Source organism: Caulobacter sp. BP25 (assembly GCF_002737755.1).
Lineage (GTDB): Bacteria > Pseudomonadota > Alphaproteobacteria > Caulobacterales > Caulobacteraceae > Caulobacter.
Genome location: NZ_PEGH01000001.1, coordinates 1 through 57,089, shown reverse-complemented (window position 1 = coordinate 57,089; position 57,089 = coordinate 1). Strand labels below are relative to the sequence as shown.

Annotated in this window: 47 protein-coding genes, 2 tRNA genes, 2 rRNA genes and 2 pseudogenes; 32 read left to right on the top strand and 21 right to left on the bottom strand. The window is 65.5% G+C overall.

Features of this window, described 5'->3' with window-relative positions:
• Positions 1–52: 52 nt before the first annotated feature.
• The 3 genes from CSW59_RS00270 to CSW59_RS00260 form a co-directional block, all read right to left on the bottom strand.
• Positions 53–817, bottom strand: a complete 765-nt coding sequence (locus tag CSW59_RS00270) for a class I SAM-dependent methyltransferase (protein WP_099442157.1) — start codon at positions 815–817, stop codon at positions 53–55.
• Complete coding sequence (locus CSW59_RS00265) at positions 814–1,422, bottom strand: YbhB/YbcL family Raf kinase inhibitor-like protein (RefSeq protein WP_236632125.1); 609 nt, start codon at positions 1,420–1,422, stop codon at positions 814–816. The genes CSW59_RS00270 and CSW59_RS00265 overlap by 4 nt, the downstream gene beginning before the upstream one ends.
• 168 nt (positions 1,423–1,590) lie before the next feature.
• Positions 1,591–2,484: an AraC family transcriptional regulator gene (locus CSW59_RS00260; protein WP_161494996.1), complete on the bottom strand. Its 894-nt coding sequence runs from the start codon at positions 2,482–2,484 to the stop codon at positions 1,591–1,593.
• Between the two features lie 807 nt (positions 2,485–3,291).
• Here CSW59_RS00260 and CSW59_RS00255 point away from each other — a divergent pair.
• Both CSW59_RS00255 and CSW59_RS00245 read left to right on the top strand, forming a co-directional pair.
• Positions 3,292–3,885, top strand: coding sequence for a MerR family transcriptional regulator (locus tag CSW59_RS00255; protein WP_099442154.1), 594 nt, complete (start codon positions 3,292–3,294; stop codon positions 3,883–3,885).
• A gap of 294 nt (positions 3,886–4,179) precedes the next feature.
• Positions 4,180–5,259 carry a tyrosine-type recombinase/integrase gene (locus CSW59_RS00245; RefSeq protein WP_161494995.1) on the top strand — a complete coding sequence of 360 codons (1,080 nt, stop codon included), beginning with the start codon at positions 4,180–4,182 and terminating at the stop codon, positions 5,257–5,259.
• 293 nt (positions 5,260–5,552) lie between these two features.
• Here CSW59_RS00245 and CSW59_RS00240 read toward each other — a convergent pair whose 3' ends face one another.
• Positions 5,553–5,960 (bottom strand): hypothetical protein, encoded by a 408-nt coding sequence (locus CSW59_RS00240; RefSeq protein WP_099442151.1) that lies wholly within the window; start codon positions 5,958–5,960, stop codon positions 5,553–5,555.
• Between the two features lie 548 nt (positions 5,961–6,508).
• Here CSW59_RS00240 and CSW59_RS00235 point away from each other — a divergent pair.
• The 5 genes from CSW59_RS00235 (at position 6,509) to CSW59_RS00215 (ending at position 12,283) form a co-directional block, all read left to right on the top strand.
• Positions 6,509–7,810, top strand: coding sequence for an amidohydrolase family protein (locus tag CSW59_RS00235; protein WP_099442150.1), 1,302 nt, complete (start codon positions 6,509–6,511; stop codon positions 7,808–7,810).
• Between the two features lie 154 nt (positions 7,811–7,964).
• Positions 7,965–10,055: an ATP-binding protein gene (locus CSW59_RS00230; protein WP_099442149.1), complete on the top strand. Its 2,091-nt coding sequence runs from the start codon at positions 7,965–7,967 to the stop codon at positions 10,053–10,055.
• Between the two features lie 93 nt (positions 10,056–10,148).
• Positions 10,149–11,147 carry a methionine ABC transporter ATP-binding protein gene (locus CSW59_RS00225; protein ID WP_099442148.1) on the top strand — a complete coding sequence of 333 codons (999 nt, stop codon included), beginning with the start codon at positions 10,149–10,151 and terminating at the stop codon, positions 11,145–11,147.
• Complete coding sequence (locus CSW59_RS00220; protein ID WP_099442147.1) at positions 11,144–11,818, top strand: methionine ABC transporter permease; 675 nt, start codon at positions 11,144–11,146, stop codon at positions 11,816–11,818. Before CSW59_RS00225 ends, CSW59_RS00220 begins: the two co-directional genes overlap by 4 nt.
• A 114-nt stretch (positions 11,819–11,932) precedes the next feature.
• Positions 11,933–12,283 (top strand): hypothetical protein, encoded by a 351-nt coding sequence (locus CSW59_RS00215; protein WP_099442146.1) that lies wholly within the window; start codon positions 11,933–11,935, stop codon positions 12,281–12,283.
• On the opposite strand, the gene CSW59_RS00210 is transcribed toward CSW59_RS00215, so the two are convergent.
• Complete coding sequence (locus CSW59_RS00210) at positions 12,274–12,522, bottom strand: hypothetical protein (protein WP_082769639.1); 249 nt, start codon at positions 12,520–12,522, stop codon at positions 12,274–12,276. The two genes, CSW59_RS00215 and CSW59_RS00210, sit on opposite strands and share 10 nt — an antisense overlap.
• Before the next feature lie 136 nt (positions 12,523–12,658).
• Between CSW59_RS00210 and CSW59_RS00205 the strand changes: the two genes are divergently transcribed.
• The 4 genes from CSW59_RS00205 (at position 12,659) to CSW59_RS00190 (ending at position 18,234) form a co-directional block, all read left to right on the top strand.
• Positions 12,659–13,492, top strand: a complete 834-nt coding sequence (locus CSW59_RS00205; protein WP_201722679.1) for a MetQ/NlpA family ABC transporter substrate-binding protein — start codon at positions 12,659–12,661, stop codon at positions 13,490–13,492.
• Positions 13,493–13,689: 197 nt separating this feature from the next.
• Positions 13,690–14,421, top strand: coding sequence for a GntR family transcriptional regulator (locus CSW59_RS00200; protein ID WP_099442145.1), 732 nt, complete (start codon positions 13,690–13,692; stop codon positions 14,419–14,421).
• 142 nt (positions 14,422–14,563) lie between these two features.
• A complete protein-coding gene (locus tag CSW59_RS00195; RefSeq protein ID WP_099442144.1) occupies positions 14,564–16,954 on the top strand; it encodes a TonB-dependent siderophore receptor in 2,391 nt (796 codons plus the stop codon).
• 2 nt (positions 16,955–16,956) lie between these two features.
• Entirely contained in the window at positions 16,957–18,234 is a 1,278-nt protein-coding gene (locus CSW59_RS00190; RefSeq protein WP_099442233.1) for a CynX/NimT family MFS transporter, read from the top strand.
• Positions 18,235–18,295: 61 nt separating this feature from the next.
• Here CSW59_RS00190 and CSW59_RS00185 read toward each other — a convergent pair whose 3' ends face one another.
• On the bottom strand, positions 18,296–18,988 hold the full coding sequence (locus tag CSW59_RS00185; protein WP_099442143.1) for a TorF family putative porin: 693 nt from the start codon (positions 18,986–18,988) through the stop codon (positions 18,296–18,298).
• A 276-nt stretch (positions 18,989–19,264) separates the two neighbouring features.
• On the bottom strand, positions 19,265–20,068 hold the full coding sequence (locus CSW59_RS00180) for an SDR family NAD(P)-dependent oxidoreductase (protein ID WP_099442142.1): 804 nt from the start codon (positions 20,066–20,068) through the stop codon (positions 19,265–19,267).
• Between the two features lie 107 nt (positions 20,069–20,175).
• Here CSW59_RS00180 and queF point away from each other — a divergent pair, with 107 nt between their 5' ends.
• Complete coding sequence (gene queF / locus CSW59_RS00175; protein WP_099442141.1) at positions 20,176–20,631, top strand: preQ(1) synthase; 456 nt, start codon at positions 20,176–20,178, stop codon at positions 20,629–20,631.
• 1 nt (position 20,632) lies between these two features.
• Here queF and CSW59_RS00170 read toward each other — a convergent pair whose 3' ends face one another.
• Both CSW59_RS00170 and CSW59_RS00165 read right to left on the bottom strand, forming a co-directional pair.
• On the bottom strand, positions 20,633–20,923 hold the full coding sequence (locus tag CSW59_RS00170; RefSeq protein ID WP_099442140.1) for a hypothetical protein: 291 nt from the start codon (positions 20,921–20,923) through the stop codon (positions 20,633–20,635).
• Positions 20,924–20,962: 39 nt separating this feature from the next.
• The gene (locus tag CSW59_RS00165) at positions 20,963–21,580 is read right to left on the bottom strand and encodes a nitroreductase (protein WP_099442139.1); all 618 of its coding nucleotides are present in this window, start codon (positions 21,578–21,580) and stop codon (positions 20,963–20,965) included.
• 63 nt (positions 21,581–21,643) lie between these two features.
• On the opposite strand from CSW59_RS00165, the gene CSW59_RS00160 reads away from it, so the two are divergent.
• The 8 genes and pseudogenes from CSW59_RS00160 to CSW59_RS21670 all read left to right on the top strand — a co-directional run bounded on the left by CSW59_RS00160 (position 21,644) and on the right by CSW59_RS21670 (position 27,617).
• Entirely contained in the window at positions 21,644–22,300 is a 657-nt protein-coding gene (locus CSW59_RS00160; RefSeq protein WP_099442138.1) for an NUDIX hydrolase, read from the top strand.
• 88 nt (positions 22,301–22,388) lie between these two features.
• Entirely contained in the window at positions 22,389–23,189 is an 801-nt protein-coding gene (locus tag CSW59_RS00155; RefSeq protein WP_099442137.1) for a hypothetical protein, read from the top strand.
• Positions 23,190–23,298: 109 nt separating this feature from the next.
• A complete protein-coding gene (cysE, locus tag CSW59_RS00150) occupies positions 23,299–24,138 on the top strand; it encodes a serine O-acetyltransferase (protein ID WP_099442136.1) in 840 nt (279 codons plus the stop codon).
• An 11-nt stretch (positions 24,139–24,149) separates the two neighbouring features.
• Positions 24,150–24,941 (top strand): glutaminyl-peptide cyclotransferase, encoded by a 792-nt coding sequence (locus CSW59_RS00145; protein ID WP_099442135.1) that lies wholly within the window; start codon positions 24,150–24,152, stop codon positions 24,939–24,941.
• 564 nt (positions 24,942–25,505) lie between these two features.
• Entirely contained in the window at positions 25,506–26,438 is a 933-nt protein-coding gene (locus tag CSW59_RS00140; RefSeq protein WP_099442134.1) for a LysR substrate-binding domain-containing protein, read from the top strand.
• A gap of 54 nt (positions 26,439–26,492) precedes the next feature.
• Entirely contained in the window at positions 26,493–26,699 is a 207-nt protein-coding gene (locus CSW59_RS00135) for a DUF3126 family protein (RefSeq protein ID WP_013078225.1), read from the top strand.
• Positions 26,700–26,784: 85 nt separating this feature from the next.
• A complete protein-coding gene (locus tag CSW59_RS00130; protein WP_099442133.1) occupies positions 26,785–27,471 on the top strand; it encodes a GNAT family N-acetyltransferase in 687 nt (228 codons plus the stop codon).
• A 4-nt stretch (positions 27,472–27,475) separates the two neighbouring features.
• A pseudogene (locus tag CSW59_RS21670) lies at positions 27,476–27,617 on the top strand (hypothetical protein).
• Positions 27,618–27,681: 64 nt separating this feature from the next.
• On the opposite strand, the gene CSW59_RS00125 reads toward CSW59_RS21670, so the two are convergent.
• On the bottom strand, positions 27,682–29,682 hold the full coding sequence (locus CSW59_RS00125; protein ID WP_099442132.1) for an OPT family oligopeptide transporter: 2,001 nt from the start codon (positions 29,680–29,682) through the stop codon (positions 27,682–27,684).
• Between the two features lie 84 nt (positions 29,683–29,766).
• Positions 29,767–30,558 (bottom strand): PhoH family protein, encoded by a 792-nt coding sequence (locus CSW59_RS00120; RefSeq protein ID WP_099442131.1) that lies wholly within the window; start codon positions 30,556–30,558, stop codon positions 29,767–29,769.
• Positions 30,559–30,877: 319 nt separating this feature from the next.
• On the opposite strand from CSW59_RS00120, the gene CSW59_RS00115 reads away from it, so the two are divergent.
• Complete coding sequence (locus tag CSW59_RS00115; RefSeq protein WP_099442232.1) at positions 30,878–31,411, top strand: gamma carbonic anhydrase family protein; 534 nt, start codon at positions 30,878–30,880, stop codon at positions 31,409–31,411.
• A gap of 107 nt (positions 31,412–31,518) precedes the next feature.
• On the opposite strand, the gene CSW59_RS00110 is transcribed toward CSW59_RS00115, so the two are convergent.
• A complete protein-coding gene (locus CSW59_RS00110) occupies positions 31,519–32,880 on the bottom strand; it encodes a S41 family peptidase (RefSeq protein WP_161494994.1) in 1,362 nt (453 codons plus the stop codon).
• Between the two features lie 88 nt (positions 32,881–32,968).
• On the opposite strand from CSW59_RS00110, the gene CSW59_RS00105 reads away from it, so the two are divergent.
• The 4 genes and pseudogenes from CSW59_RS00105 to CSW59_RS21045 all read left to right on the top strand — a co-directional run.
• Complete coding sequence (locus tag CSW59_RS00105; protein WP_099442129.1) at positions 32,969–33,577, top strand: helix-turn-helix domain-containing protein; 609 nt, start codon at positions 32,969–32,971, stop codon at positions 33,575–33,577.
• Positions 33,578–33,946: 369 nt separating this feature from the next.
• Positions 33,947–34,780: a hypothetical protein gene (locus CSW59_RS00100; RefSeq protein WP_099442128.1), complete on the top strand. Its 834-nt coding sequence runs from the start codon at positions 33,947–33,949 to the stop codon at positions 34,778–34,780.
• A gap of 114 nt (positions 34,781–34,894) precedes the next feature.
• Entirely contained in the window at positions 34,895–36,559 is a 1,665-nt protein-coding gene (locus CSW59_RS00095) for a choline dehydrogenase (protein ID WP_099442127.1), read from the top strand.
• A gap of 31 nt (positions 36,560–36,590) precedes the next feature.
• Positions 36,591–36,720: pseudogene (locus tag CSW59_RS21045) on the top strand (hypothetical protein); the annotation flags it as partial.
• A gap of 59 nt (positions 36,721–36,779) precedes the next feature.
• Here CSW59_RS21045 and CSW59_RS00085 read toward each other — a convergent pair.
• The 8 genes from CSW59_RS00085 to CSW59_RS00050 form a co-directional block, all read right to left on the bottom strand.
• The gene (locus tag CSW59_RS00085; protein ID WP_099442126.1) at positions 36,780–37,325 is read right to left on the bottom strand and encodes a PAS domain-containing protein; all 546 of its coding nucleotides are present in this window, start codon (positions 37,323–37,325) and stop codon (positions 36,780–36,782) included.
• 167 nt (positions 37,326–37,492) lie between these two features.
• Positions 37,493–40,396, bottom strand: a complete 2,904-nt coding sequence (locus tag CSW59_RS00080) for a pitrilysin family protein (RefSeq protein ID WP_099442125.1) — start codon at positions 40,394–40,396, stop codon at positions 37,493–37,495.
• A 94-nt stretch (positions 40,397–40,490) separates the two neighbouring features.
• Complete coding sequence (locus tag CSW59_RS00075; protein ID WP_099442124.1) at positions 40,491–41,579, bottom strand: DUF2336 domain-containing protein; 1,089 nt, start codon at positions 41,577–41,579, stop codon at positions 40,491–40,493.
• 129 nt (positions 41,580–41,708) lie between these two features.
• Complete coding sequence (locus CSW59_RS00070; RefSeq protein WP_099442123.1) at positions 41,709–42,467, bottom strand: ABC transporter permease; 759 nt, start codon at positions 42,465–42,467, stop codon at positions 41,709–41,711.
• Positions 42,464–43,228 (bottom strand): ABC transporter ATP-binding protein, encoded by a 765-nt coding sequence (locus CSW59_RS00065; RefSeq protein WP_099442122.1) that lies wholly within the window; start codon positions 43,226–43,228, stop codon positions 42,464–42,466. Before CSW59_RS00065 ends, CSW59_RS00070 begins: the two co-directional genes overlap by 4 nt.
• Positions 43,225–44,226 carry an ABC transporter substrate-binding protein gene (locus tag CSW59_RS00060; protein ID WP_099442121.1) on the bottom strand — a complete coding sequence of 334 codons (1,002 nt, stop codon included), beginning with the start codon at positions 44,224–44,226 and terminating at the stop codon, positions 43,225–43,227. Before CSW59_RS00060 ends, CSW59_RS00065 begins: the two co-directional genes overlap by 4 nt.
• Positions 44,227–44,299: 73 nt before the next feature.
• Complete coding sequence (locus tag CSW59_RS00055; RefSeq protein WP_369825725.1) at positions 44,300–46,333, bottom strand: MASE1 domain-containing protein; 2,034 nt, start codon at positions 46,331–46,333, stop codon at positions 44,300–44,302.
• 385 nt (positions 46,334–46,718) lie between these two features.
• Complete coding sequence (locus CSW59_RS00050; RefSeq protein ID WP_099442119.1) at positions 46,719–48,533, bottom strand: ABC-F family ATP-binding cassette domain-containing protein; 1,815 nt, start codon at positions 48,531–48,533, stop codon at positions 46,719–46,721.
• A gap of 210 nt (positions 48,534–48,743) precedes the next feature.
• On the opposite strand from CSW59_RS00050, the gene CSW59_RS00045 reads away from it, so the two are divergent.
• The 3 genes from CSW59_RS00045 to CSW59_RS00035 all read left to right on the top strand — a co-directional run bounded on the left by CSW59_RS00045 (position 48,744) and on the right by CSW59_RS00035 (position 51,910).
• Positions 48,744–50,666 (top strand): ATP-binding protein, encoded by a 1,923-nt coding sequence (locus tag CSW59_RS00045; protein WP_099442118.1) that lies wholly within the window; start codon positions 48,744–48,746, stop codon positions 50,664–50,666.
• A 102-nt stretch (positions 50,667–50,768) separates the two neighbouring features.
• Positions 50,769–51,422, top strand: coding sequence for a rhomboid family intramembrane serine protease (locus CSW59_RS00040; RefSeq protein WP_099442117.1), 654 nt, complete (start codon positions 50,769–50,771; stop codon positions 51,420–51,422).
• Positions 51,423–51,478: 56 nt separating this feature from the next.
• Complete coding sequence (locus tag CSW59_RS00035; RefSeq protein WP_099442116.1) at positions 51,479–51,910, top strand: CBS domain-containing protein; 432 nt, start codon at positions 51,479–51,481, stop codon at positions 51,908–51,910.
• A 45-nt stretch (positions 51,911–51,955) separates the two neighbouring features.
• Here the strand turns inward: CSW59_RS00035 and CSW59_RS00030 are convergent, their stop codons facing one another.
• On the bottom strand, positions 51,956–52,387 hold the full coding sequence (locus CSW59_RS00030) for an Rrf2 family transcriptional regulator (protein ID WP_099442115.1): 432 nt from the start codon (positions 52,385–52,387) through the stop codon (positions 51,956–51,958).
• Positions 52,388–53,309: 922 nt separating this feature from the next.
• Between CSW59_RS00030 and CSW59_RS00020 the strand changes: the two genes are divergently transcribed.
• The 4 genes from CSW59_RS00020 to CSW59_RS00005 all read left to right on the top strand — a co-directional run.
• A 16S ribosomal RNA gene (locus tag CSW59_RS00020) occupies positions 53,310–54,793 on the top strand.
• A 183-nt stretch (positions 54,794–54,976) separates the two neighbouring features.
• Positions 54,977–55,053, top strand: a tRNA-Ile gene (locus CSW59_RS00015).
• A gap of 66 nt (positions 55,054–55,119) precedes the next feature.
• Positions 55,120–55,195, top strand: a tRNA-Ala gene (locus CSW59_RS00010).
• Between the two features lie 289 nt (positions 55,196–55,484).
• Positions 55,485–57,089, top strand: a 23S ribosomal RNA gene (locus tag CSW59_RS00005); the annotation flags it as partial.

Here is a 57,089-nt window from a genome sequence, read left to right as displayed (position 1 = left end):
AGGCAGCCATCCCCAGAGATCTTATCGAAGATTCGAGAGGGTAGTTTCGCCGTCAGACGGCGACTGCTCGCAGCCAAGCAGCGTCAATCTGAAACGAACCATCCGGCTCAATCTCGAAATGTGCGTGCGTTGCCGCCGATGCTTTCGCTTGGATGGATCTGATCGCGGAAGTCGCCTCGGGCGAGGTGTTCATCCGCGCTGTCCAAGCCGCGAAATCCATACGCAAGCGCCAGCTCTGCACCTCGACCATCGCGAAGCCAGCTTGTTCCAAGGCCACGCCCCATTCAGCGACTCGATAGTCACGGGCGTGTGACGGATCGCGAAGAAGCTCAACTGCCTGGAGGTGCGTATCGAGCGCGGCGGCAGGCGGCGACACGATGTCAATGAATACCGCCACACAGCCCGGTTTGATCACACGCCGCGCCTCGCGCAGCCCAGCGACCAGATCGGGCCAATGATGCGCCGAGAAGCGGCTGACGATCAGGTCGAAGTGCGCCGCATCGAATGGTAGCCGTTCCACCGACGCGACATGACCACGGATGTTAGACAATGCGCGCCGCCGGGCTTCGCCTTCAACCACGGAGACCATCTCTGCCGAAAGGTCGCAGGCTACAACCTCGGTCGCGGGGGGCACCAGCGCATAGGCCGCGTGGCCGCCGCCAGTGCCCAGGTCGAGCACGCGCATACCCGGAGACGCCGCCGACAGGCTCGCCAAGCGCTCGAGATCGGCGCCTTGCGAATGGACCGTGCTGGCAACGTAGGCTGCCGCCTGCGGGCCGAACTGGGCGTCGGTCAGATCGTGATGGCTGCGGATCATCGCTGGGCCTCCTTTCGGCTGTACGTTGCGGTCGCGTGGCCTTCCGCCAGGACGTGATGCTTCATTGCGGCAAGCATCGTCTCGCCCGTGAAGCCCTCCGCTAAATCCAGCTTTGCGACGTCGAGCGCGAACACACGCACGACGTATCGGTGCGCCTTCTTGTCGTTGCGAGGCGGGCACGGCCCATCATAGCCGCCGTAGGGGCCAGCCTTATCAGGGGCGGCGGCAAAGAAACGGGCGTAGATGTTAGCTCCGCGGGTTCCATATTCGGTCCGGCCTAGTGGCTTACCGCCCTGGACCAGTCCGTTGCTGTCGGCGCCAGGAGCGATCGAGCGAACCCGTTCCGGTATGTCGGCGAGCACCCAATGATCGACAGCGATCCGCGGCGCCTCGCTCTCGATGACCTCGCCCGGCTTGTCGATACGACTGAAGTCGGCGGGTACATCGATGTCCCGCATGAGCAGGGCATAGGATCGCGTGCCCGCCGGCCCGGCCGACCACGTCACGCCAGGATTGATGTTGGCTTCGGCCGAGCCGGGCGGTGGGCAGAAAGCCTGACCATCGGCAAGACGGCCATCGGCCGCAGTGCCTTTGAGAGAGACCACCAAGCTAGTCTCGGATCGCGCCGGAAAAGGTAGCCAAGTCGCCGCCGCGAGAATTGCTGAAATTATGTAGCGTTGCATGGCCGTTCCGAGTCCGTTTGACCCTGTTGACGCTACGCTCGCTCGGCATATCGCGGCGGCCCGTACCGATCATTGATGGGCCGTAAACGATCAGGTCGCCGCAACCGTCCTTTTTGCTCGCGCCTCGGATGGACGCTCACCGAAGAGCCGTCGATACCGTGTCGCGAAGTGCGAGCGCGAGGTCATGCCCGTCGCCGCCAGCGTGTCCGCGACGTTGGCGCCCCGCTCAGTCAGTAGGACATGTGCAGCCGCCATGCGCTCGGCCGACACCAGCTTGGCGAAGCTCAGCCCCTCACGTCGAAGTTTGCGACGTAGCGTCGCTTCCGAGCAGCCCAGAAGGCTCGCCGCTTCCGCCGCCGTCCAGGGATGGTGCAGCCGATGAGCCAGGAGCCCTCGAAGCGTGTCACCAAGCGGCCTATCAGCATATTTCGGCGTCAGCGCGATGACGCCTCGTTCCGCCAGGACGAGGACGACCTCAAGGACGCGGTGCTGGCGTAGAGTCGATGACTGGGGCGTACCTACCGCCTCGTCGCGCCCGAAGGCGTGAATGAGCGCTTCGGTAAGGTCTACGTCCACGACGAGGCGCCTGCTTGCTGGCGCGGTCGAACCGACGAATTGCGGCCAACGCCGCGCGGCCTCGATCAGGATCGGGCGGGGAAGTTGTACGAAAAGCGCCCGGTAGAAGCCCGATCGGCTATCGGGGACGTTTGTTACATCTATCGGGACGCCCGCATTCGCCACGAATGCATCACCGGCATGATAGGCGTACTCGTGGATGCCGACCCGCACATCCTTCCTGCCTTCAAGCACGACGACCAATCCATCTGTCGGAAGCGTGAGATCAGCGAACCGTTCCTGCTCGCGCGCCACAAACGCTGAACAGGGAGGCGCGTCGGGGTGTCCGTCCATGACGCGGGTATCGCGTACCGCCATCGGCAGCAAACGCTTCCAGGCATTATCCTCACGATGGTTACCCTGCGTCATGAGCCCATTTCCGTTGCTTTGAGCTCTCCAATAAGAGGCTCGGTCGTGATCATGAACGTCCAACTCCTCCCCCGGCTGACGGCCCATTCGTAAGCCTTGGCGCAATACTTCCCGTAACGGAGGCTCGGCCTGGGACCAAGCGACGACGGCGGCGTCGAAAGGAAACCTAGAGCCCTTTCCGATCTGATTGGATCAATCAGATCGGATAAAAAGGGCTCTAATTCAAAAGTTTAGAGCATTTTTTGATCCGATAACCGTTTCACACTTATCGGAAAATGCTCTAGGACGACGAGTTCCATTGCCTTTCTTAGCCAAGATCACCTCTGCTCAGAGCCGAGCGAGGTAGTTGCTCGCTCGGTAGAGAAGGGCCGCAGCTGAACAGCATTGCGGCGACGACGGCCGATCCGATGCGCGTTGTGGGATCTCCGCGGCTCGGCCGCCGCAAGTCCATTTACATTGGAGCGGCTCCGACTGGCCGATCAGTTGGCTACGCGCCTCGCCGCTTCCGGCAGCTTTGAGTGCCGATTGAGTGAGTCATCGACTTGGCAAAAGCGAGTCATCTTCGGTGGCCGCGAAGACTCAAATCGGTGGCTGACTACACTTGGCTGTCGATCCAACAGCGGTGGAGCGTCTTGGCGTATCGTCGATATGCTGAGCTGCATCTGTCTTGGCGCCCTCGCGCCGCCCCTGGCGACGCATGGCGACGATCAAGGCTGGAATTATCGCGTCGGACAGTCATAAATCCATTTCGTGATGCGTCACACGAAATCGCTTGACCGTTTGGCCATTTCGTGAGACGACACACGAATGAACTCGAGAAACGACATCTTCGCGCGCTGGGAGCCCCGTAGGTTCGGGGCGGCCGAAGCTGAGCGCATCACGGGGGTTAGCCAGCACGTGCAGCGTGATTGGCGCCGTCGAAAAATCATCGGCCGAAAGGAAGAGGCCGGGCGGGTTCAATACGATCCCGTGGACTTGGCGGCCTTGGCCTTGATCCAGGTCTTGAGCCGGACCGGCCTGCCCCTAGAGCCCGACATTAACGTGCTGCACTGGGGAAAGCTCGCCATCACCAACGCGGCGCTCCGTGTTGATGGCGCGATCGAATACGCGCCGAGCGTCCCGCGTGCGCTAATTGAATCCACCCCAGAATACTTCCACCTCGAAAATCCTCCGAAACTGATGCTGGTCACGAATTTCGCGGCGGGGCCTGAGGGGATCGCGTTTGAATTCATGGAAGATATTCGAGATCTCACGTCGCTGTTGTCGGGCAGGGGTCTCGCCTCCGAGGATTCGTTCTCGGTCATCAATTTCGAGGCGATTGGCAGCAAGCTCGCGCGATCGGCGGCCTGCCCACTGTTCGACGTGCTGGAGCTTTCCCCTCGGCTGGGGGCGGGTGCTTGAAACGCGCCTGCCCGTTCATCGCGAGTTCGGGGCGGCCTTCGTTCAAAACGACACCACGTCCGCGCGGGCCGTTCCCATCCGTGGGGACGAATACCGGATTCAGATCCCATGCCAGGAAAGGGCGTCGGTGACTTCGAGTTTGACCTTCATGACCTTCACCCAGGTGATGGCGGCCTTGCAGATCAGCGACAAGACGCTGCGCACGCTCATCCTGACCGGTCAGCTACCGGCGACCAAGGTCGGAGCCCAGTGGCGCTTTCGTTCCGACGATTTCGAGAATTTCGGGAGGCATGATTGGCCCTCTATAAACGCGGCGACGTCTGGCACTACAGCTTCACGCTCAAGGGGTGGCGCTATCGCGGCTCGACCCATTGCCGCCGCAAAAGCGACGCGCTCCTCGTCGAAGAGCGCGAACGGCGCCATGCCGAGCTGGGCGGCTTATCGCGCGACAAGGAAGACTGGAGTCTAGAGGCCGTTTCGGACCTGTTTTTCACCGCCCGAGGCGCCGACAAGAAGTCCGCCGCTGATATCGCCGCGCGGCTAGAGACGACAGTGCGGCTCATTGGCCCCAACATGCTCGTTACCGAGATTAGCCCGAAAGTCATCCAGGCGGCGATCCAGGCCCGACGGTTGGAGCCTTCCAGGCGAGGGCGGCCACTTTCGAACGCAACGATCAATCGCGATCTGATCGACCAGACCCTGCGGCCGATGCTGCGCTTCGCCGCGCACAATCTCGAAATCCCCATCAAGCAGATCGTATGGCGCGAACTGCGCCTTCCCGAGCCGCGGGGCAGAACGCGGACTTTCAAGGCCCAGGAGCTGGCCGCCTGGCGCGCCAACCTGCCCGCATGGCATCGGCCGGTCTTCGATTTCTTCGTTCGCTACGGCGTCCGCTTGGGTGAAGCTTTCTTCCATTGCGACGCCGTGGATCTGGAGCGCGGCGAGGTCGTGCTTCGAACGCGTAAGGCCGGCGACGACCATGTTCTGCCACTCCTGCCCGAGGACGTTTCAGACCTCGCGGCCCGGATCGGCCGAGCGCGCGCGGCAGGGATCGACACGCCGTGGCTTCGGCAAATGAAGGACGGGAGCCTGCGTCCCATTACCTACGGCGGCTTTGCGTGGGCCTCCCGCAAGGCGCTCGACAAGGCTGGGATCGAGGACGCGCGACCCGCGCACGACCTGCGCCACCATGCCGCCACCGAGATCACGCGACGCGGTGGCCTGAAGGCTGCCCAGGTCGTCCTTGGCCATGCCTCGATCATCTCGACACAGCGTTACGCCCACCCCAATCGCGCCGACACGCTCGCCGCGCTCGGTCACAAAATCGACCACAGTGACGAAACTCAAGAAAAGAAAGTCAACGAAAACAGATGACTAATGCCATGCTCGAGCGGTTTTTAAGTCCGGCGCGTCTACCGATTCCGCCGCGTCCCCATGTGCAAGCAAGGCCTTGCATGCCCGTAATTCTTGCGTCGAGTTTGTTTGAAGGCGGTGAGGCGTGGGCTCGACCTTCGAGCGGCGGGACGGTGAGCAATCAGGCTCGCTAAGCCGCCGGTGAAGGAGGCCGGGCGCGGTCCGTGTCATTTGGCAAGCGGGGCTGCCGAAGGGGTGGGGGCGGAGGCCCTTCCTCCTCGCCGTTCTTGGCTGGGAAAGAAGGGCCGCCTTCTTCAGGGCTTTTGCGTCGCGCGCTGACGATCGAGCGCGCGCGCTTGGCTGTCGGTCACTTCGTAGTTCGTCGCCCCTGTGGAGGCGTTCGTCGCCGCGAGTTCAGCCGATACCGCGCCGGAACCGCGAGCGACCCGGTTCTGCAGCCAGTCGATATACAGCAGGCGATCCGCGGCGGTCATGCCCACGTCGAAAGTCGGGCCTACGCCTGGGACGCGGGCGACGCCCACGGCCGCCAGGGTCTTGCCCCCGCCCTCGACGACAACGGTCTCGTAGTAGTGCTTGGCCTGCTCCCAGCGGCCGGTGCGCAGGTAGCCAGTGGCGAGGTTGAAGCGGTTCTTGATCGACGGATCTTTCTCGACCGCGCGCTTCAACTCGTTCGTTGCGAGCCAGTCGTTGCCGCGTTCCATGCGGCTCAGTGGCTTATCCAGCTGCTCGTAGGGAGCTAAGGTAGTTGCAGTAGACGTCAAGTCTTGGGCCGAAGAGGGTGCGCTAGCGAAAATCAAGACAATGCTAGCGGCGGCGGGGATGGCCATGGATTTGTAAATTTTCATGCTGTTGATGCTCCGGTTTGGATTTTCGGATTCAAATCCAATTTCGAGTTATATTTTCCCGCCTATTTGAGTCGAAGGTAGTATTGTCTTCCTGGGATAGATTCATCGTTATTTATGCGGCAATTGTTTTGTGGATTTTATATATTGTCGCATTTTCCTATTATGATTGATTGTCCAGGGCTGCCGTAAAAAGTGTCACGGGCGTTCAAAGATTGATCAATTTTTTCGTGACCAATTCTATTAACTCCATTTAAAAGTGCAATCGGGTCTTCCTCAAAATGAGTTTCGATTTGATCTCCCGGGAAAGCGACTGTTGGGCTCAATCTGAGGTGGTTACCGGCTGGGCTCGACGCCGGATGCACGCGTGCTAGCGTCCCTCTTTGGTCAAACGAGGGGAGGGTCCGATGCTTAGGGCGATCAAGGGCGCGGCTTTGGCGACGGCGACGGCGACGGCGGCGATGGCGGGGCTTGCGATAGGCGGCGCGGCCGGGGCGGTCGAGGTCACGGCGGTCAGCGCCGCGCGGCTTCTGGATGTGTCGTCGGGCAAGTATGTCGACAAGCCTCTGGTGATCGTCACCGACGGGCGGATCACGGCGGTGGGCAAGAAGGGCGATCCCGTTCCCAAGGGCGCGAAGTTGATTGACCTGCCCGCCGCGACCCTGCTGCCCGGCTTGATCGACATGCACGTCCACCTCGACAGCCTGGCCGAGATCGGCGGCTACAACAGCCTGCAGTACGGCGATCGCTTCTGGAGCGTGGTGCAGACCGCCAACGCCAAGAAGACCCTGGAGGCGGGTTTCACCACCGTTCGCAATGTCGGCGCGGCCGACTATGACGACGTGGGCCTGCGCGAGGCCATCGACGCGGGCTATGTCCCCGGTCCGCGCGTGGTGACGGCGGCCATCTCGTTCGGCGCCACCGGCGGCCATTGCGACTCGACCTTCTTCCCGCCGTCGATGGACCAGAAGAACCCGCTCAACAGCGACAGTCCCGAAGAGGCGCGCAAGGCCGTTCGGACGCTGAAGAAGTACGGCGCCCAGGTCATCAAGATCTGCGCCACAGGCGGGGTCTTCTCGCGCGGCAACGAGCCCGGCCAGCAGCAGCTGACCTATGAGGAGATGAAGGCCGTCGTGGACGAGGCGCACATGGCCGGCCTCAAGGTCGCCGCGCACGCCCATGGCGCTTCGGGCATCCGCGAGGCTGTGCGGGCCGGGGTGGACACCATCGAGCACGCCAGCCTGGTCGACGACGAGGGCATCAAGCTGGCGGTCCAGAAGGGCGCCTACTTCTCGATGGACATCTACAACACCGACTACACCCAGGCCGAGGGCAAGAAGAACGGCGTCCTGGAGGACAATCTGCGCAAGGACCGCGACATCGGCGAGATCCAGCGTCAGAACTTCAAGAAGGCGCTGCTGGCCGGGGTGAAGATGGTCTACGGCACCGACGCTGGCATCTACCCGCACGGCGACAACGCCAAGCAGTTCGCGGTCATGGTCCGCTATGGCGCCTCGCCGCTGCAGGCGATCCAGTCGGCGACGATCACCGCCGCCGAAGCTCTGGGCCACAGCAAGGACCTGGGCCAGGTCTCGACGGGGCGCTACGGCGACATCATCGCGGTGGCGGGCGATCCGCTGACGGACGTCACGGTGCTGGAAAAGCCGGTCTTCGTGATGAAGGGCGGGGCGGTGTACCGGCGACCCTAGGTCGGGATTTCTGACAAGACGTCGGGGCGCGAGGCGAGGGCTCTCTCGGGGCTCCGCGCCAATATGCCGCGCCGGTTCAGCGGTTTGGCGCGCCTCGACCGGATCGCTCGCTTGCCTCGCTGATGGCAAGGTCGACGGCCGTGGAGACGCCGTCATGAGTAGAACAACCGCCCATCGCGCTTTCCGGCGGACGATGAACCTGATCGCCGGGGGTAAGCCCCTGGCGCTGGCGCTGAAAGCCATCGTCCAGGCGGTGGAGGCCGAGGATCCTGAGATCCTCTGCAGCATCCTGCTGCTGGACGCGGATCGCCGTCGTCTGGTCATGGGCGCCGCGCCCAGCCTGCCCGACTTCTACAACCAGGCCATCGAGGGGGTGGAGATCGGCCCCTCGGTTGGCTCGTGCGGAACGGCGGCCTATCTCGGGCGCCGGGTGACCGTCGACGATATCCAGACCAATCCGCTTTGGGCGGACTTCCGGGAGTTGGCGGCCGAGGCCGGCCTGGCGGCCTGCTGGTCGGAGCCGATCCGCGCGCTGGACGACGCGGTGGTCGGCACCTTCGCCATTTATCACCGCCAGGTCAGCAAGCCGAACAGGGAGGACATCGCGTTCATCGAGGCGGCCGCGCAACTGGCGGCGATCGCCATCGACCGTCGACGCGCCGAGGAGGAACTGGCGGCCAGCGAACTTCGCGCCCGGCTTGCGGCCGAACAGGCGATGGAGACGGCGCGGAACCTGTCGAGCTTCTTCGACGTGTCGGCCGACCTGCTCTGCATCCGCGACATGGAGGGGCGCTTCGTCAAGGTGAACCGAGCCTGGGAGGCGGTTCTTGGCCACCCGGTCGAGCTGCTTGAGGGCGCCGATCTTCTGCCTCTGCTGCACCCCGACGACCTGTCGAGCACGCGCGCGCTCATGGAGCAAGCCGACGAGGATGGCGAGGTCAACGGCTTCGTGAACCGCTATCGGCGCGCCGATGGGTCCTACTGCCAGCTGGAATGGCGGGCGCGGCGCTGCGGCGACTTGGTGTTTGGCGTGGCGCGCGACGTCACCGAACGCCTGCGGATCGAGGCCGAGATGGCCGAGGCTCGGCGCGCGGCGGAGACGGCCAACAAGGCCAAGAGCGACTTCCTGGCCAATATGAGCCACGAAATCCGCACGCCGCTGAACGGGGTCATCGGCATCGCCGCTGCCCTCGGCGAGACAGCTCTGAGCTCGCGCCAGGCGGAGATGGTCGACCTGATCCGGCGGTCCGGCGAGACCCTGGAGAGGCTGGTCTCCGACATCCTGGACGTCTCCAAGATCGAGGCCGGACAGATGACCATCCAGGCGCAAGCCTTCGACCTGGACGCGGTGCTCGATGGCCTGCTGGACGTCACCCGGCTGCGGGCCAAGGAGAAGGGTGTTGGACTTTGCGTCGAGCGGAGCCCGACTTCCCGCGGCGGTTTCCTGGGCGACAGCGTGCGGATAGGTCAGGTGCTGAGCAACCTGCTGTCCAACGCCGTGAAGTTCACCGATCGGGGCGAGGTCACCGTTCGTATCGAGGTCGAGGACCAGGACGGCGACCAAGCCTCGCGTCTGTACGTCGAGGTCGAAGATACCGGCGTCGGTTTTGATGCGGCCAAGGTCGAGATGATCTTCCAGCGCTTCAGCCAGGCCGACAGCACGATCACGCGCCGGTTTGGCGGATCGGGCCTGGGTCTATCGATCAGCAAGGCTCTGGTTGAAATGATGGGCGGGCAGATCACGGCGCGGTCCGAGCCAGGCTCGGGCAGCCTGTTCCGGGTTGTGCTGCCGCTGCACCGAACCGAGGCGGAAGTCGCCATCGACGTCGATCCCAGCTTGCCGGGCGTCCAGGCCAAAGGTCTGAGGGTGCTGCTGGCCGAGGATCATCCGATCAATCAGCGCGTGGTGCAGCTGATGCTCGAGCCCTGCGGGGCCGCCGTGACGGTGGTGGAGAACGGGGCCCAGGCGGTCGAGGCTGTGGCTGCACGGCCCTACGATGTGGTTCTGATGGACATGCAGATGCCGGTCATGGACGGCTTGGCGGCCACCCGCGCGATCCGAGCCCGCGAGGCTGGAGGGCGGCGCACGCCGATCATCATGCTCAGCGCCAACGCGATGGCGGGCCACCGCCAGGACGCCCTGATGGCCGGGGCGGACCTGCATGTCGCCAAGCCGGTCACGGTCGCGGCTCTGCTGGACGGGATCGGTCAGGTGATGGCGGCCGATACGCGTCGCGCGGGCTGATGGCGGTGGTTTTTCTTCACCTTTGCCGGCTGAACGCCTAAATCGAGCGGCCTGCGGCCTTGGGCCGCCGAAACCCCGTTTGGACTTGGCCGCGTGATCACCTTTAAGGACGTCTCCAAAACCTACGCTAAAGGCGGCCACCCGGCGCTCAGCGCCGTGTCGCTGTCCGTCGCCGCCGGAGAGGTGTTCGGCGTGATCGGCGCCTCGGGCGCAGGCAAGTCGACCCTGATCCGGCTGATCAACGGCCTGGAAACCCCAAGCGGCGGCCAGGTGATCGTCGACGGCGACGACGTGGCGGCCCTGGGCGTCGAGGGTCTGCGGGCGCTGCGCCGCCGGGTCGGGATGATCTTCCAGCACTTCAACCTGCTGTCAGGCAAGACGGTCGCCCAGAACGTCGCCTTTCCGCTGAAGCTGGCCGGCCGTCCCGCCGCCGAGGTCAAAGCGCGCACGGCCGAGCTGCTGGAACGGGTGGGCCTTATCGCACATGCCGACAAGTATCCGGCCCAGTTGTCGGGCGGCCAGAAGCAGCGCGTCGGCATCGCCCGGGCTCTCGCGACCGGTCCCAAGGTGCTGCTGTGCGACGAGGCCACCAGCGCGCTGGATCCCGAAACCACCGAGCAGATCCTGGACCTGATCTCGGGCCTGAACCGGGAGCTTGGCCTCACCATCGTGCTGATTACCCACGAGATGGACGTCGTCCGCCGCGTCTGCGACCGCGTCGCCGTGCTGGAAGCCGGCCGCGTGGTGGAAGAGGGCGCGGTCGAGGACGTCTTCCTGCATCCGGTCAGCGACACCGCCCGCCGCTTCGTGCGCGAGGCGGACGGCGAGATTGTCACGGCGCCGGGCGTCGGCGGCCGCCTGGTGCGCCTGACCTTTAAGGGCGAGGCGACCTACAAGCCGGTGCTGGGCGAGGTCGCCCGCGTCACCGGCGTCGACTATTCGATCCTGGGCGGGCGCATCCATCGCCTACGCGAGACGCCCTATGGCCAGTTGACCCTGGCCCTGACCGGCGGCGACGTCGCCGCCGCGATCAAGAGTTTCGAGGCGTCCGGCGTCCGCGTCGACGACCTGACCGGGGAGGCCGCCCGATGAGCGCTGGAACCTTCGACTTCGCCAATGTCGACTGGAGCGAGATCGGCCAAGCGACGCTGGACACCCTGGCCATGCTGGGCGGCTCGATGGTGCTGACCATCGCCCTGGGCCTGCCGCTGGGCGTGATCCTGTTCCTGACCGGCAAGGGCCAGATGCTGGAGAACCGTCTGGCCAACGGCGCGCTGTCGCTGCTGGTCAACATCCTGCGCTCGGTGCCGTTCGTGATCCTGCTGATCGTGATGATCCCGCTGACCGTGGCCCTGGTCGGCACCTCGCTGGGCGTGGCCGGCGCGATCCCGCCGCTGGTCGCGGGCGCGGCTCCGTTCTTTGCCCGCCTGGTCGAGACCGCCCTGCGCGAGGTCGACAAGGGCGTGGTCGAGGCCAGCTTCGCCATGGGCGCCAAGCGTCGTCAGGTGGTGCTGGGCGCGCTGCTGCCCGAGGCCCTGCCGGGCCTGATCGCGGCGGCGACCGTCACCGCCATCGCGCTGGTGGGCTACACCGCCATGGCCGGCGTCGTCGGCGCGGGCGGCCTGGGCGATCTGGCTGTGCGCTTCGGTTATCAGCGCTTCCAGACCGACGTGATGATCGTGACCGTGGTGCTGATGCTGGTGCTGGTGCAGATCCTGCAGATGGTCGGCGACGCGGTGGTGCGCCGCGTTTCGCACCGCTAAAACTGTCGTCCCGGCCAAGCGCGGAGCGCGCCGAGCCGGGACCGTCGGAAGCGCCGCGCTCGTGGTGGTCCCGGGTCTACGCTTCGCTCCGCCCGGGATGACACGAAAAAGACTATGACCGAGACCATCGACCTCCACTGGGATTCCGTGCTCGCCGCCAGCTTGATTGGCAAGACCCTGCTGATGAACCTGACCTTCCTCGACGACGACGGCGAGGTGGTCGAGCGCCAGCAGTTCTTCGGCGTGGTGATCGACGCCGACGAAGGGGAGGGGATCACCCTGGACCTGCTGGGTGAGCACGACGGCGACACCTACACGCTGCCGCCTCAGACCTCGGCCATCAAGGCGGCGGAGGCCGGTGTCATCAGCCTGGCCGGCGACAAGCCCGATTTCGTGGCCAGTTGGATCATCCACGGGCCGCCGGATGTCGCCAACGACCTTGATGATGAGGCCGATCAGGCCTGATCGAATGGGAACGGCAGCCGGCCGGCCTTGAACAGGATGTCGGGGTTCTCGTCGTAGTCGCCCAGTTCGACATCGGCGCTGGCCGAGAAGGCGACGACCCCCTCGCGTAGAGGCGCCAGCCGTTCGGCCTTGCGACGCGCCTCTTCGGCCGTCTTGCAGCCGATCTGCTGCTCGGCCTTCAGGCCCTTGCCGCGCCCGGCGACATAGGCTTGCACGATGTGGACGGTTTCCTTGGCCATCCCCATCCAAGCGGCCTGTTCGTGGGCGGCGTCAAGCGCTGTCCGGGCAAAGCCGGCGGACCTCGACGGGGCCTCAGGAAATCTGATTTCCTCCGACCGCCGTATCAGGGCAAAAGCCTACCCGTTCGATCGCCTTATGGAGCCGTTCATGGTCGCCCGCCGCGCTGTTCTCGTTTTCGGTCTCGCCGCCCTGGCGGTCTCCGGCATGACGCTCGCCGCGTGCGGCTCCAAGACGCCTAAGGCCAGCGACGCCAACACCCTGACCATCGCCGCCACGGCCATCCCCCACGCCGAAGTGCTGGAGTTCATCAAGCCCAAGCTGGCGGCCGAGGGACTGAACCTCGAGATCAAGGTCTTCAACGACTACGTCCAGCCCAACGTCCAGGTCGCCGAGAAGCGCATCGACGTCAGCTACTTCCAGACCCTCCCGTATCTGGAGACCTTCAACCGCGACAAGGGGACCAACCTGATCCCCATCGTGGGCGTCCACGTCGAGCCGATCGGGACCTATTCGGCCAAGTGGAAGTCGCTCGCCGAGGTTCCGAACGGCGCCACGATCGCCATCCCTAACGACGCCAGCACCGAGGGCCGGGCCCTGATCCTGCTGGCCAAGAACGGCGTCATCGGCCTGAAGGACCCGACCAACGCTCTGTCGAACCTGAAGGACATCACCAGCAATCCGAAGAACCTGAAGTTCAAGGAGTTGGAGGCGCCGTCCCTGCCGCGCGTGCTGAATCAGGTGGATCTCGCGGTGATCAACACCAACTACGCCCTCGACGCCAAGCTGAACCCCGCCAAGGACGCCCTGATCATCGAGGACAAGACCAGCCCCTATGTGAACTACCTGGTCGGCCGTCCGGACAACAAGGACGACCCGCGCGTGAAGAAGCTGGCCGCCGCGCTTACCTCGCCCGAGGTGAAGGCCTTCATCGAGAAGCAGTATTCGGGCGCGGTGGTGCCGGCGTTCTGAGGGGCTACGACAAAGATGCTCCCCCGCGATGCGGGGGAGCTGTCGCGGAGCGACTGACGGGGCAAGCGCTGCTTAGCCCGAGCTAGCCCCCTCCGGCCCTCTGGGCCACCTCCCCCGCGTCGCGGGGGAGGATCTAACCGCTAGTCACCCCTAACATTTCACTCTACCTATCAGCGTCCGTACGCCTCGGAGACCCCATGGCCTCGCCCTCGCTGAAATCGTCCGGCAATCGCACCCTGGTGCTGGATGTCGCCAATTCCTCAGGGCTGGAGGACTGGTCGCCAGACCTGCAGAAGACCAAGGTCTATGAGCGCATCCTGCTGGACCTGATCCTGGGGGAGCTGGCGGCCGGGTCGCGGCTGGACGAGCAGTCACTGGCCGCGCGTTACGAGGCGGGTCTGGCGGGCGTTCGCGACGCCCTGGGGCGCTTGGCGCTGGAGGGGCTGGTCATGCGCCGCGCCCGCTCGGGCACCACGGTCGCGCCGCTGGACCTGGTCGAGCTCCGCCAAGGCTATGAGGCGAGGGTGCTGATCGAGCCGCACTGCGCGGCGCTGGCCGCCCGCAACGCCTCCAAGGCCGACGCCCAGGCGATGTACGACGTCTTCGCGGACGGAGAAGAGGCCGCCCGCACCTGCGACCTGCCGGCCCTGGTGGCGATGGACCTGCGCTTCCACGCCCTGGTCGCGCGGGGCTCGGGCAATCTCGCCCTGGCCCGCATCCTGATTCCGCTACAGCACAAGGCCGCTCGGTTCTGGGTGTTCTCGTTCAACGGCGCCACCGAGCAGGAGCTGCTGGATGAGATCGAGGAGCACCGCCAGGTCGCCCGCGTGATCGCCGGCGGCGACGTCGAGGCCTCCCGCGCGGCGATGTTGCGCATCCTCAATGTCCAGCCCGAGGCGCAGACGCGACCCCACGTCGGCGCGACCTGAAGGCCCCTGCGTCACCTGCGGCTTTCAAGTCACACGGTCTTCGCAATCTAAACTAAAATGTCAGAAGGCATTTTGACGAAGATCAAGCCATCCCCAGATATCGGTCCGTAACCGCCGAGCTTCGGCGTGAGGATCTTGTGCGATGCCCTCTCGAACCCTGCTGCTGTCCGCAAGCCTGCTGGCGCTCTCCGCCGTCGCCGCGCGCGCCGAGATCCAGGTCGCCGACCAGGTCGACGCGGTGGTGATCGTGGCGCGCGACAAGGCGGGCCTTCTGGAGAAGGCGCCCAGCCGCACGGTCTTCGGGATCGACAAGCCGCTGATCGAGACGCCGCGCTCGGCCAGCCTGATCAGCGACCTGACGCTGGAGCGCTACGGCGTCGAGACCCTGGATGACGCCACCAAGGTCGCGCCGGGGACCCACACCGCCAGCTTCTACGGCGTGCCCGGATCGCTGAACATTCGCGGGGCGTTGGCCGAGAACTACTTCCGCGGCTTCAAGCGGGTGGAGAACCGAGGGACCTATTCAACCCCGATCGGCGGCGCGGCGCGGATCGAAATCCTTCGCGGGCCGCCGACGCCGGTCTATGGCGCGGGCAAGGTCGGGGGTCTGGTCAACTTCATCCCAAAGTCCGCCCGCGACGAGGGGCGCTTTCTGGCCGCGCCAGAACGGGAGATCGCCGTCACCTTCGGCAGCTACAACAAGAAGCTGATCACCGGCCAGTTCGGCGCGCCGATCACGTTGGGGCCGGTTCAGGGCGGCGTCTATGTCTATGGCGAGGCCGAGGACAGCCACAGCTACTACAAGGGGATCTATCCGCGTCACCAGACGCTGGAGGTCTCGGCCGACTTCGACCTCGGCAACGGCTGGAGCACGGCCTTCGGCGGCATGGCCTTCCACAGCGACGGCGATGTGCAGACGCCGGGCTGGAACCGCCTAACGCAAGACCTGATCGACAACCGGACCTACATCACGGGGCGTGATGCGACGCTTCGGGACACCGACGGCAACGGCAAGATCACGCCCAGTGAGATCGGCGCCTATCCCTACGCCAGCGCCCTCTATCTGCCGTACTACGGCTACCCGACCACGGACGCCGTCCACACGCTGGACGTCGGGGTCGGAACCACCAAGCTGGACCGCCGCACGGTCTATATCAGCCCCGCCGACTTCTCGAAGACCAACACCCAGACCCTGTACTTCGACCTCGCTAAGGACCTGGGCGGAGATCGGTCGCTGACGCTGCAGCTGTTCCACGACCGCCAGGACAACAAGCGCTTCGTCTCGTACGGCTATCCCTCGGCCGTCGACGCTAAGGTCAGTGAGGTCCGTCTGACCTACGCCTTCCCCACCGAGTTCGGCCCCGTGCGCGCGCGCACCCTGACGGGCGTGTCGCACCGGTGGTTCGAAGGGCGGCGGCGCGAGAGCTATAATAGCGGCCTGATCGCGCTGGACCGTCGCGACATCAGCTATGGCGCCACCGCGACCGACACGATCGACAGCCCGTTCGACGACGAGCCCGGCGGGATCGGCGTGCGCTGGGAGAACGACAACCGCTCGACCTGGAAGCAGACCGGCGCCTTCGTCACCTCCGACATCGTCGCCGGGCGCTGGAATCTGGTGCTGGGCGGTCGCTGGGACCGGTATTCGGTCGAGAGCCAGGACACCGGCTTCCTCAGCTATACGGTCGCGGGCCGTCAGTCGGCCGACCGTGACAAGGCCACCTGGAGCGCCAGCCTGACCTACAAGCTGCCGGCCGGCCTGATGCCCTACGCCAGCTACGCCAAGGCTTCGGCGCTGGAGATGAGCCAGGGCGGCGACATCGCACCGGGCCTGGTCGCCGACGGCTCCTGGCTGTCCAGCTCAGACCTCTCCGAGGCCGGGGTGAAGTTCCAGCTGCTGCGCGGGACCCTGATCGGCTCCCTGGCCGCCTATCGCCAGACCCGCACCCAGATCGCTGGCGCGATCTCGCCGCCGACCGTGCAAGGGTTGCGGTCCAAGGGCGTGGAGCTGGAAGTCCGCTGGCTGGCTTCCGAGCGGCTGTCCTTCACCTTCGCTGGCAATAACCAGCGCACGACGGTGAAGGGTCCCGATGCGTCGTTCCAGTACATCCCGGCCTACACGGCTGGCATCCCGGGCGCGCAAGGCTACGGCGGCTCTTACGTCGTCTGGAGCTTTGCCAGCCTGCCAGGGCGCGGCGGCGACTACGCCTATACGCTGATCCCCAAGTCGGTGCTCAGCCTGTATGGGACCTATACCAGCAAGGATCATGACTGGGGACGCGCGGGCGCGACGCTCGGCGTCAGCCATGTGGGCCGCACCGCCGGCACGGTCCAGAACGCGGTGCACTATCCCAGCTATGACCTGGTCAACGCGTCGGCGTTCGTCGCCCGCGGGCCTTACACGGTGTCGATCAATGTCGATAACCTGTTCGACACGTTCTATGTCACACCTGACGCCGACACCTACGCCAACCTGGGCGCCCTGCCGGGCAAGGGACGCGAGTGGCGTGCCACCTTGAAGCGGACGTTCTGACCTTGACCAGCTCCGAGACCCGCTTCCGCCCATGGCTGCTGCTGGCGGCGTTCAGCCTGCTGCTGTTCCTGATCACAGCCTCGACCTATGGCTCGCTGGGCGTCGTCCTGCCAGCGATGATCGGTGAGCTGAAATGGAGCTTCGAGAAGGCGTTCCTGGGCTTTTCGGTGCTGGGCGTCTTCACCGGCGCCTCGTCCTGGCTGCCGGCCATCCTGATCCGGCGGATTGGCGTGCGCGGGACATTGCTGGCCGGCGCAACCGTACTGGCCGCCGGCTTTGTCGGGATCGCCAACGCAGAGAGCCTGATCAGCTACTACGCCGGCGCGGCGGCGTGCGGCGTCGGCTTCCAGATGGCGGCGCTGATCCCGGGCACCCACGTGCTGTCATCGCTGTTCAAGAAGCGCGCCCTGCCGTTCGGAATCTACTTTACCTTCGGCTCGCTGGGCGGAGCGGCGGGGCCGTGGATGGCGCTGACTCTGATGGGCGCCAGCGGCGACGACTGGCGGCAGTATTGGATCATCCAGGCCGTCTTGGCGGCGGTGGTGGGCCTGGTCTGCGCCCTGATGGTCGGCGGCTCGAAGTGGCTCGCCGCGGCGGCCCACGAGGTCGATCTCGAGGTCGAGCAGGAAGCCCGCGAGGCGTCTGCCACCGCGCGTATCTACCTCACGCCTTATGAATGGACCGTGCCGCAGGCTCTGCGCACGCCGCAGTTCTATATCCTCGTCGCGGCCTATTTCAGCCACCTCTTGGTCGGGGTGACGGTGGCCAGCGTTTCGGTCACGCACCTTACGGAGCTGGGCGTGGCCGCTGGCGTCGGCGCGGTCGCGGCGGGCGCCCTGGCCGCCAAGATGCTGAGCCTGGAATCCCTGATGCAGACCCTGGCGCGGCTAGGCGGCGGGGCGCTGGGCGACCGGGTCGATCCGCGTTGGCTGCTGGTCTTCGCCCAAGCGATGCTGGTGGTTGGCCTGCTGGCCCTAGCCAATGCCGCGACCCCGGCTCTGATGCTGGTCTATGCGATCGGCACGGGTCTGGGCTTTGGCCTGACGGTGCTGGCCGTCACGGTGCTGCTGCTGAACTACTACGGCCGCCAGAGCAATCTGGAGCTCTTTTCGCTGACCTGCCTGGTGGGCGCGGTCTCGGCGGCGGGGCCCTTCATCGCCGGGGCCATGCGCGACCGGCTGGGTGGTTTCGCCCCGACTTTCCAGCTGTTCGCGGCGGTGACTGCGGTGGTGTTCGTCGCGGTCTTGCTCATGCGGCCGCCCAAGGCGCCGGCGGTCTAAAAGAAAAAGCCGCCTCGGCGAACCGGGGCGGCTTTCCCTTATCTAACCTTGGCGGGCTGTCTTAGAAGACGGCCTTCAGGCCAACGACGAAGCGGCTGCCGTAAATCTTGCCCAGGCCGTGCTCGTCGGTGTCGTGATAACGGACGTCCAGGCCCAGCTTGTCGGTCAGGGCGTAGGTCGCGCCGATGTTCCAGGTCGCGTAGTCGCCAGCCGACTTGTCGTACTCCTGGTGACCCAGGGCGGCGCTGACGGTCACCTTGTCCATGACGGGGACCGCGCCGTTGATCTCGTAGTAGAAGGACTTGCCGAGATCGGTCGAGTATTCCGGCGAATAGTAGAGGGCGAGGCCGACGGTGGCCGGACCGACCGGGCGAGAGGCAGCAGCCTTCGCCTCGAAATAGCTGAACGCGCCGGGGGCGCCCTTGTCCTTGGCGTAGCTGTAGTACAGCACGCCGAAGTCCAGCGAGGTGTCGCCGACCGTCGGGCGCAGGCCCGCGTAGAAGTCGACCTCGGTGCTCGGGTCATCGGTCCCGAAATCGACGTTCGAGGCCCAGACGCCCGCGTAGCCGATGCCGTAGGTGGCGTCCACACCACCCTGGATGGTCGGATCTTCCTGGGTTTGGCTCACGCCGCGGAAGACGTAGTCGCTGGCCACGCCGACATTGTAGGAAAGCTTCAGCTCTTGAGCCATCGCGGCGCCGCTGAGGGCGACCGTGGCCGCAGCGGCGGCCAGTGCAATCTTCATGGCTTTCATTGTTTTATCCCCTTCTGTGTGTCGTCTCCCGGGTTGGTTCCCGAGCCCCGACGCGCCTGCAAGCGCATTTGCGTCCCTCACTGATTAGCGGTGGACGTGTCCTTAGTTGCAATCGGGACGCGCGAAGCGCCAGCCAGAAGGGCGCCTCGCGCTCAAAGTTTGGGCGCAGTGTGACGATTTTGCTTCAGAACGTACGCACGTGCGCAACAGGCAGGGGAAAGTCGAAACACGCTTGTCGTGTGGCGCGATTGCCGCCGTGAACGCGGTGAATCGCCCCTAGCGCATCGACAGGCTGGCGCCGCCCAGATGCAGCCCGGCGTCCACCAGAAGCGTCTCGCCCGTGACATGGCGCGAGGCGGGCGAAGCTAGGAAGACGGCCGCGCCGGCGATGTCCTCGGCCGTGGAGGCGACTTTGAGGGGTGTTGCGGCCGCTGCGCCGGCCCTCAGGCGCTCGACCCGATCGGCGTCCATAGCCTTGCCGAACCACGGGGTGTCGATGAAGCCGGGGCAAATGGCGTTGACACGGATTCGCGGCGCCAGGGCGCGGGCCAGTGACAGGGTCATGGTCGTCATGGCGCCCTTCGAGGCTGCATAGGGCACCGACGATCCGTTGCCGACGACACCAGCGATCGAGGCGGTGTTGACCACCGCGCCCGACGCCGGCGCGGCCTCCAGCAGCGAGCGGGCGGCGCGCACCATCTGGAAGGCGCCGACTACGTTGACCGAATAGAGGCGCAGGAAGTCCTCGGCGTCCACCGCGTCGAGATCGGCGTGGTTTGGGGCGAACTTGGTGACGCCGGCGTTGTTGAACAGAGCGTCGATCCGGCCTGTTGACGAAGCGGCCTCGGCGATCTTGCGGCAGTCCGCGTCCTGCGCGACGTCGCCTTGGACCAGCGCGGCCTTGGCGCCCTGAGCCTCGACCAGGCGGGCGGTCTCTTCGGCTTCCTGTGCGCTGCGGGCGTAGTTGACGACCACAAGGCCCGCGCCGCGTCGCGCGGTCTCGACCGCGATCGCGCGGCCAAGGCCGGTGGAGGCGCCCGTGATCACCACGGTGAAGCCGTCGAAGTCCCGTCCCAGCATCGCTTTTCTCCCCAAACGCTTGTTGGAGGTGTTGTAGCGAGGGGCGCGTGGCTTGTCTCGTGGGCCTAAGTCTTGTCTTGAGAGGGGGGGAGGCCTAAATCGCGGCGATGACCGATCTGAACGTCACCCAGCTGGGCCGCGTCGTCGACGCGCCCGACAGCCCCGAGGCCGCCGTCCTTGAGCGCGTGCCCAATCCGCAGAGCGACGTGCTGTATCTGGCCCGCTTCGTCGCGCCGGAGTTCACCTCGCTGTGCCCCGTCACCGGCCAGCCCGACTTCGCGCATCTCGTCATCGACTACGCGCCGGGCGACTGGCTGATCGAGAGCAAGTCGCTGAAGCTCTATCTGACCAGCTTCCGCAACCACGGCTCGTTCCACGAGGACTGCACGGTCAAGGTGGCGCGCAAGATCGTCGAGATCGCCCAGCCGCGCTGGCTTCGCATCGGCGGCTACTGGTACCCGCGCGGCGGCATCCCGATCGACGTGTTCTGGCAAACGGGACCGGCGCCGGAAGGCCTGTGGGTCCCCGAGCAGGGCGTCGCGCCCTATCGCGGGCGAGGCTGATCTAGAGCTTCGAGAGCCTGCGCCGGTTCGCTCGGACCTTGCGGCGCAGGTGGGCGAGGGAGCCCGAGGCGATGGCCGGCCCACTCGCGCCGAGCTTACCGGTCGCGGCCAGGGTCTGAAGCGCCAGGCCGGCGGCGAGCTTCTCACTGACCATCAGCTGGGCTTCGGCCTGGGCCGCCGCGCCGCCCGCAGCCAGCTTCATCATGCGCAGACCGATCACGGTCGACGCCTCCAGTCCCAGCGCCCAGCTGTCGAAGGCCAGGCGGGTCCAAGGGTCCTTGCGTCGCGTCATCCAATCGTTCTCCGTGCTGGCCCCATCAACGCCTGGGCGCTAGTTCGGGCTCCAATAGCTGGTCAGCGCCGTAGCGTCGGGACGCTGCCGCTCCTGCGGCTGCTCGTTCGCCGCGCCGATATAGAGATAGCCCGCGACCTTCTCGTCCGGGCCGACGCCCAGGATTTCCAGCGCGCGCGGGTCATAGCTGTACCAGTCGGTGATCCAGTTGGCGCCCCAGCCCAGGGCCGAGGCGGCCAGCAGCATTTGATGGCAGACGGCGGCGGCGCTCTGGCGCTGCTCCCATTCAGGGATTTCGCCGGGCAGGTGGCGCGAGATCACCGCGACGCAGACCGGCGGATTGGTCAGCTTGCGGAGAGCGGCTGTCGCCTTGGGCGGATTGGCCTGGCTGGGGGCGAGGGCGGTGATGCGCTCGGCGAACACCGCCTTGGCCTCGCCCTCCAGCACGATGAACCGCCAGGGCGCCAGCTTGCCGTGGTCGGGCACGCGAACCGCCAGACGCAGGAGGTCGGCCAGTTGAGCCTTGTCTGGTCCCGGCGCCGTCAGGGTCATGGCGCTGGCCGAGCGGCGACGGGCCAGGAAGGCGACCGTCTCGGGCGAGGCCTCGATCGGCAGGGTTTCGCCAAATTCGGGAGCAGGGGGAACAGAACCGGCCATGACGGCCTCCTCATGGGCGTTGCGGCGTTGTAAGGCCGTTCAGTTAGGCCTTGCGTGGCCCCGATGGAACCGCGCGCCCCAGAAAAAGGGGCGGCCTTTGTGTTTGGAGTGATCATGTCCGACAAGCCCGCCTGGCTGAAGCCGCACGGAAAGCCCTGGGGCGTGGCCTCCAGCCAGGTCGTCTACGACAACCCCTGGATCACGGTCACCGAATACCAGGCGATCGCGCCTACGGGCCGACCGGCGCTGTACGGCAAGGTCGGTTTCAAGAACCAGGCGATCGGGATCGTGCCGCTGCACGCGGACGGAACCGTGACCCTGGTCGGTCAGAACCGGTTCTCTCTGGCCAACTATAGCTGGGAGCTGCCCGAAGGCGGCGCGCCGCATGGCGAGGACCCTCTGGACGGGGCCAAGCGCGAACTGGCCGAGGAAGTGGGGCTTACGGCCCGCGACTGGCGGCCGATCCTGCGGATGGAGCTCTCCAACTCCGTGACCGACGAAATCGCCTACGGCTTTCTCGCCATGGACTTGTCGCCGACCGAGACCGCCCCGGACGAGACCGAGGACCTGGCCGTGGTCCGCGTTCCGTTCAGCGAGGCGCTGGACGCGGCAATCGCCGGCCACATGCCCGACTCGATCACCGTGGCGCTGCTGCTGCGGACCCATCTGATGGCGGCGCGAGGCGAGCTGCCGGCGGCCTTGGCGGCCCTCATGCTCTAGCGCGTCCGCGAATTGATCCTGATCGTGTCGCGCGGTCGCGTTCCGGTCCAGAACCGGCTTGCCCACCCGCGGAATCGCCAGGATCGTCATGACTCAATCGCCCCATCTCACCCCGCAAAGCCTGGTCGGTCGCCGGTTTCCGCCCGACGTCTTCGGCGACGTGAAGGTCGCTCTGGTCGGCTACTGCCCGCCGCCGTCGGCGCTCGCGCGCTACCAGCCCGAACGGGTGGAGGGGCAGCATTTCATCCACGTGTCGCCCGACAGCGTACGACTGCTCAGCCATGGCGGTCGGAAGTTCCTGTCGCTGGCCCACGTCTACGGTGGCCCGGTGTCGAGCTCCACGGCCGAGGAGCTGGCCTATTACGGGATCGAGCTGGTACTGGCCTACGGTCTGGCTGGAGGCCTCGGGACCGGCGACCTGGGCATGGGCGATTTCTACCTCGCCGAGGACACCCTGGCGGCGGACGGCACGACCCCGCACTACACCGGGGCCCGCATCCTGCGGGCGGACCAGGCGCTGGTCGACGCCGCGCTCGAGCTGTGGCCCGGCCCAACGTCGTTGAAGCCCGTCCGCGTCGCCACGGGCGATGCGATCTATCGCGAATACGACCCGATGCTGGAGGCCTATCGGCTGGAGGGCTGCGACATCGTCAATTTGGACTGCGCTCACCTCTACGCGGCGGCGCGGATCAATTCGTCCGGGCGAGCCATGCGGGCCATCCAGTGCGGGGTGATCTCGGACGTCGTTCCGGCCGGGCCCGAAGCCCAGTCCAGCAGCACGCTTTCGGCCATGCTCGCGGGCGGCGAGGCGGGTCTGAACCCGCTGGAACGGACCGGCGACATCGTGTCTTTCTTCATCGAGACCTTGACGCCGGCGCTTTTGCCCTGATCTGAGCAGTGCGCGTCCGGCCGGAAGTCTTGAACATCCGTTCGGGATTTGTGGAGCATTTCGTATATAGATGCGCCACACGCCCAGCCTGCTGGGAAGGGAGAGCCCGATGGCCAAGCACTTGGAAGTGGTGACCCCCGAGACGGAAACCCCCGTCTGGGTCGCCCTGCGTAACCAGGCCGAACACGCCGCCAAGGCCGAGCCGGCCCTGGCCTCGCTGCTCAACGCGGTGATCCTGAGCCACGACAACCTGGCCGACGCCCTGACCTTCCAGCTGGCGCGCAAGCTGGGCGACCAGGAGATGCGGGCGATGACGGCGCGCGAATTCGCCGCCGACGCCTTCAAGAGCGATCCGTCGATCGTCGAAGCGGCTGAGGCCGACCTGAAGGCGGTGTTCGAGCGCGATCCGGCCTGCAAGGGCTATGTCCAGCCGTTCCTGTTCTTCAAGGGCTTCCTGGCGCTGCAGACCCACCGCGTCTCGCACTGGCTGTGGAACGAAGGCCGCGAGACCCTGGCCTTTTACCTGCAAAGCCGCTCCAGCGAGGTCTTCCAGGTCGACGTCAATCCGGCCGCCAAGATCGGCAAGGGCGTGTTCATTGACCACGGCACTGGCATCGTCATCGGCGAGACGGCGGTGGTCGGCGACGACGTCTCGATGCTGCATGGCGTGACCCTGGGCGGCACCGGCGCCGAGCGCGGCGACCGCCACCCCAAGATCGGCAAGGGCGTCCTACTGGGCGCCGGGGCCAAGGTGCTGGGCAACATCACGGTCGGCGACTACGCCAAGGTCGCCTCGGGCTCGGTCGTGCTGCGCCCGGTGCCGGCCCACTGCACCGCCGCCGGCGTACCCGCGCGCCTGGTCAACTGCCCGACTTGCGAAGAGCCCGCCAAGACCATGGATCACACCCTGGCCGAGACGGTCTACGCCGCCGGCGACTACGTCATCTGAGAGCCTGGTCCTTGGTTTCCGAGCGTTTTCACCTCGGCGGTTCCCTGCTGTGCGCCGCGCTGGCGCTTGGCTTCGCGATCGCCGTCCAGGCCGCGCCCGCGCCGGTGGGCGGCTATCAAGTCGTCCGCGCCTATCCGCATGACGCCACTGCTTTCACCCAGGGGCTGTTCTACCGCGACGGCTTCATCTTCGAGAGCACGGGCCTGCGCGGTCGCTCCTTCATCCGCAAGTGGAACCTCGAGACCGGCTCGGTCGAGCAGGAGCGCCTGATCGACAGTCGCTATTTCGGCGAGGGCATCGTCGACTGGAAGAACAGGCTCTACGAGCTGACCTGGACCAACGAGACCGGTTTCATCTACGACATCGACAGCTTCGAGAAGCTCGGCGAGTTCAGCTATCCGGGCGAGGGCTGGGCCCTGACCCGCGACGACAAGCGGATCATGATGAGCGACGGCACCGCGTTCATCCGGTTCCTGGATCCCGACACCCTGAAGGAAACCGGCCGGATCGAGGTCACCGACGACGGCGTCCCGGTGCGGAACCTCAATGAGCTGGAATGGGTGAAGGGCGAGCTTCTGGCCAATGTCTGGCAGACGACCCGCATCGCCCGCATCGACGTCAAGACCGGCAAGGTGCTGGGCTGGATCGAGCTCGCGGGCCTCTTGAAGGAAGCCGGCGCCACCGGCCAGCGGGACGACGTGCTGAACGGCATCGCCTATGACGCGGCGACCGACCGCCTGTTCGTCACCGGCAAGCTGTGGCCAAAGCTCTTCGAGATCAAACCGGCGTCTCCGACGCGCTAGAGGATCGCTCTTCAAGCCATCACTCGAAATTAGTGGCTCGCCTTCCTGGGCCTTGTGCCCAGGACCCATGCTGACGGCTGGCTGCGTGTCAAAAAGGCCAAGCGAGGCTTCGCGGCCGAGAAGACTGGTCCAGCTCGGCGGTTCGGAACGATGGGTCCGGGGCACAAGGCCCAGGAAGGCGGATTTGTCTCGCCAGCGCGGAACCGTGCTCAGGGGATGGCGTTTACCCTGTGTCCGCCCCTCTACGCCCCCCCGACCTAGTGGGCGGACCTGAGCCCCGGTCGCGGATCGCCGCCGGGGCTCAACCTTGTCTGGGGTCTAGCTTTCCCGAAGTGGTTTCGCGCAGGCGACGTTCGGCGGCGCCTTGGCGGTGATCGAACTTGTATCGGGTCCGGGCCAGGGCCTCAGAAGTCCATGGATCGCGGCCGCCCAGATCGCAAGCAGCGCCAGAATCTGAAGCGGGGTGATACGGCGGGGCGCTGAAGGCGGCATGTCGGCCTTATCTCCCGATTGCGCGTCGCCGGATAACGACTTATCCGTCAGCCTTCTGTGAGGTTTCTTCACATGGCTCGCCGCAACCTGCCGCCGCTGAATGCTCTGCGCGCCTTCGAGGCGTTCGGGCGGCATGGCCGCATGACGCTGGCGGCCGACGAGCTCTGCGTGACCCACGGCGCGGTCAGCCGTCAGATCCGGCAGCTCGAAGAGCACCTCGGCGTCGCCCTGACCGAGGGGCCGCGCACGCGCCTGCGCATGACCGAGGCTGGGCTGAAGCTGGCCCAGGCTCTGTCGCCGGCCTTCGATCAGATCGAGGCGGCGACGCCGCGTCCGGTCGAGGCCGGCCCAAAGCCTTTGGTGGTCTCCTGCCTGCCCACCTTCGCCATGAAGTGGCTGATCCCGCGCCTGCCGCGCTTCCAGGCCGCGCATCCGGACATCCCGGTGCGGGTGGCGGAGTCCAACGGTCCGTTCGATTTCCGCGAGGACCAGATCGACTTGGCGATCCGGATGCGGTGGCTGGGCGACCCGGTGACCTACGACTCCATCACCACGCCGTTCATGGATCATTTCCATGGGCCCGTGGTGTCACCGGAGCTGGCGGCGTCCGGCCCGATGACCATGGAGCGACTCTGCGCCATGCCGCGCCTTCTGACCCGGACCTATCCCCAGAGCTGGAGCGACTGGATACGCGACACGGGCGCGGAGGCCCTGCCTCCGGCTGTCCGGGAGCAGGAGTTCGACCACTTCTTCTATATGCTGGAAGCCGCCGCCGCGGGGTTGGGCGTCGCGGTGGCGCCGTGGGCCTTTGCGCAGCGCGACCTCGCCAGCGGGCGCCTGGTTGCGCCGCTAGGCTTCGCGTTTGGAAGTGCCCGGATCGTGGCCGTGACGCCGCCGGAAGGGTGCACCCCCGAGGCCGCCCTGTTCCGCGATTGGCTCGTCGCCGAGGGGGCGTCCACACCTGTTCCACCGGAAGCCGCTTGCCAGTCGCGCGCCGGACGCTAGTTTCGCCCCGAGAGACGCGCCCCGGGCGCTTCTAGCCAAGAACAAGGATCCCCCGTGGACGCCAACACCATCGCCAAGATCGAAAAGCACCTGAAGCGGACCTTCGGGAACCCGCACATCCAGCTGAAGCCGCGCCCCAAGCAAAAGGACTCGGCCGAGGTCGAAGTCGCCGGCGAGTTCATCGGCGTCATCTTCCAGGACGAGGACGAGGACGGCTCGTTCATGTTCGAGATGGCCATCCTGGCCGAAGACCTGGACTAATCTTTTCGGTCCGTTCGACCGACCTTGACCGGACGGGGCGCGCTCTCGCGTTGATCCCCGTCCGCCGTCCCTGTTCAATGGGGACATGACCGCGCACATCCTTGATCGCCCCGTGTGGGCCACGCTGAACGGACGCCAGGCGGAGCTCGCCGTCCGACACGGCCGCGCGATCCGGATGCAGCCCGACTATGGGCTCTTCGCCGCCATGACGGATAATGATCCCGAGAGCCTGGCCGCGCTCGGCGGCCTAGTGCGCGAGATGGGGGCGGTCGGTCTGGTCGAGCCCGAAGCGCCGCCGCCCGTTCCTGGAACCGAGGTCGTCTCCAATGCCGTCTGCCTGCAGATGGTCGCCGAGACCGTCGCGCCGGCCTGGGACGCTCCCTTTGACATGCTGGCGCTGGGCGACGCCGACGCGGCCCAGATGCTGGCCCTGGCCACCCTGACCAAGCCCGGCCCGTTCTTCGCTCGCACCCACCAGATGGGCGCGTTCATCGGTGTCCGTGTCGAGGGGCGGCTGGTCGCCATGGCCGGCGAGCGGATGCGACCTGACGGCTATACCGAGGCCAGCGGAGTCTGCGTCCATCCCGACCATCGCGGCAAGGGCTACGCCGCTCGCCTGCTGCGCGAGGTGACGGCCAAGATCCTGGCGCGTGGCGAAAAGGCGTTCTTGCACAGCTACGCCGACAACATCACGGCGATCGGGCTCTACGAGTCGCTGGGCTATCGCGGCCGGCGGGAACTAGCGTTCTCGGTGTTGCGGCCGGCGGGGTAGGCGGCTGCAGCGCCCCCTCCGTCACGATGCGTATCCGCATCGCGCCACCTCCCCCGTTTTACGGGTGAGGAGGATGCGGCTCCCCTCCTGCCCCGCTTGCGGGGGAGGTGGATCGGCGCGAAGCGACGAGACGGAGGGGGCGCTAAATCGCCCAAAGAAAACCCCGGAAGGCGGACCTTCCGGGGTTCTTTTTAGGCCGGTGTAGAAGCCCTACGCCTCCAACGCCTTCGCGCCGGCCTGACGGGCCCAGCGGTAGAGGCCGAAGACCACGACGGCGGCGGCGATCAGCGACAGGATCATGCCGACCTGCTCGGGCGGGGCGAACGGGACGGCCAGGGGATCGCCCTTGCCGGTGGAGACGATCATCAAGGCTAGGGCGACATTGAACAGGCTCTCGCCGACGATGAAGCCCGAGGCGATCAGCACGCCCAGGCGGCGGGACGGCTCAGCCGCGCGGTCCTTGGCGACGATCTTCTCGAACAGCCAGCCAGCGACGGCGCCGACCACGACCGGGGCCGTGACCGCGCTGGGTAGGTAGATCGCCAGGCCTACGCCAAGAGGCGGCAGGCTGTAGCGGTCCTTGCTGGTCTTGCGCAGGATGGCGTCCACCGCGACGAGGGCGAGGCCGATCAGGGCGCCGACGCCCAGCAGGCCCCAGTCGAGGTTGCCGCCCAGCACGCCCTTGGCCAGGGTCGAGATCAGGGTCGCCTGCGGGGCGGCCAGAGGCTCGTCCGAGATCGCGTGCAGGTTCGGCGCGCCGGCGAAGCCGTTCGAGCGGTTCAAGAGCTCCAGCACGAACGGGATGACCACCGAGCCCGAGAGCACGCCGATGATCAGCGCCACCTGCTGCTTCCACGGGGTGGCGTCGACCAGCTGGCCGGTCTTAAGGTCCTGCAGGTTGTCGTTGGCGACCACGGCCACGGCCAGGACGCAGGTGGTGACATAGAGGGCGAAGGCGATCAGGGCCTTGGTCACGTCGGGGCCGATGACGCCCCGGCCGACCATGCCGACCATCAGCGAGGCGCCCAGCACGCTGAGGATCGCGATGCCCGAGACCGGGCTGTTGGACGAGCCGATCAGGCCGGCCATGTAGCCGCAGACGGCGGCGGCCAGCATACCGGCGAACACCAGATAACCGATGCCGATGGCGACCAGAGGCACGGTCAGGCTGACGATCGGGCCGCCGACCAGGAAGTGGGCCAGGAACCAGCCGGCGGGCGCCAGCAGGATCAGCGCCACAAGGCCGACGATGCCGATCGGGATGTCCTGCTCGACGCGGGGCAGGGCCGCGCCGCCGGACTTGCGCTGCTTGGCGGCGGCGAAGGCGGACTTCAGGCCCGCCGTGATCGGGCCCACCAGCTTGGCCAGGGTCCAGATGGCGGCCGCGCCGATGACGCCAGCGCCCAGGAAGCGGACCTGGGTCTTCCAGACGGTCAGGGCGTGGGTGGCGGCGTCGGCGTCCGGCATCGGCGTGGCGACGGTCAGGATCGGCACAAGGATCGCCCAGGCGATGAACAGGCCGGCGAACATGGCGATGCCGACCGTGATGCCCATCAAATGGCCCGCGCCCATCAACGCCAGCGAACTGGAGGCGCCGATGCCGGTCGCGCCGGAGGCGGCGCCGAGCTTGAACTTGAAGTAGCCAGCGACTTCAGCTGCGAACAGCTTGGCCGCGCCCAGGGCCCCAAACAGGGCTGAGGCGAGCGATCCCAGGCTGACGGCGACCAGGCCCGCCTTGCCCTCGGCAGCGCCTTCGCGCGAGCCGGTGCCGACCTTCAGCACCTCGGCGGCGGCGACGCCTTCGGGGTAGGGGAGGTTGGAGTTGGTCACCAGGGCCCGGCGCAGGGGGATGGTGTACATCACGCCCAGGATGCCGCCGACCGCGCAGGCGCCGAAGGTGGGCAGGAACGGCACGTTGGCCCACCAGCCGATCATCAACAGGCCCGGCAGGACGAAGATCACCGACGATAGCGTCCCGGCCGCCGAGGCGATCGTCTGGACGATATTGTTTTCCTGGATGGTCGAGGTCTTGAACGCCCGCAGCAGGGCCATCGAGATGACGGCGGCGGGGATCGAGGTGGCGAAGGTCAGGCCGACCTTGAGGCCCAGATAGACCTGGGCGGCGGTGAAGACGAGGGTGATAAGAATGCCGAGGAGTATGCCTCGGAAGGTCATTTCCGTGCGCGGCGCGGTCGAGTCGGCCATGAACATGTCCAAAGAACGATAAAGGCGGCCGGACCTTGCACGTCCGACCGCCCAAAACTCAAGCGTTCAGTTCAAACCGCTGTTACGAAATTACAGAACGCCCAGCATCTCCGCGACCAGCGGGTGGCGGACGATGTCGCGGTCGGCCAGGCGGACGACGGCGATGTTGGACACCGCCTCGAACCTGTCAGCCACGTCCGCCAGGCCAGAGATGCCTGGCAAGAGGTCCGACTGGTTCGGGTCGCCGGTGACCACCATGGTCGAGTGCCAGCCCAGGCGCGTCAGCAGCATCTTCAGCTGCATGTAGGTGCAGTTCTGGGCCTCGTCGATCACCACGAAGGCGTTGTTCAGGGTGCGGCCGCGCATGAACCCGACCGGGGCGATCTCAATGGCGCCCTCGGCCATCAAGGCCCGCATGCGCTTGACCGACAGGCGATCGGTTAGGGCGTCGTAGAGCGGGCGCAGATACGGGGCCAGCTTGTCCTCCATGTCGCCGGGCAGGTAGCCGATCGACTCGCCGGCCTCGACGGCGGGGCGCGAGAGCACGATGCGGCTGACGCGGCCGGCCTCCAGCGCCTCCACGGCCTTGGAGATGGCGATGTAGGTCTTGCCGGTGCCTGCCGGACCCAGGGCCATGACGAGGTTCTTCTCGTCGATGGCCTCCATCAGCTCGGCCTGGCCGGGCGACTTCGGTTTTATGGTCTTCAGATAGCTCTGGTCCCGACTATCCCCTCTCGCGCCTCCCTCATCGGGCAGAGGCGACCAGCCACCGCGGTGATCGACAGGCAGACGGCGCACCTTGGCGTCGTCATATTGACCGGTCTCGTACGCGCCTTCGCGCGCAGTCCGCTTCAGGGCTCGCTTGGTCATCAAAGCCTCCATTCGGGCATGAAAAAAGGACGAGGCCGTAAGGCGTCGTCCTTGGCGGTGAGCTGGATTTGAACGAAGCCGCATGCGCGGCCGGGCGGCTCGGAGGAGCTTTCCCCAGGGAGGGGGTGCGGTGCTGTACGCCGAAACGCCAAGTGCGACACCTCGTCTTCGTCAGCGGGCGGGCAAGGGCGTCGCCGCCCAGGCCTGTCACGATCAGGAGAATGATTCCCGCTGAGGGAATGTTCCGCCCTGAATCGCCAGACTACAATGGCGACGATAGGGTTTCCGGATCGTTAATTTCGAAATCGCCGGCAAGAAACGAGGCATGCGGATGAATGTATATTCCCTTGGCGAGCTAAATCCGACGCTGCCACCGAAGGGTGAATATTGGATCGCGCCGACGGCTAGCGTGATGGGGAATGTCATTCTCAAGAAGAATGCAAGTCTATGGTGGGGCGCGGTGGCGCGCGGGGACAACGATCCGATCACGATCGGGGAGAGCAGCAATGTTCAAGACGGTTCGGTGCTTCACACTGATCTTGGCTCGCCCCTGACCATCGGCGCGAATGTGACCATTGGCCACATGGTGATGCTGCACGGCTGCACGATCGGCGACGGCTCGCTGATCGGTATTGGGGCAATCGTGTTGAACGGCGCCAAGATCGGGAAGAACTGCCTGATCGGCGCCGGGGCCCTGATCACCGAGGGCAAGGAAATCCCCGACAACTCGATGGTGGTCGGCGCGCCGGGCAAGGTCGTGCGCGAGATCGGCGAGCAGCACGCCATGATCCTGCAGGCCTCGGCCCTGCACTATGTCGAGAACTGGAAGCGCTACGCCCGGGATCTGAAGCGGGTTGAGGCCTAGGCGATCGAGATTCGATCGCCGGCCTTTGGCCCGTCGGTCGCGCCCTATGGCGAGGCTACCCCGGCAAACGTCCACCGTGGTCGCGCCTAGGTGCAAGTCAGTCTGAGCTACTGGCTTGTGTCGGTCGGCGGGCTCTTCAGTCCCAGCAAGGCTTCCACCGCAGCGTGTTTGTTCAGCGGATCGTCCGGAACGGACAGATCTGGCTCGATATATACGGGCTTGGCAGCGCCTGAGGGGCGGTCGAGCACGAACCGCGGATAGAAGAGCAGAAGGCCAGTGTTTGGCAGGCGTAGGGTCTGAACGCCGCCAGACTGGCGTGTGCGAACCGCGCCCCCCACTCCCGCGACCTTGGCGAAACCGTAGTCCTGGACGACATTGCTAAAGAGCACGGCGGACGAATAGGTCAGAGGGCCCACCAGCACATAAACCTGTCCCTTGAACCTTAGCGGCTCATCGGTAGGCGGCTCGGTTGCGGTCTCGATCTCGCCGGAGACGATCGCGCCGGCGACTTCGCCCGGCGCTCGCGGTTGAAGCACCCTCTTTATATATCCTGAGCCATGCTTGTAGGGCCGGTCAGCGATGTAGCGGAGCAAACCATCGCGCCACATGTCGTCGTCGCCGCCGCCGTTCTGGCGGATGTCGATGACCAATCGGGTCGCGCCTGCGGCGGCTATCCTCGCAAAGCAGTCGTTAGTGAAGTCAAAGAACCGCGCTTTGTCCGGCCATGAAAACGCTGCGACCGTCAGAACCGCTCCTTGCTTCCTCACGTCGCATTGGTACGTGCTCTCGAAGCTCGCCTCCTCCCGCAGGATGGCCGGCGTCTCGCCGCTGCCCGCTATGACCTGGCGGCCTGCGTTGGCCAGGTCTATGTGGAACGCGACCGGCGATCCGTAGACCTTGGCGTAGAAGAGCCACCAGCGCTTAGCCAGCAGAGCGGACCTGGATCTGGGCGTGTCGCCATGCACGCGCGCCAACAACGCCCTCACTACCAGGCCCGCGTCCTGCCCGTTGATCTGCCGAATGCGTTGGCCGGCGAACGGCGTCGGCGCACCGCCCAGGGCGGAGACGATCCGTAGAGCCCCTTGTGCGTCCAGACTGACCTCGAAGGGGAAGAAGGTCTTGCCCTCAGCCGCCGCCTGGGCGCTCTCCTTCCGCCAATCGGGCAATCCGATGAACAGGTGGCCGTCCGCGAGCACTGGATTGAGCTGCGCCAGCGCGGACCAGGCCTGCGCCTGGGTCAGCGGATGGTCTAGCTGGCGGTCGATCCGCCGCGTCGCGCGCTCCAGCTGCGCCTGACTTACTGAATGGGAGAGATCTGGATGGTTCCGCTCGATCGTATCGACCGCCAGCCGCAGATCCGAGCGGAGGCCGGCGACGGAGATCGGAGTCTCCGCCGCCCTGGCCACGCCGCCGGCCAGAGTGGCGGCCATCATGGCGAGGCCCAGCCACTTGAAGAGATGTGCTTCCAAGACCTGCTCCCGATTCCGACGGCGATAGGCTTGCCGGCGCGTCGATCTGTTGAAATAGTACCTATAAATTTCAACAAGAGTCCATGACATGGTTGAACCGTTCGTTCAGCGCGCTGTTCGCGACCCGGCGCAGATCCGGCTTCTGAGCTCCGCCCTACGACAGGAAATCGTGGACACGCTGCCTGCCCTTGGTGGCGAGGCGAGCGTGGCGGCCATGGCGGCGCATCTGGGCCGTCCGGCTGACGGGCTCTACTACCATTTGCGCGCCCTGATCGACGGTGGGCTGGTCGAGGAGGTCACCGTCGTGGGCGAAGATGAGCGCCGCTATCGCTTGGCTGGCGACGGGGACGGCCCATTGCGTCTGGCTTATGACCTCGGTCCACAGGGAAATGGACGCGAACTGGGCGCGTTCGCCCGCGCGCTCCTCCAGATCGCCGCCCAGGACTTCGAGGCCGCCCTAACGTCTGCAGAAGTCGTGACCGAGGGACCTGGGCGCGAGCTCTGGGCTTCCCGCAACAAGGGCTGGCTGAGCAAGGAGGAGCTACGGGAGGTCTCTGGTCTTCTGGAGCGGCTCAGCGCGCTGACCAGTCAGCCTAAAGCGGTCGGACGCGAGCGGCTCATCAGCTTCGCCTTCGCCTTGGCGCCCCTCCAGCCTCGCTCCAAACGCCGGCTGAAGGCAGGAACGGCCGGGGCATGACTGAGGTTTGGAGCCATTCACAAGGCCGAATGTCGATCCGTCCTCGTCTTCGCAGCCAGAATAAAACGCCGTAGGGAGCGCCGCCTGCTGCTTGGGGGATCGCAAGGCGGCGCTCCCGCTTCCCGCGTGGGAAGGGCCAACGCGGGAAGAGCCCACCCTGCTGGAGGCGTCTTCCGCAAGGTAGGACGAGGCGCGATACTGCGCTTCGTTCATCCATAGCTTGTATATATCACGTCCTCAGTAGAGTTAAAATGCGAGACTCGCGTTTTCCGAGCTTCTCTCAGGGGTAATCGCTGATTGCTGACATGGCGAGAATGTCCTTAAGGTGGTGCTCCAAGCGGGCCTCAGGGGGGACACATGAAGAGAACAATGGCGCTGGTCGCGATTTTCGCTGCGCTTTCCGGAAACGCGTTCGCGCAGACTAAGAAGCCTGCTCCACCGAAGCTGCCGCAGACCAAGCCTGCGATGGCCGCCAAGCCCGCGCCGAAGCCCGTCGCGCCGCCGACGCCGCTGGAACGGGCCATCCTGGATGCCCGCAAGGTCTCTGGCTTCGCCAAGGACGAGTTCGCCGCACAAGTGACGACCGGCGTAGGAGAGCCGTTTAGCGTAACGTTGACGCCGCGTAGCGGGGAATCGACCGGCCAAGCGTCCAGCGCGGGCTACTGGATGTACGAGAACGGCTCCCTCGAATACTCGTTGTCGATCGAGAAAGCTTATCTCGGGGATAACGACGCTGTAGGTTCCATTCTTTTTTCCGGCGTTATGACGCCGGGAACGTCTTACATGGCACAGAATAGCTACGGAGCCTCGACCCTCGTTAGCGTTGAGATCTGGCGTCTGTCGGCCCTCGCGATCACCTCGGCGCCGACGTTCGAGGACTCGCCGATCCTCAAGAAAATTAAACTCGAACGAGGGTCTCGTCTGCCGCCTGATGACTTTCCGCTCTTCCTTACCGTAAGTGGCGAAGAGGCCCGCCGCCTGACGCAGGCGATTCGGATAGTCGTCGAAGGGACGATCGCCCCCATTAAGGGCATGACGGCGACAGCGCTTTGCAAGGCGACGGTGTACGAACCAAAGATAAGGGCGCCGCGCGAATTCAGGAATGAGAGCTGCTACATCGGTGCGAACATCACCCGGGTGGCCTATGTGGACACTTCGAGCGGCAAGGTTCTCCGAGAATTCACACTCGCCAAGCCGCAGTAGCCGGCGAACACGTCGTTCCTGGAAGCCCGCGCCGACGTCGCCCTTGCGCCGCGGGCAAAGCCGGATCACTCTCGCCTTAACAACGATAACCTTCGAGGGGAGGGCGTCCAGGCCATGGCCAGCGAACGCTATGATTACGTCGTCATCGGCGCCGGATCGGCCGGCTGCGTGCTCGCCGCGCGCCTGACGGAAGACCCCAACATCAAGGTCCTGCTGCTGGAGGCCGGCGGCAAGAACACCTCGATCCTGGTCAAGATGCCGGCCGGCGTGGGCCAGCTGATCAAGGACAAGGGCGAGCAGAACTGGGGCTTCTGGACCCAGGCCGAGCCGCATCTGGACAACCGCAAGCTCTGGTGGCCGCGCGGCAAGGGTCTAGGCGGCTCCTCGGCGATCAACGGCATGATCTATATCCGCGGCCACGCGCGCGACTATGACCAGTGGCGGCAGATGGGCCTGACCGGCTGGTCCTATGCCGAGGTCCTGCCGTACTTCAAACGCTCGGAGACCCACCACGCTGGCGGCGACGCCTATCACGGCGACAAGGGGCCGTTGCACGTGTCGAAGGGCGAGTCCGACAGCCCGTTCTACACTACCCTGGTCGAGGCGGGCCGCCAGGCGGGCCACAAGACCACCAAGGACTTCAACGGCTTCCAGCAGGAGGGCTTTGGGCCCTACGATCTGACGATCCGCGATGGCAAGCGCTGGAGCGCGGCCATGGCCTATCTCAGCCAAGCCCTCTCGCGTCCGAACCTGACCTGCGTCACCGAGGCCCGCACCACGCGGATCATCATCGAAAAGCGCCGCGCGGTTGGGGTCGAGTACGTCGTTGGCAAGGGCGGCGAACGCCGAACCGCCTATGCCGACGCCGAGGTGCTGCTGAGCGCCGGCGCGGTGCAGTCGCCGCAAATCCTGCAGCTATCGGGCGTGGGTGCGCCGGAGGACCTCAAGGCCCAGGGGATCAGCGTCGTCCACGAGTCCAGGGGCGTCGGCGCCAACTTGCAAGATCACCTCGACGTCTGCGTCTCGTGGACCGCCAAGAACCTCAAGACCGCCTATTCGGCTAACAAGGGGCTGAACAAGCTGGGCGTGGGCCTCAACTACATGCTGTTTGGCAAGGGGCTGGGCCGCCAGCAGTTCCTGGAGAGCGGCGCGTTCTTGAAGTCACGTCCCGATCTCGACCGGCCCGACCTGCAGATCCATGGGGTGCTGGCGATCATGCAGGACCACGGCAAGGTCGTGGTCGAGAAGGACGGCTTCACCCTGCACGTTTGTCAGCTGCGCCCGGAGAGTCGCGGAAAGGTCGGCCTGCGTTCGGCCGATCCGTTCGACGATCCGACGATCCTGGCCAACTACCTCTCGACCGACGAAGACCGCCGCGCCATCCGCGAAGGCGTCCGCATCGCCCGCGAGACGGTCGCCCAGGCGGCTTTCGATCCCTATCGCAACGCGGAATACGCCCCGGGCGCCGACGTGCGCACCGACGCTGATCTCGACGCCTGGATCCGGGCCAAGGCCGAGACGATCTACCATCCCGTCGGCACCTGCCGGATGGGCGTGGCGGGCGATCCGCTGGCGGTGGTCGATGACCAGCTGCGGGTGCAGGGACTGTCTGGCCTGCGGGTGATCGACGCCTCGGTGATGCCCAACCTGATCGGCGGCAACACCAACGCCCCCACGATCATGATCGCCGAGCGGGTGTCGGACCTGATCCGAGGCAAGGCGACTCTGGCGGCGCTGGACGTGCCGGTCTACGGCGACGAGCAGGCGGTGGCGGCTTAGAGGGCGCCTTCAGTCAGCCAACCCAATCTAACCGTCATTCCCGCCCTTGTGGCGGGAAGCTCTCTGTCCGCCGCAGGTTCGGGTGGGGCGGACTGCCAAGCAGTCCGCTTGCGTCTCACGTATCAGCTGAGCCAGGGGTTCCCGCCACAAGGGCGGGAATGGCGGTTGTTTGAGTGTGTGTGGAGGAGCAAACGGCAGGCCTGATTTCAGCCCCTAAGCCCTAAGCGATGCGGCGGCCGTCCAGGGTCGCCAGGCGCAGGCGGGGCATGTCGCGATTGTCCTCGCCCAGCGGCCGGATCTCGCGCAGGCCCAGTTCGTAGGCGGGGCGGCCCATCAGGCGGGCCGTGAGGCCGATCGGCTGGTACAGGCCCAAGAACCGGTCGGTCTCGCCGCTGGCGCCGCGCAGGGGGGCGAACAGCACCTCCATGCCCACTGAGGGCACGCCCAGCGCGCGGATGTCGGCGACGGCGACCAGGGGCGTGCGGCGCTTGCGGGCGACGTCGAGGGCGCTCTTCAGCTCCAGCCGATGGGCCAGCGCCCAGAGCGAGAGAGCGTCTTGGCCGCGCAGGTCGCGGGCGTGCAGGTCGCTGATGAAGCTGCCGGCCAGGCGAAATGGCAGACGTCCCCCGTCGCGGCCCAGAACGAAGACCTGCGGCAGCAGCTCCAGGAAATCCCCCGGATTGATGTCGGTGCGGCGCGGCAGGGCCGCATCGCCCCGGCGATCGCGCCAATAGTCGATCAGTCGTTCCGTGCTGGGATGGAACATGGGTGTTCCCCGGCGGGCTCCTGCGCGGCGGGTTTCGGCCGCATGAAGCTTGCTGGAGGAACCGGGCCAAGGGCCGGAGTGTCCCATTCTGACGCAAAACGGCGCGCCTAACGGGTCTGGCCATAGAAAAAGGGCCCCGCCGAAGACGGGGCCCTGGGTCGCGTTCTCTACTTCGCCGCCGCTTCGGGCTTGACCAGCAGCAGCCAGGATTTGTCGTCGGCGAGATAGGTCTTGGCCGCCTTCTGGACATCCGCCGGCGTCACACGCGCCAGGCCCGCCAGCACCGAGCGGGTGGCGTCCAGCAGGCGCGGATCGGTCTGCGCGCCCGAGAGCGCGCCAACCCAGTATTCATTGGTCACGCGCGCCTTCTCGATCTGGTCGATGCGGGGCTTCTTGGCGCGTTCGAGCTCGTCCTGCGACACCGGCTTGTCGCGAAGGTCGGCGGCGATCTTGCGGATCGAGGCGACCACGCCGTCCAGCTTTTCGGGCGGAACCTCCAGGCTGACCGCCAGATAGCCCCAGTTCTTGAACACCACGCTGGCGGTCGCGGAGGCGTTGGGCGAATAGGTCGCGCCCTGCTTTTCGCGCAGCTCGTCGGTCAGGCGCAGTTGAAGGACCTGGCCAAGGACCGAAACATCGCGCGAGCGCTGCAGGTTCGAGAACAGGTCATCCGTGCGCCAAGCCATGAACAGGGCTGCCTGATCGGCGCGGCCCTTGTGCGTGCGCACCACCGGCGTGGCGGAAGGCGCGGGGAAGGGCGCCTGGCGGGCGGCCTCCGAGGCCGGCAACTCGACGCGGGGCGGCAGGGCGCCGAAGGTGTCGGCGACGGCGTCGATGGCCTTGTCGACCGTGGTGTCGCCGACGATCACCACCTCGATGTCGTCCTTGGTCAGCGGGTTGGCGACCACCGTCTTCAGGTCGTCGAGCGACGCGCTGGCGATCTGTTCGCGCGAAGGGAAGGTCCAGCGCTGGTCGCCGCCATGCATCAGCCCGCCCAGGTCGCGGCCCAGAACGCCGCCGGTGGTGCTTTGCAGCTGGTCGTGCAGCGTGCCGTAGCTGGTCTTGACGCGATTGAACGCCTCCGGACGCCAGCCCGGCTCGGTCGCGAAGGCGGCCAGGACCTGCAGTTCGGTCGAAAGATCCTCGGGGCGCGTGCGACCGTTCAGGGTGAAGGCGTCATCCTCGACGCCCAGCTGGGCGTTCCAGATTTTGCCGGTCAGCACCCGCTCCATGTCCTGGGCCGAGATCTGCTTGAGGCCGCCCTCGACGAAGGCCGAGCCGGACCAAAGCGGGCTCTGCTTGTCGGAAGGCAGGTCCAGCAGGCCGTTGCCGGCGCGGACCTTCACCAGCACCTGGCTGTCGCGGAACTTGGTCGGCTTGACGGTCAGGCGCACGCCATTTCCGAAGCGCACGAAGACGGCGTCGAGGTCGCTGACCTCCTTCTGCTCGACCACCTTGCCGCTGGGGCCAAAGCTGGAATAAGGCCAGATGGTCACGCCTGGCGCGGCCGGCGGCGTCACGGGCTGGTCCTTCAACTCTTCGTAGGTCTTCAGGATGGTCGGTTCGCCGCCCTCTATGTTGGTCGGCGCGGCGATGACCAGCAGCGGGCCCGAGCCGGCGAACGACGACTTCAGCACCGCGTTGACGCGCTCGGCCGTCAGACCCTTGGTCATGGCGTCGAAGGCGGCGAGGTTCTGGCTGGGCGAGGTGATGACCTCGGCGTCGCCCAGGGTGTCGACCAACTGGTTGGCGAGCGCCGGCGTACGTTGGGTAGCTTCGCCCGCGGCGGCGGCGGCGAGGCCGGCGCGCAGGCTGGCGATCTCACGGTCCAGCTCGTCCTGGCGCACGCCGTACTGCATAGCCCGGCGCTGCTCGGCGTCGAGCGCCTTCATCGCCGCCTGCCACTGACCCGGCTGGGCGGTCGCGCCCAAGGTGGTCACGCGCACCGCGCCGTACTGGTCGCCCTTGAAGGCGCCGCCGGCGATGAACGGCGGCTCGGCCGAGCGACCCACGGCCTGGAGGCGCCGGTTCAGCACAGCGAAGGCCAGGTTCTCGAGCATGTCGCGCGCGTCCACCGCCTTGGTCTCGACCAGGTCGTCGGGCTTGCGGGTCCAGGTCATTTGGACGCTCCACGGCGCGCCGGCCTCGACGATCAGCTTTGCGGTCGGGCCGCGCTTGGCGACGGGACCGACGTCCGGGTCCTTGCCAGGCTGGCCCTTGCCGGCCCAGTCGCCAAACTTGGCTTTGATCTTGGCCTCCATGGCGTCGACGTCGAAGTCGCCGACGGCCACCAGCACCGCCCGTTCGGGACGGTAATAGGCCTCGTAGAAGTCGCGGATGCGCTGGGCCGTGGCGGTTTTCAGGACCTCGGTCTTGCCGATAGGGATGCGCTTGGGCGGCAGCTGGCCGTCCATCTGGGCCGACAGGCTCTTGATGGCGACACGGTAGTTTGGCGTGTCGCGGGCGCGTTCTTCGGACAGCACCACGCCGCGTTCGCGGTCCACGGCGTCCTGAGCGATCGTTAGCTCGCCCGCCGCTTCGCGCAGCAGCATCAGAGAGGTGTCGACCGTGTCGTCGTCCGTCTTGGGCAGGTCCAGCTGGTAGATGGTCTCGTCGAAGCTGGTCTGGGCGTTGGTGTCGGCCCCGAAGGCCAGTCCGTGGCGCTCCAGAATCTTGATCATCTCGCCTTCGGGCACGTTCTTCGACCCATTGAAGGCCATATGTTCAAGGAAATGGGCCAACCCCTGCTGGTCGTCGGCCTCCATCAGCGAGCCGGCGTCGAACCATAGCCGCAAGCTGGCCTGGGCGGGCGGCGTGGCGTTCTTGCGGATCGCATAGCGCATGCCGCTCGGCAGCACGCCGAAGCGCCAGGCCGGATCGGGGGCGATGTCGGACAGGGTCTGCGCCCACTGGCCGGGCTTCAGGTCGCTCTTGCGCGGACCGGCCAGCGCAGGAACCTCGGCGGAGGCCTCGCGCTTCAGCGACGGCAGGGACGGCGTGGGAACGTGTGAGCAGGCGGTGAGGGAGAAACCGGCGGCGGCGACAAGCGCCAAGCGCGAAGCGCTGATCATCGAGAATCCAGGTCAGGCGATAAGGAAGCCGCACCTTGGCTGTCGCACATGGCGGGCGCAAGGCGCGACGAGGGCGGGTTTTGGCCTTAATGGCTCAGGCGGCGGCGACGTCCCCGGTCTGCCGGCGCAGGCGCCAGAAGCGGATGGTGCGAAGGGCCGCCTCGCGCGGCAGGGCGGCGTAGAGCTCGCCATAGGCCTTGGCCTTGCCCATCACCTCGTCCGATGGGTCGAGGATCAGCAGGGCGAACGTGAGGAACAGAGAGCGGTCGAAGTCGGCCGCCTTGCAGATCACCGACAGGGCGTCCAGTTCGCGCCGCTCCAGAATCTTGCGGGCGGTGTGGAAGTCGACATCGGCCAGATCGGCCAGAGCGACCAGGAACAGAGTCGTGCGCTTGGCGCGCAGCATGCTGGCCAGGATCTGCGGCGAGATCGGCCCCTTCTCGCGGAGGGCGCGAAACTCCCGCTCGGCCTCGGCATGGTCGGGCGGCAGGGCGCCGTCCTTGGCCGCGATCCGCTTGCGACCTGCCGCGAGCGCGGCTTCCAGCGTGGCCGGATCGACGTCGGCGTTACGCTCCAGGATGCGGTTGCGCAGGCGCGCCTCAGCGACGAAATACATCTCGTTCAGCAGATCGACGGGCAGGCTCTGGCGGTCGATCACCGCCTCGTGCAGAGCCGGGTTGGCGACGGCCCGGTCGACGACGGTCTCGTGCGCCTCGCGCGACAGCACCGCGCCTTCGTTGCGCAGCAGGACGCCCAGAGTGTCGTCGTCGCCGCGCGCGACGATGGCGTCGGAGACAACGCTGGAGACGCTGGGCCGCTGGGAGATCGCCCGCAGGTGATCCTGGCCCTGAGTGCGGGCGACGTGCACAAGGTCCTCGTCCGTCAGCGCGCCCGATCCGCGAAGGATCGGCGCGGCGACCGCGATCGTCTCGGAGGCCAGGGCGCGGGAAAGGCCGCGCGGCGCCGTCGGCGCCTCGCTAAGCCGCTGGGCCAGCTCGGCCTTGACCGCCTCTTCCATGTCGCCGGCCAGCTGGCCGAGGACGTCGTCGAACAGCTCCATCTCCAGCGCGCTGTGGCCCTCGCCGGCGAAGAACATGTCGGTGACGCCCCGCAGCAGCTCGCGCCGCTTCTCGCTAGAGGGCTCATTGGCCAGGGTGATCAGGTCGTGGAGGCGGGATTCCATTACAGCGCCTCGCCACGTTCGACGGAGGATCTCCGATCGGCCAAAGCGGCGGGGAAAGCGGCGACGCGCATGAACATCCGAACCGAAAGAACGTCGATACTCTCGTAAAGGTAGCCGCTTAATCTTGGCCTAACGTCCGCGCCAAGTGTTCAGAAGCCGACGCTCCAGAAGCTCCATCGCCGCGTTCAGCCCGACGCCCAGGATCGCCAGGGCGACCAGGGCTGCGAAGACCTTGGCGGTCTGCAGGCGGTTGTAGGCTTCCAGGATGCGCCAGGCCAAGCCCTGGGCCCCGCCGGAGCCGGCCACGAACTCGGCCACCACGGCGCCGATCACCGCCAGCCCCGCCGCCACCTTGTGCCCTTCCAGCAGGGCGGGCACGGCCGAGGGCAGGCGCAGACGGATCAGGCGCTGCAGCGGCGTCGCGCCATAGAGATCGAATAGGCGGGAAAGATCCGGATCGACGGCCTTAAGGCCGGTAAGGGCGCCCGAGAAGATCGGGAAGAAGGCCACAACGGCGGCCAGTCCCGTCACGGCGCGGCCCGGATGTTCGATGCCGGCCCAGATCGTCACCAGCGGCGCGATCGCCACCAGTGGGGTGACCTGGAGGGTGACCGCGATCGGGCGGACGGCGTCCTCCAGAAGGCTGCTCAGGCTGACGGCCAGGGCCAGGGCGCAGGCGACCAAGCTGGCGATGACGAGAGCGATCAGAGCCGTGGACAGCGTCGCCCAGGCCGAGCTCAGAAGCAGCGGCCAGGACTCCGCGAACGCCGCGCCGATCGCGCTGGGCGCCGGCAGCAGGTAGGGCGGAACCGCCAGGGCGCGGCAGGCGATCTCCCATCCGCCAAGCAGGACGGCGACAAGGATCAGGGGGGCGAGAAACCGCTTCATGCGGCCGCCTCCGTGGCGCGGGCCAGTAGGGTCGAGACAGCCTCGGCCGAGGCGCGGAAAGCCTCGGTGGCGCGGAAACCCGGCGGCCTCACCAGCGGGCCGTCGATGACAATCTCGCCGGCGATGTGGCCGGGGCCGGGCGTCATCACCACGACGCGCTGGGCCATGTAGACGGCTTCCTCGACGTTGTGGGTGACGAAGACCACAGCGGGCGACAGTTCGGCGGCGAGCGCCAGAACGTCGTCGGCCAAGGCGCGGCGGGTGATCTCATCCAAGGCTGCGAACGGTTCGTCCAGCAACAGCAGGCGAGGGCGGGTGACCAGGGCGCGCGCCAGCGAAGCGCGCATCGCCATGCCGCCGGACAATTGCGCGGGCCGCGCGGCGAGCGCTTGGCCAAGGCCGACCTTGCGCAGCGCCTGATCGGCGGCCGCGAGGGCCTCCGTCTTGGCGATATCGGCCAGCTCCAGAGGCAGGGCGACGTTGTCCCGCGCCGACAGCCATGGCGCCAAGGTGGGAGACTGGAAGACGACCGAGGTCTCGCCCTTGCCAGCGGCGCGGGTCACCGTCCCGCGCGTCGGCGCCTCCAGACCGGCCAGCAGGCGCAAGGCGGTGGACTTGCCGCAGCCGGACGGTCCGACAAGGGCGACGATCTCGCCGGATGCGAGCATGAGGTCTACGGGGCCCAGGGCGCGGCCCCGGGCGTAGTCGACCTCGACGCCGGAAAGGCTGGCGACGCCCTTGTTGTGTTTGGGGTCGGTCATTGGCCCTTGGGCAGGAACTGAAGGGTGTAGGCCTTCTTGTAGTCCATGGTCTTCGGATAGACGCCTTGCTCCGAGGCGACCTGGAAGAACTCGGCCCAGCGGGCGTCGCTCATCTGGCCGATCTCGCTGTCCTTTCCGACGATGCCGTAGCTGCGCATCTTCTCGCGCGCCTGGTCGAGGACGTCCTGGGTCATTTCCGGATTGTCCTTCAGGATCGCCGCGTCGCCCGGCTTGGGATCGCCGTAAAGGTAGGATCGCCAGCCCGCCGCGGTCGCCTCGACGAAGGCCTGCACGGCCGCCGGATTCTTGGCGATCAGGCTGTCGGGGACCAGGGCCATCGAGGCGTAGGCGGGATAGCCGCTGTCGGCCAGCAGGAAGACCGCCGGCTTGATCTTGCCTTCCTTCTCGATCAGGTACGGCTCGCTGGTGGCGTAGCCTTGCTGGATCACCCGTTTGTCGGCCAGGAACGGGGCGCTGGAATAGTTGTACTTGCGCGCCTGGTCGTCGGTGAAGCGATACTTGGCCTTCAGCCAGACCCAAAAGGCGGTGATCGAGGCGTCGGACAGCAGGATCGGGCGACCCTTCATGTCGGCGATGGAATTGATCCCCTGATCCGAGTGGGCGATCAGGACCTGCGGGTCCTTCTGCATGAAGGCGGCCACGGCCTTCACCGGCGCGCCTTCCTTGGCCAGATTCATGACGATGAAGCTGTTGGAGCCGACGCCAACGTCGACCGCGCCGGTGGCCAGCAACTGGGGAACGTTCACCGCCGGACCGCCCTGGATCAGGGTCACGTCCAGGCCGCGCTTCTTGTATTCGCCGGTCGCCAGAGCCTGGTAGTAGCCGCCCAGCTCGGCCTGGGCCCGCCAGTCGGTCGCCAGTTTCAGCTTGGTCACGCCCGCCGAGGCGGCGTCCTTGTCTGGCGTGGGGGAGCAAGCGGCGATCAGGGCGGTGAGGCCCAGCATGATCCCCGTGGTGACAAAGGCGCGACGACGCATCGAATGGTTCCCTCGTTCCCAGTCAAGTTAGGGGCGAGGCCGAAGACTTCCAAGCTGGAACGCGCAGACCGCGTCAGGCCGGGCGCGGCCCTGGCTTGCGCCGCCAGCGCTCGACCTTGGCGTACAGGGTCTCGCGCTGGACCGGCTTGGGGATATGGTCGACCATGCCGGCCGCGTAGCAGCGCTCGACCTGGGTCGGCAGGGCGTCGGCGCTCATGGCGATGATCGGCGCCGTCCCGAATGGGGCGGGCAGGGCGCGGATCGCTCGCGTCGCCTCAAGCCCATCCATCTCGGGCATGTGCATGTCCATCAGGATCAGGTCGTAGGCCGTTTTGCGCGCGCGCCCGATGGCCTGGCTGGCGCTTTCGGCCTGATCGACGTCATAGCCGGCCATGCTCATCAAGGTGGCGGCGATCTCGAGATTGATCGGATGATCGTCGACGACGAGGATGCGGCCGACCGCTGCCTCCTTCGCCGGTAGGGGATCGGGGGATGCGGTCGGCTCGACCGGCCGAGCTGACAGTTCGAACCAGAAGCATGAGCCGCGCCCCGGCACGCTGACGACACCGATCTTGCCGCCCATGGCGTCGACCAGGGCGCGGCAGATGGCGAGGCCAAGACCCGTTCCCGCCGGCATGCGGCCCAGCGCCACATCTGCCGAGGCGCGCTGGAACAGAAGGGCCTGCTTTTCCAGGGCAATGCCGACACCGGTGTCTATGACTTCTAACCGCAGTCGGTCTTCGGCCGCGCCGGGGTCGATGACCAGCCGCACGTCGATCCGGCCTTGGTCGGTGAACCTTACGGCGTTGTTGAGCAGGTTGATCAGGATCTGGCGTAGTCGATCCGGATCCAGGTCGTGGGTCTTGTGGCTGGAATCGACGATGTCGAGGGCCAGATCGAGCCCCTTGGCGCGCGCCTCGGGCGCCATGATCGCCACCGTCTCGCGCACCAGGGCTTCCGTGACGGTCGGTTGGGGCTGGAGTTCGATCTGACCGGCCTCGACGCGCGAGAAATCCAGGATGTCGTCCAGCACCGTGACCAAGGCGGCGCCGGCGCTGTCGATCAGGTTCACCTGGCGTCGGGCGTCCGGGGATAGATCGTCACGCTGGGCCAGAAGTTGCGCGAAGCCTAGCACGCTGTTCAGCGGCGTGCGGATCTCGTGGCTCATGGTGGCCAGAAACTCGGTCTTGGCTTCGGTGGCGGCCAGGGCCCTCGCGCGGGCGACGCGGGTCAGCTGCTCGCGGCGCTGTAGCAGGCGCTTCAGCCGCTCCTGTTGGGCCAGCACTAGGCTGGCGGCCATGCAGGTATAGAAGATCACCGCGATAAAGATCTGGATCGTCCGCGCCTGCGCCGTCGGTCCCAGGATGGCGTTGAAGCGCGGCGAGGCGCCGGACATGGCGATTGGCAGGGTGATCAGCGCCACGATCAGGCACGCCATCGCCGCGCCCCGGGCGCCGAGGCGGTAGGCGGCGACCAGCGCGATCGGGAAGATCAGAAAGGGCGGCGCGCCCGAGAGCGGATGCGCGCAGAGCAGCGTGACCGCCGCTACGGCGAACAGCAGGACGCCCTGTTCCGCCAGGGAGACGCGATAAGCCCGACTATGCTGGGAGTCGATCAGCACCAGCGTGGCGGGCAGGACGACGGCCAGACCGAGCGCTCCCCGCAGCAGCCAGTCGATCCAGGTCGCCAGGAGGGGCGCGCCGAAGAACATCGACAGCACGAGCGCGCAAAGCGTGGCTGAGATCGCCGCGATCGGCGTGGTCACAGCGGGCAGCACCGCCAGCATCCGCATCGTCCGAACGCGCGGCGCCCTACCCCAGAAGCGGACACAGGCCCACCAGACGGCGAGCGCCTCCAGCGTGTCGACCGTCACATAGAGCAGGGCTCGGGAGAGGCTGTCGCCGACCAGAAGGGCGGCGGCCATATGGAAGATCACGAACACGCCGGCTAGAGTCAGTCGAAGTCTGGGCGTGAGAACCACCAGGCCTGCCGCGAACAGCGCGTTGGCGGGCCAGAAGGTCGCGATATCGACCTGAGTACGCGTTAGAACTTCGCTGAAGAACAGGCCGCCGACCAGCGCGACCGACAGGCCTCGCAACAAGGTCAATTGCCGCTTCCGCTCATGCTGCGCTCGCCGCTGCGGCATACGCGTTTCATCCCCCAGTCCGCCGCCTTTGGCGACAACATCAAAACGCGCCCTCTGACCGCGTCGCGGGGCGGCGCGTATCGGGCGCTCGCCGCTCCCGGTTTCGCGGAGCGACGGCGCGACCATTCAATACGCTCGCGCGGCCAGGGGTTGCTCGCTTATCGGGGGATGTGTCGTTTCGCCGCAGGACGCCTCCGCAGCCGCCACGCCCCACGACTCGCTCCAGCCGCGCCCTTGTAAAGGGTCGAAAGGACAATGCACGCCGCGAGGCGCAGTTCAAGAGGGGCTTAGTCGTAGCCTGGTATCGACGTCGAGAGGTCAAGACGTCTCCCAGCACTTTCCGTGATCAACCTGCCGCCAGGATTTCTCTCTTCTCTTCGAGTTCAAGCCACTCCATCTCGGCTTGCTCAAGATCCGCGCGCGCCTTGTCCAACGCCTTCATGTTTTTATCGAATGTCGCCGGATCGCGGCTGTAGAGATTGGGATCGGCCAGAGCTTCCTCCAGCTTGGCGATGATCGCCGGGCTCTTGGCGATCAGGGCCTCGCACTCCTCCAGACGGCGCTGGTCCTTGTACGAAAGCTTGGCGCTCTTTTTAGGGGGAGGCGGCGCCGAGGGCGTCGTCTTGGGCGCGGCCACCGCGACAGGCGCGCGGACGGCGCTGAAGAAGCCTGGGTTCTGGTCCATCAGGTCGGTCCAGCCGCCCGGCGTCTCCACGACATTGCCCCTGCCGTCGAGCGCGATGGTCGAGGTGGCCAGTCGGTCAATGAAGTCGCGGTCGTGGCTGACCAGGATCAGCGTGCCCTCGAAGTCGGCCAGCAGGTCCTCAAGCAGGTCCAGCGTGTCCATGTCGAGGTCGTTGGTCGGTTCGTCCAGCACCATCAGGTTGGTCGGATTGGCGAGAGCCCGCGCCAGCAGTAGACGATTGCGCTCGCCGCCCGACAGGCTGGTGACGGGCTGGCGCAGCTGGGCGTCGGTGAACAGGAACTCCTTGGCATAGCCGGCCACGTGCTTGGACTGGCCGCGCACGATGATGGAGTCGCCACCGCCGGGCGTCAGGAAGTCCCAGACGGTGATCTTGTCCGACAGCGCCATGCGCGCCTGGTCGATGTACGAGACCTCGAGATTGGCGCCCAGTTGCACGGAGCCCGCGTCCAGCGCCAGCTCGCCCAGCAGCAGCTTGACCAAAGTGGTCTTGCCGGCCCCGTTGGGGCCGACCAGCGCCACGCGGTCGCCACGCAGGATGCGGGTCGAGAAGTCCTCGACGATCGTCCGCTCGCCGAAGCGCTTGGTGACACCCTTGGCCTCGATCACCCGCTTGCCGGAGACCCCCGAGGACTCCACGGCCATGGTCATGGTCCCGCGTTGATCGCTCTGGCGATCCTTCTTCTCATTGCGAAGAGCCAGCAGCGCCCGGCGGCGGCCTTCGTTACGAGCCCGCCGCCCCTGAACGCCCCGCGCCAGCCAGGCGTTCTCGCGCTCCAGCACCTTGTCCAGGCGCCGGCCTTCTTCTGCTTCGGCTGCCAGGACGGTGTCCGCCCAGGCCTCGAACTCCGAGAAGCCCCGGTCCAGACGGCGGATCTTGCGATGCTCCAACCAGAAGCAGCGCTCGGTGACCCTGTTGAGGAAGGCCCGGTCGTGGCTGACGATCATCACGGCGCACTTCGATGCGGCCAACTCTTCTTCCAGCGTCTGGATCGCGAAGATGTCGAGGTGGTTGGTCGGCTCGTCCAGCAGCAGCACGTCCGGTTGCTCAGCGAAGGCGCGGGCAAGGGCGGCGCGGCGGGTCTCGCCGCCGGACAGGCCCTTGGCCGCCTTGTCGGGATCGAGACCGAAATCAGTCAGGGCCGCCTGCGCCTCGTAGTCCTGCGCGCCGCCGGCGGTGGCGTAGTCGAGCAAGGTCTCGCCGGCGATCTCCGGCTCCTGGCCGACATAGACGATCTTGGCGCCCGGCTGCACCGAGCGCTCGCCGCTGTCGGCCTCGACGCCTTGGGCGGCCAGGATCTTCAGCAGGGTCGACTTGCCCGCGCCATTGCGGCCGACCAGGCAGGCGCGCACGCGCGGCTCCAGCGCTAGATCCACCCCGTCGAACAGGGGCTTGGCGCCGTCGGCGAGACGGACGTCCTTGAGGGCGAGTACGGGCGCGCGGGTCGGAGAGGCCATGTGGTCACGGATATGGAACGGCGGGATCGCGAAGGCGAGGCCCTATCCCAGGCGCGCCTCGGAGGAAACGGCAAATCGGCCGTCGCGCCCGCTTACCCTGGCGAAACCGCCCGAACCTGGTTGTCGGCTAGGTGCGACAAAATCCCCCGTTAACAGCTGGCCAAACGCGGTTTTGCTAAAAGCTGTGCGTTAAAGAGCGGAACACCCACCTTGAAGTCGAGCGTCGAAAGCACCGTGGCTTCGGAGGTCCAGGCGTCGCTCGCTCTGGGCTTCGACGCCTTGCAGCGTCCCGTCTGGGTCTTCGACGACGTCCGCAAACTTGCGCTGTACGCCAATCAGGCGGCGCTGGAGCTTTGGCGCGCCCCGTCGCTTGACGCCTTGCAGGCCCGAGACTTCTCGAACGCGTCTCCAGCCGTGCGGACCCGGATGAGCGATCTGGCCGCGCGGCTGCGGACCGGAGTCGTCGAGGAGCGCTGGACCTTCTATCCCGAAGGCGAGGCGGTCACCGTCAACACCATGATCTCGCGCATCGCCTTGCCGGATGGTGGTTGGGCGATGTTGTGCGAGGGCGTGCGTCTCCGCCCCGAGGCCGAAGAGCAGCGCGCGATCGAGGCGCTCCATCACACCAGCGCGCTGGTTTCACTCTATGACGCCGAAGGCTGGCGCATTTTCGGCAACCCGGCGGCGCTGGCGGCCTATCCGGATCGCGGGGGGCGCTTCGCCGACATCTTCGCTGACAGCGACGCGGGCGAGATTCTCTGGAGCCGGCTCCAGGATGTCGAAGTCATCGAAGGCGGCTATCGCGTGATCACGGCTGGCGGTCCGCGCTGGCACAGCCTGACCGTGCGTCGCACGCCCGATCCGATGACGGGCCGGCCCTGCGTATTGGTCAATGAGACCGACATCACCGAAGAGGTGGAGGCCCAGGCGGCCCTGGCTGACGCGCGTGAGCGCGCCGAGATCGCCGCGGCGGCGCGCCAGGCGTTCCTGGCCAATATGAGCCACGAGCTGCGCACGCCTCTGACCAGCATCCTTGGCTTCGCCGACCTGTTGGAGGACGCGACGCTGGATGATGCGCAGATGCGTCACCTGGGCCGGATCCGTGAAGCCGGCGCCATGCTGCTTGAGACCCTCAACGCCGTCCTCGACTTCTCGAAGCTCGAGGCGGGCGGCGTCGATCTGGAGCACAAGCCCTTCGACCTTCCGGATCTGGCCGCACGTACGGCGGGCATGTTCGAGGCCGCCGCGCGGAGCAAGGGACTGTCGCTAAGCATCCACGTCGCCCCCGATTGCCCTCGCTGGCTGGATGGTGACCCCGAACGGCTGCGTCATGTGCTGGTGAACTTCCTTGGCAACGCGATGAAGTTCACCGACTCGGGCGGCGTCTCTCTCGCCGTCGAGAGTAGAACGGGCGCGAGGCCAGGCATGGAGCGGCTGGAGCTTTCGGTTTCGGACACTGGCGTCGGCGTTCCAGCGGAAATGCTGGACCACGTCTTCGACCGCTTCACCCAGGCCGGCCCCGAGGTGTCGCGACGCTTCGGCGGCACCGGCCTTGGCTTGGCGATCAGCCGGGAGATCGTCGAGCTCATGGGCGGCCGGATCGGCGTCGACAGTGTCGCTGGCGAAGGTGCGCGCTTCTGGTGCGTTCTGGATCTTCCCGTCGCCGAACCGCCCTCGGTCGCGACCGATGAGGCCTCGCCAGTGTCGGGGCGGCCGCTTCGACTGCTGGTCGCCGATGACAACGACGCCAATCGCGAGTTGATCGGGACTCTGGTCCGGGCGATGGGCCACCAGGTGGAGACGGTCGCCGACGGCATCGCCGCAGTCGAGGCGGTCCATACCAGGGTCTATGATCTCGTGCTGATGGACGTGCACATGCCGCGCATGGATGGGCTGGCCGCCACGCGCGCCATCCGCGACCTGGGAGGCGAGGCGGCCTCGACGCCGATCATCGCCCTGACGGCCAATGTGCTGCCCGACCAGATCGCTTTCTATCGCGCCAGCGGAATGGATGATCACGTCGGCAAGCCGATCGACCCGCGAGACCTGCAGGCGAAGATCGCGGCCTGGAGCGTGGGGCGGACGAGCGTCGCTGGGGCGGACCGTTCGTGTCAGACCAGCGGTCGCCCCTAGCTAGGTCTGCGCCGTCTTTCCTTTCTAGGGTCGCTAGGCCTCACTAGATAAGGAGGAGGCGCGGGTTTCGATTCAGACCGCCCCGCCGAGGATTGAGTAGCGATGGCGCCTGAACGTTCCGAACCAGTTTTCAACGCGCCCTGGCCGGCCCTGCTGGCCGCCGCTTCCATCCTGGGGCCCAACGCCCTCCTGATGAACGCCGACGAGCCGACGATTCTGTCGCTAGCCCTGATCCCGAGAGACTTCTGGGACGGTCATTGGACAGGCGTGGTCACGATGATGTTCGTGCACGGCGGTTGGCTGCACGCGCTGATGAACGCGGCCTTCGCGGTCGCCTTCGGCGCGCCGGTCGCGCGCTTGCTGGGCCTGGGCGCGCGAGGCGGGGCGATCTTCTGTCTCTTCTATATGGCGTGCGGGATCGTCTCGGGCCTTGGCTATGCGGTGCTGCATCCCAACGCTATTGGACCCGTCGTCGGCGCTTCTGGCGCCGTGTCCGGGCTGATGGGCGCGGCCGCGCGCACGATGGATGGACGAGGCGGTCTGGGTCCGATGTTCGGTCCGCAGGTCTTGTCGATGGGCTTGGGCTGGCTGGTGGTCAATCTCGTCATGGCCGTGGCCGGCGGTCTCCTGACGGGGGGAGCGGGCGGCGTGGCCTGGGAGGCTCACCTGATCGGCTTCGCCGCTGGGGTCCTGCTGATCGGCCTGTTCGCCCGTCATGCCGAGCCCGCTGATCCCGCGCCGCGCGATCCCCATTGATCCCGGGGCCCGTTTGCGAGACCCTTGTTCCATAACAGAACAAGGGAGGTAGCTCAGTGCTGATTTCTCAGATCCTCAAGGACAAGGGCGATTTGGTGTTCACGGCCTCTCCCCAGGAGACCGTCGGCGCCGCGGCCGCCCTTCTGCACACCCGCCGCGTGGGCGCCATGGTTGTGGTCGACGAGACCGAGGCGGTGGTTGGCATCCTCTCCGAGCGCGACATCGTCCGCGTGATCGCCAAGGAAGGGGCCGCGGCCCTGACCAAGCCGATCGCCGGCTGCATGAGCGCCAAGGTGATCTTCGCCGAGCCCCACGAAACGGTCGACGCTCTGCTCGAGCGGATGACGGATCGCCGGATCCGCCACCTGCCGGTGGTCAAGGGCGGGCGCCTGGCGGGCATCATCTCGATCGGCGACCTCGTGAAGCACAAGATCAACGAGGCGTTGGCCGAGGCCGATGGGCTCAAGGCCTATATCGCCGCCGGCTGAGGTCGGGGACGTTATAGGAGACGCTATAGAGAGGGGGCTGAAACCTCAGCCTTCGATCAACTCCGCGCCGACGCCTTTGACGGCGTCGGCCAGGCTATAGCCTTCCAGGACGGCGGCCGTAGCGTCGCGCGCCCGCAGCAGGGCTTCGCGCAGGGCGCAGGTGGCGATGTCGCGGCAGTCCTCGCAGCGGCGGAAGGCCGTGCGGCTGACGCATGGCGTCATGGCCAGCGGGCCGTCGACCAGGCGAATGATCTCGGCGAAGCTGATCTGGTCGGCCACGCGGCCCAGGACATAGCCGCCGAACTTGCCGCGTCGGCTGACCACCAGGCCATCGCGCGCGAGAGAAAGCAGGATCGCTTCCAGGAACTTGCGCGGCGCGTCGGCGCGCTCGGCCAGCTCACCGGCCGTGACCTGCCCGTTCTCGCGAGCCAGTTCGATCATCGCGCGCAGGGCGTAGCGCGCCTTCTGGGACAACATGAACGCCGGTGACCTTGTTCAAGCGGGCGAAGGGTGGCTCTTAAAGAGCGTTCAGCCTTCTGGGCGACGCTTGGTCGCGACGCAAGTCTCGCGTGACGCTGTTCATGCACAGAGGAATGGTCCGTCTGGGGATAAGCCGGCCATTTCGGGCTTGTCGGGGCGGGGAGGGGGCTCTAGAAGCCGCCCCTCGCTTCGGGGCCGCGGCCGCTGAACGAAACATTCGCCTTTCGGGGCTTGCGTTTCGAGCAGTAGATCGCTAGGTTCCGCAGCCTCAATCGAATCTCTTCCACTTGTTCAGCGCTCCTATCGGCGCGCTTCGGGTGGCTTTTGCGCTCTAAAGTGGCTCTGGCCACAAGTAGAGAAAAAGAAAAGAGAGGTGGTTGACCTGGGAATTCGGTTTCGCTAGAGGCCGCGCTCCCTGAAATGCAGAGGCCTCCGCAAGGTTGCTGAAGTATTTCAAACCGGAAGGGCTTCTCTTTCTTTTGAAAAAGATGCTTGACTGGCTCCGGTGACTTCTTTAGAAGCTGCCGGCTACGCCGAAAGCCTCCTGGGCTGGCTGGCTGAGAAAGTCGGAAAGTTTCTTCGAGAAACGATTTGACACGGAATTCGAGGTTGGATAGATAGCCGCCTCCGCCGACACCGGGCGCTAAACGGTGGGATCGGTTCTCCGGTAACGGAGCGGTTCGGGTCTTTGACATTGTTGATTTGGAAAGAGAAACGCAGGCGGCGGCGCTCTGGCGGTTCACTCTACGGAGTGGATCATTGACGCTGACGTTATGCGGTCTCTTGAAGACACCATTTATACGCCGGTTGGCTTTCGGGCTGATCGGAGTGTGATGGGAACTCGTCAAGAAACTATGCAAACCAGATACCTGGTTCTGGGTTTTCCCCCGGGACTGGAAGTCTGATGTCAATGTCAACTCAACCTGAGAGTTTGATCCTGGCTCAGAGCGAACGCTGGCGGCAGGCCTAACACATGCAAGTCGAACGGATCCTTCGGGATTAGTGGCGGACGGGTGAGTAACACGTGGGAACGTGCCCTTTGGTTCGGAACAACTCAGGGAAACTTGAGCTAATACCGGATGTGCCCTTCGGGGGAAAGATTTATCGCCATTGGAGCGGCCCGCGTCTGATTAGCTAGTTGGTGAGGTAAAGGCTCACCAAGGCGACGATCAGTAGCTGGTCTGAGAGGATGATCAGCCACATTGGGACTGAGACACGGCCCAAACTCCTACGGGAGGCAGCAGTGGGGAATCTTGCGCAATGGGCGAAAGCCTGACGCAGCCATGCCGCGTGAATGATGAAGGTCTTAGGATTGTAAAATTCTTTCACCGGGGACGATAATGACGGTACCCGGAGAAGAAGCCCCGGCTAACTTCGTGCCAGCAGCCGCGGTAATACGAAGGGGGCTAGCGTTGCTCGGAATTACTGGGCGTAAAGGGAGCGTAGGCGGACTGTTTAGTCAGAGGTGAAAGCCCAGGGCTCAACCTTGGAATTGCCTTTGATACTGGCAGTCTTGAGTACGGAAGAGGTATGTGGAACTCCGAGTGTAGAGGTGAAATTCGTAGATATTCGGAAGAACACCAGTGGCGAAGGCGACATACTGGTCCGTTACTGACGCTGAGGCTCGAAAGCGTGGGGAGCAAACAGGATTAGATACCCTGGTAGTCCACGCCGTAAACGATGAGTGCTAGTTGTCGGCATGCATGCATGTCGGTGACGCAGCTAACGCATTAAGCACTCCGCCTGGGGAGTACGGTCGCAAGATTAAAACTCAAAGGAATTGACGGGGGCCCGCACAAGCGGTGGAGCATGTGGTTTAATTCGAAGCAACGCGCAGAACCTTACCACCTTTTGACATGCCTGGACCGCCACAGAGATGTGGTTTTCCCTTCGGGGACTGGGACACAGGTGCTGCATGGCTGTCGTCAGCTCGTGTCGTGAGATGTTGGGTTAAGTCCCGCAACGAGCGCAACCCTCGCGATTAGTTGCCATCAGGTTTGGCTGGGCACTCTAATCGTACTGCCGGAGTTAATCCGGAGGAAGGCGGGGATGACGTCAAGTCCTCATGGCCCTTACAAGGTGGGCTACACACGTGCTACAATGGCGACTACAGAGGGCTGCAATCCCGCGAGGGGGAGCCAATCCCTAAAAGTCGTCTCAGTTCGGATTGTTCTCTGCAACTCGAGAGCATGAAGTTGGAATCGCTAGTAATCGCGGATCAGCATGCCGCGGTGAATACGTTCCCGGGCCTTGTACACACCGCCCGTCACACCATGGGAGTTGGCTTTACCCGAAGGCGCTGCGCTAACCGCAAGGGGGCAGGCGACCACGGTAGGGTCAGCGACTGGGGTGAAGTCGTAACAAGGTAGCCGTAGGGGAACCTGCGGCTGGATCACCTCCTTTCTAAGGATGCTTCTCCAGTCTCTCACGAGACTATTGAAGCTCCAGACACGGTGCGCTTGACGCACCAAAAAGAGCGGATCGCCGCCGTCTTCGTTTCTCTTTCCACTTGTTCTGGACCGTCGAGGTTCAGGACACGATCGCGAGCCCTGGAGCGGATCAACTGATCCGATCTGAGCGGCCTATGGGCCCGTAGCTCAGTTGGTTAGAGCGCACGCTTGATAAGCGTGAGGTCATAAGTTCAAGTCTTATCGGGCCTACCACTCTTTCCAAACATACGGACCGCACCGACCAGCTCCGCTGGGCAAGCAACTTACACTGAAGTGTGAGGGGCCATAGCTCAGTTGGTAGAGCGCCTGCTTTGCAAGCAGGATGTCGTCGGTTCGAATCCGTCTGGCTCCACCATTTTTCCTCGCAATCCTCGCTACCGCTTCGCTGCTTGAGCGAGGCTAGCTGGTATGGTTGGGAAAATCGCGATCGGGAATGATCAAGTTTGCAGCGGCTTTCGAGCCGATGCGAAGTGACATTGTGAAGGCAGGGTTCCTCCGCCAACCGTAGCTCACCCCTGGGATACGGACCTGGTTTAAGGATGGACTTAAGAAGACATCATTGTCTGACTAAAGGTAGAGCTCATGCTCGATCCCTTCCCGCGAGATGCGGCTAGGGTCGATTATGCATGGGTTTTGCTGAGAACGATCAAGCGCATAAGGGCTTCTGACGGATGCCTTGGCATTGAGAGGCGATGAAGGACGTGGCACGCTGCGATAAGAGCCGGGGAGGCGCGAGCACCCTTTGATCCGGCTATCTCCGAATGGGGAAACCCACCTTTATGGTCACCCAACTTAGTCTCAGCTTCGGCTGGGTCCAGGATTGGATGATCAGAAGAGGTATAATGACCTGAATACATAGGGTTCATTAAGCAAACCCGGGGAACTGAAACATCTCAGTACCCGGAGGAAAGGACATCAACCGAGACTCCCGTAGTAGTGGCGAGCGAACCGGGACCAGGCCAGTGCTGTCGTGACATAAAGCTGAAGGATCTGGGAAGGTCCGCCATAGTGGGTGATAGCCCCGTAAGCGTCAAATAGCGACAGACTCGAGTAGGGCGGGACACGTGAAATCCTGTCTGAACATGGGGGACCACCCTCCAAGCCTAAGTACTCCTCAATGACCGATAGCGAACAAGTACCGTGAGGGAAAGGTGAAAAGCACCCCGACAAGGGGAGTGAAACAGATCCTGAAATCGGAAGCCTACAAGCAGTCGGAGCCACCGCGCGTGGTGACGGCGTACCTTTTGTATAATGGGTCAGCGACTTCATGTGCCGTGCAAGCTTAAGCCGTTAGGTGTAGGCGCAGCGAAAGCGAGTCTGAATAGGGCGAATAAGTACGTCGCATGACGACCCGAAACCAGGTGATCTATCCATGAGCAGGTTGAAGGTAAGGTAACACTTACTGGAGGACCGAACCGGTGAATGTTGAAAAATTCTCGGATGACTTGTGGATAGGGGTGAAAGGCCAATCAAACCTGGACATAGCTGGTTCTCCGCGAAAACTATTTAGGTAGTGCCTCGGACGTATTCCTTGGGGGGTAGAGCACTGAATGGATGCGGGCGGCGCGAGCTGTACCAATTCTAATCAAACTCCGAATACCCAAGAGAACTATCCGGGAGACACACGGCGGGTGCTAACGTCCGTCGTGAAAAGGGAAACAACCCTAACCATCATCTAAGGCCCCCAAGTTCTGGCTAAGTGGGAAACGATGTGGGTTTGCTTTGACAACCAGGATGTTGGCTTAGAAGCAGCCATCATTTAAAGAAAGCGTAACAGCTCACTGGTCAAGCGAACCTGCGCGGAAAATGTAACGGGGCTCAAGCCAGACGCCGAAGGTATGGGTGTGCGTAAGCACGCGGTAGCGGAGCGTTCCGTAAGCCGATGAAGGTGAGGCGCGAGCCTTGCTGGAGGTATCGGAAGTGAGAATGCTGACATGAGTAGCGATAAAGAGGGTGAGAGACCCTCTCGCCGAAAGCCCAAGGGTTCCTGCGTAAAGCTAATCTGCGCAGGGTTAGTCGGCCCCTAAGGCGAGGCCGAAAGGCGTAGTCGATGGGAATCAGGTGAATATTCCTGAACCAGTTGGAAGTGACGGATCTGGTAAATTGTCAGGGCTTATTGGATTGCTCCTGGCAGTGAACAGGTCCCTGGAAATAACTCCAACGGAGACCGTACCCGAAACCGACACAGGTGGGCAGGTAGAGTATACCAAGGCGCTTGAGAGAACTGTGCTGAAGGAACTCGGCAAATT

Excerpts from the sequence above, each read along its gene's own strand:
- CSW59_RS00195 (WP_099442144.1), top strand. The coding sequence starts at position 14,564 with ATGCCCTCTCGAACCCTGCTGCTGTCCGCAAGCCTGCTGGCGCTCTCC.
- CSW59_RS00220 (WP_099442147.1), top strand. The coding sequence starts at position 11,144 with ATGAGCGCTGGAACCTTCGACTTCGCCAATGTCGACTGGAGCGAGATC.
- CSW59_RS00030 (WP_099442115.1), bottom strand. The coding sequence starts at position 52,387 with ATGTTGTCCCAGAAGGCGCGCTACGCCCTGCGCGCGATGATCGAACTG.
- CSW59_RS00065 (WP_099442122.1), bottom strand. The coding sequence starts at position 43,228 with ATGACCGACCCCAAACACAACAAGGGCGTCGCCAGCCTTTCCGGCGTC.
- CSW59_RS00080 (WP_099442125.1), bottom strand. The coding sequence starts at position 40,396 with ATGATCAGCGCTTCGCGCTTGGCGCTTGTCGCCGCCGCCGGTTTCTCC.
- queF (WP_099442141.1), top strand. The coding sequence starts at position 20,176 with ATGACCGATCTGAACGTCACCCAGCTGGGCCGCGTCGTCGACGCGCCC.
- CSW59_RS00070 (WP_099442123.1), bottom strand. The coding sequence starts at position 42,467 with ATGAAGCGGTTTCTCGCCCCCCTGATCCTTGTCGCCGTCCTGCTTGGC.
- CSW59_RS00170 (WP_099442140.1), bottom strand. The coding sequence starts at position 20,923 with ATGACGCGACGCAAGGACCCTTGGACCCGCCTGGCCTTCGACAGCTGG.
- CSW59_RS00100 (WP_099442128.1), top strand. The coding sequence starts at position 33,947 with ATGGCGCTGGTCGCGATTTTCGCTGCGCTTTCCGGAAACGCGTTCGCG.
- CSW59_RS00165 (WP_099442139.1), bottom strand. The coding sequence starts at position 21,580 with ATGGCCGGTTCTGTTCCCCCTGCTCCCGAATTTGGCGAAACCCTGCCG.
- CSW59_RS00185 (WP_099442143.1), bottom strand. The coding sequence starts at position 18,988 with ATGAAAGCCATGAAGATTGCACTGGCCGCCGCTGCGGCCACGGTCGCC.
- CSW59_RS00095 (WP_099442127.1), top strand. The coding sequence starts at position 34,895 with ATGGCCAGCGAACGCTATGATTACGTCGTCATCGGCGCCGGATCGGCC.
- CSW59_RS00205 (WP_201722679.1), top strand. The coding sequence starts at position 12,659 with ATGGAGCCGTTCATGGTCGCCCGCCGCGCTGTTCTCGTTTTCGGTCTC.
- CSW59_RS00155 (WP_099442137.1), top strand. The coding sequence starts at position 22,389 with ATGACTCAATCGCCCCATCTCACCCCGCAAAGCCTGGTCGGTCGCCGG.
- CSW59_RS00125 (WP_099442132.1), bottom strand. The coding sequence starts at position 29,682 with ATGTTCATGGCCGACTCGACCGCGCCGCGCACGGAAATGACCTTCCGA.
- CSW59_RS00120 (WP_099442131.1), bottom strand. The coding sequence starts at position 30,558 with ATGGAGGCTTTGATGACCAAGCGAGCCCTGAAGCGGACTGCGCGCGAA.
- CSW59_RS00060 (WP_099442121.1), bottom strand. The coding sequence starts at position 44,226 with ATGCGTCGTCGCGCCTTTGTCACCACGGGGATCATGCTGGGCCTCACC.
- CSW59_RS00235 (WP_099442150.1), top strand. The coding sequence starts at position 6,509 with ATGCTTAGGGCGATCAAGGGCGCGGCTTTGGCGACGGCGACGGCGACG.
- CSW59_RS00230 (WP_099442149.1), top strand. The coding sequence starts at position 7,965 with ATGAGTAGAACAACCGCCCATCGCGCTTTCCGGCGGACGATGAACCTG.
- CSW59_RS00255 (WP_099442154.1), top strand. The coding sequence starts at position 3,292 with ATGAACTCGAGAAACGACATCTTCGCGCGCTGGGAGCCCCGTAGGTTC.
- cysE (WP_099442136.1), top strand. The coding sequence starts at position 23,299 with ATGGCCAAGCACTTGGAAGTGGTGACCCCCGAGACGGAAACCCCCGTC.
- CSW59_RS00180 (WP_099442142.1), bottom strand. The coding sequence starts at position 20,068 with ATGCTGGGACGGGACTTCGACGGCTTCACCGTGGTGATCACGGGCGCC.
- CSW59_RS00115 (WP_099442232.1), top strand. The coding sequence starts at position 30,878 with ATGAATGTATATTCCCTTGGCGAGCTAAATCCGACGCTGCCACCGAAG.
- CSW59_RS00105 (WP_099442129.1), top strand. The coding sequence starts at position 32,969 with ATGGTTGAACCGTTCGTTCAGCGCGCTGTTCGCGACCCGGCGCAGATC.
- CSW59_RS00040 (WP_099442117.1), top strand. The coding sequence starts at position 50,769 with ATGGCGCCTGAACGTTCCGAACCAGTTTTCAACGCGCCCTGGCCGGCC.
- CSW59_RS00200 (WP_099442145.1), top strand. The coding sequence starts at position 13,690 with ATGGCCTCGCCCTCGCTGAAATCGTCCGGCAATCGCACCCTGGTGCTG.
- CSW59_RS00050 (WP_099442119.1), bottom strand. The coding sequence starts at position 48,533 with ATGGCCTCTCCGACCCGCGCGCCCGTACTCGCCCTCAAGGACGTCCGT.
- CSW59_RS00240 (WP_099442151.1), bottom strand. The coding sequence starts at position 5,960 with ATGGAACGCGGCAACGACTGGCTCGCAACGAACGAGTTGAAGCGCGCG.
- CSW59_RS00210 (WP_082769639.1), bottom strand. The coding sequence starts at position 12,522 with ATGGCCAAGGAAACCGTCCACATCGTGCAAGCCTATGTCGCCGGGCGC.
- CSW59_RS00260 (WP_161494996.1), bottom strand. The coding sequence starts at position 2,484 with ATGACGCAGGGTAACCATCGTGAGGATAATGCCTGGAAGCGTTTGCTG.
- CSW59_RS00140 (WP_099442134.1), top strand. The coding sequence starts at position 25,506 with ATGGCTCGCCGCAACCTGCCGCCGCTGAATGCTCTGCGCGCCTTCGAG.
- CSW59_RS00085 (WP_099442126.1), bottom strand. The coding sequence starts at position 37,325 with ATGTTCCATCCCAGCACGGAACGACTGATCGACTATTGGCGCGATCGC.
- CSW59_RS00130 (WP_099442133.1), top strand. The coding sequence starts at position 26,785 with ATGACCGCGCACATCCTTGATCGCCCCGTGTGGGCCACGCTGAACGGA.
- CSW59_RS00160 (WP_099442138.1), top strand. The coding sequence starts at position 21,644 with ATGGAACCGCGCGCCCCAGAAAAAGGGGCGGCCTTTGTGTTTGGAGTG.
- CSW59_RS00075 (WP_099442124.1), bottom strand. The coding sequence starts at position 41,579 with ATGGAATCCCGCCTCCACGACCTGATCACCCTGGCCAATGAGCCCTCT.
- CSW59_RS00215 (WP_099442146.1), top strand. The coding sequence starts at position 11,933 with ATGACCGAGACCATCGACCTCCACTGGGATTCCGTGCTCGCCGCCAGC.
- CSW59_RS00270 (WP_099442157.1), bottom strand. The coding sequence starts at position 817 with ATGATCCGCAGCCATCACGATCTGACCGACGCCCAGTTCGGCCCGCAG.